Here is a 57,671-nt window from a genome sequence, read left to right as displayed (position 1 = left end):
CCTGTTATTCCTGTAAGTGCTATTTGAACTATTGATTTTCTAAATAGCCACAAAAAATGATATGTCTTTAGATGATTAAAACTGGTGTTTTTCTTAATTAATTTTAATCTATTTGATACCAGGTTCAAATGTTTGTTCACAAGTGCAGCATTCATTTCTTCTGTAAAAATCTCTTCTTCGAGAACTTGATATCCACTTGGTTGTTTAGTTTTTATATCAGTAAAGTCATCTTCTTCAACCTTTAAAATATTAGGTTGGTTTAAGAAACCATAGTTTTCAATATCCAGAGAAGCCAAAATGGGTTCGGTTTTTTTGAAATACTTCCTGGATTGAAGAAAATGCTTTTTGACATTACTCGTATCAGTTTTAGCGCTGTCCAGGTGATTAATTGCCATTGTGATATCGGTTATGAATTGTTCTTTCATTTGGATATTGAATGGTGCTTTTTCTGTTTTTACTTCTTTCTTTTCTGAACAAGAAGAAAAAAAACCGAATATGATAAAGAGGCTTATCACAAAATAAGCCTCTTTGTTGTATTTAAATAAAACCATATGTTTATCGTTCTAAACCTTTAATTACATAAAGCATACTACCTTCTTTACGACTATTTGCTACATCAGGGTTTGCTGTAGGATCGGTAAAAGGTGTTCCGTCTGCTCTTTCCCATCCATGATTTTGAGTAATCATAAGAAAAGTTTCATCAACACCGATAACGTCTGATATATCAATCATACCTGTTATTTCCCATATCTTATTTAAACTACCGTATCCAGATGCTGCTGCTTTAGGCTGATCACATTCTAATACTACTTTTAATTCTCTGGTGTTTAAATTGTATTGATACAATCTCGAATAATGATTTGCAGCAGGTTTAAAATCTTGAATCCCATTTGGATCTTCTTGTATGTAAGCGTAATTTTTGGTTACCAAAATATTATCAGGACTGTGAAAAGCTTCGGCGGTACCACCAATTTTGTCACCATCTAATACACAAGTTATTTTACCAGGACCATATGGATTTCTATTATTTAGTTCTACTTTGTAAATTCTTCCAGAACGTGTTCCTTTTCCTATTAATCCAGGTTTATCTCTTCCTGTTACAGCAAAGTATACTTCTTGGTTATTCTTTCTGCTACGCCCTCTTCTCCAATCTATATCTTCTAATCTAGAAAATCCCATTACTCCTTTTTCTTTGGCTTCAGCATCTAATAAATCAATATCTTTTTCGGTTAATTCTACAAACTCCATATCATAAGAAACTCCTTCTTTCATATCTACTTCGTAGGTTACTTCTGGAGAGGTTACTTTCAATCCGTATAATTTACCTCTTTCAAGATCACCTTGTCTGCCAACATACATTCCTAATTGCCCCGAAGGAACTTCGTTATTACTATTATCATCACCAATGAAAACGACAGTTTTACCTGGGTATGCGCGTCTGCTTAGCGCTACTGCATTCTCGGTAGACCATTGCCCTAGTGCAGTCAACATTCTTGGAGCAGAAGCTTCTGATACATTCTTATATGGGTTCGTTGCAAAAACACCTTTAGAATTTCCTCCCCATTCACCACCAGAAAGATATAAAGGGCCGAAACCATGTATGGATGGAGTAATTAGTGAACCAGAACACTGGGCAGTATTTGCTGTAGCCACAGCATTAAGGATATGTTCTCCTTTAATTGGTTTAAAAGTTTCGTCTAATGTGATTCTGGCAATAGAATAATCAGCTTCTATATTATTAATTAAAGTAAATGTTCCGTTTTTATTACGAAGTAATCCTGCACCATCAGCCATAGAACCGTAGGTGAAATCAGGAATATAGGTGTCTTCAGATGAAAGTAGATTGTATATTTCTATATCAGAAAATTCAGAAGTCTTTTCTAATAAAACAGGAGAGATAGAATGATTTTTCAGTTCGATTTTTCCTGTTGGTGGTTTAATAGGACCTCCTGTGTAATCGTCTAGGTTGCAAGAAGCCAATAGTAATGCAGCACCTAGAGAGGCAATAATAAGATGATTTTTCATGATTGTGTGGATTTTTGTTTCCACAAATTTAGCCTAAGGCATACCTCAATAACTTTATGAAGATGTTTTATGTTTATTAAAGAAATATCATCTAAATGTTTAGAATGTAAAGTTAAGATTACTCTTTAGAATGGTTCTAAACTTAAAATTTTTCAAAAACTCCAAGTCCAAATAATGCGTAATCATACTTAACTGGGTCTGTGGGATCTAAGTTCCTCAGTTTTGTATCAAGCTCTAACAATGCTTTTCCATCATTTTGTTTGCGCGTAAGCAATCCCAATTTACGAGCAACATTTCCCGAGTGTACGTCTAAGGGGCATGATAATTGAGCAGGGGAGAGGTTACGCCAAATACCTAAATCAACTCCGGCAGAAGCATCCCTTACCATCCACCGTAGAAACATATTGATTCGTTTGGCAGCAGAGTTTTTATGAGGGTCACTAACATGTTTTTCTGTTCTAATCGGATGCGGTAAGGAAAAGAATTCTTTTTTAAAGTTATGAATTGCGGTTTGAAAGTTGTCTTCTTCTTTATACAATTTAAAAAAAGCTTCCATATCATCATATTTAGTATATATATGCCGTAGTGCTGTGATGAAGTAGGAGAGATCGGTACTATTAAAAGTTCTATGTACAAAACCATTAAAATCTTGAAGATTTATCTCGGTATGATTCATTATAAAATCATATGGGCTATTTCCCAAAAGTGACATTAATTTGTGAGAATTGGTTAAGATGCTTTTTCGATTCCCCCAGGAAATAGTGGCAGTAAGAAATCCTGAGATTTCAATATCTTCTTTTCCGGTATATAAATGAGGAATCTGTATCGGATCTGTTTCAATAAATTTTGGTCGTTCGTAGTAAAATACCTTTTCATCCAGAAAATCTTTGAGTTCGATTTGGTTAAATTTCTTCACGAGGATATATTATCATTTTATTGTTTTATCATCAACAAAGATGATAATTTTAATGAATATCTATTAATATTTAAGAAAAAGGTTAAATAAAACACAGATTTGAGTTTTATGTACAATAAATTTATGTGTTAAAAAGTTTATCTATTTTAATACCATTAACAAGATAGTTTTTATTATGTTACAGGACATATAGGCATTTCTATTGATCTATATTAATAACAGTCAGTGGTTTTTTGTTATTTAAAGATTTTTGAGATGAAAATTATAGATTATTTATTTTTAATAAGTGGCTTACAAACGTTAGTTATTACTATTATTCTTCTTTTTTACCGATCTAAAAAAGTACATATTAATAGATATCTGGGCTTGTTTTTTGTTACTTTATGTGTTGAGATGACAATGTATTTTGTTTTTAAATATGTTAAGCATCCAGCTATTTATTATCATCCGTTTCGATTCAATTTGTTAAGTATGAGTTTTTTATTTTTCTACGCAGTAGAAACGGCGGGAATTTATATAAAGCGAAAATTCTATTACTATATTCCTGCAATCTTTGAGTTTTTGTTTTTATCAGTATTTTTTCTTTTAGTGTTGCAAAACCCAGAAATACATACCACTTTAAAAGAAATGCATTTTGGTAAAATAATGAACATTGTTGGTGCTATCTATATCGTAACGATGTCTGTTATGATTATTAAAATTAATAATAAGCATAGGAAACGGTTACCTTATTATTATGAAGTGACCAAAAACAAATCATTAAATTGGTTAACTGTTTTTTGTATTATCTGTATCCTGTTTAATCTTTCGGGGAACTCATTAAACTTGTTTATTAGTGAAAAGTCTTATCAATATTTGATGAATACTATTCTTCTACTTTCTCTCTATTATGTTACCATTGCGAGTCTGGTACAGATTAATATTATAAATATGATTTCCCCCAAAGTAGAAGAAAAAGAAACTAAGGCAGAATTAGAAAACATTGTAAAGATTATTGAAGAATATATGATGGAAACCAAAGCGTATTTAAATCCTTCAATTACTCTAAAAACATTTGCCAAAGAGGTAAAGTTGCCAGAAAGGCTGATCTCTAAAGCGATTAATAAAATAGAGCATAAAAATTTCAATAATTATATCAATTATTATAGAATAGAGGAATTTAAACAACTTTTGTCTATGGATAGACATAAAAAATTTAGCATTTCTGCAATAGCTAACGAAGTTGGTTTTAATTCTAGAGCATCTTTTTACAAAAATTTCAAAGATATTGTTGGAGTCTCTCCTTCATCATATGCGAAAAATGTAGATGGTTGATTATCTTGTTTTTACATGTTTCTTATTATGATTTAAGACATCCTATATCATGTTAGGGGACACCTGTTTGTTGGTTGGTGCGTTTTTTTTGTAGAATTTAGCATCAACTAATTTTACACAAACAATCGACTTATGAAAACATTATCCAGCACTATTCCAATTCTTGTTTTTAGCAAAAAAATATCAAGATAACTAGCAGGTTATATTATTGATTTCTACAAAGCTATAAACCGGAATTTTTTTAAATATAATTTTAGGATTCTTAGTGACCATTTTGAAAGCCTGAAAGTTGAGATTTAAAATTTCTTATTGAGTGAGTGACAATCAAAATGCTTTTCAAATTTTGATTCATATGAGGTCTTTTTAGCCTCGATCCGGTTTATACTTTGTTGTTTGGCTATAGCTTAAATAGCCCTATTTAGAACAATATAGATTACGTATTCTTAATTGTATTAAGGTTTCAAAGTTCTTAATATCTATTTTTTTTAATCGAGATGATAGAAAACCTTTAGGTTTTTATTACTCACACAAATTAACAAACTTAAAATATGAAAACTATTAAATTATTAGCGCTTAGCGCTATAGTGGCAGGATGCATTACTTCTTGCCAAAAAGAAGAAGTTGCTTCAGAAGTAAATGAAATAAATAATACTCCTACAAAAGAACAACTTCTTAAGTTAGAAAGTATGGGAGTTAATACAGAAGATGTATCTGTAAAAGCGGTAACCGACCTAGATGGGAGTAGTGCAGACTACTTCGTTAATGGAACGGATCTAGGGATACCAGTTGCTGGACTTGCAGATCAGCCAAGCTTAGGGGTTATGGATAACGGAATGAAGCAGTATAGAACAAGAAACCTTGTTTCTAGTAATAACCGTACAATTAATGTATTAGGTTATACAGGTGGTGGTGGTAATGGACTGTCAAATACTGGAAGACAGGCATTACAGAGAGCTGTAAATAGATACAATAGTTTAAATACTTCTCTTAACATGAGACTTACTTTTGGTACCAATTATCAGGCTGCTGATTTAGTAGTGTATGTAAGAAGTGATTTGGGAGCTGGCGGATTAGCGGGATTTCCTTCTGGTGGAAGACCATACAAGTGGGCAAGAATCGGGCCTAGTGTTAAAAACAGAGGAGTTGCGTATACTCAACATGTTATTGCTCATGAAATGGGACACTGTATAGGATTACGTCATACAGATTGGCAGCGTAGAGTATGTAATGGTCAAAATGAAGGTCAAGGTGCAGATGGAGCTATTCATATTCCTGGAACTCCAAGAGGTGTTGATATCACATCTTTAATGATTTCTTGCCCAGCACAAGGAAACCCTCAAAATGGGACTCTAAATAGAAATGACGTTACTGCATTAGAGTACATGTATTAATATAAAGTTATTAAGAACTTTGATTTTTTTTAGAAGGGGCTGCCTGAAAAGGCAGTCTTTTCGTGTCTTAATTTTTTCCCCTTTTCATAAGCTTATTGTAATTAGTCAAAACTCTGCTACCTCTTGTTTTTACTATGTTTAATGCTTTTTTACGAATGTCTTTAATCGTGATTTAGGATGTCTTAAATCACGATTAAAGACATCTAATTATTGATTTGAGTTCTTTTTTTGTGGAATTTAGCATCAACTAATTTACACAAACATTCAACTTATGAAAACACTATTCAACAGTATTCCAGTTTTGTTTTTACTAATATAAACAATAGTCTATAGGATAGCTATAGATTAAATTCTTGGTTGCTACAAAGTTATAAACCGGAATATTTTTTTTAAATATAATTTTAGGATTCTTAGGGACCATTTTGAAAACCTAAAAGTTGAGATTTAAAAATTCTTATTGAGGAACAATCAAAAAGTAACTTTCCAAATTTTGATTCATATGAGGTCGTTTTAGCCTCTATCCGGTTTATACTTTGTTGTTTAGCGATATGCTTAAACAGCTTCATTTAGAACAATACAGATTACATACTCTAACTAGTATTAAGATTTCAAGGTTCTTAATACCTAATTTTTTTAATCGAGATGATAGAAAACCTTTTGGTTTTTGTTGACTCACACAAATTAACAAACTTAATAATATGAAAACTATCAAATTATTAGCGCTTAGCGCTATCGTGGCAGGATGCATTACTTCTTGTCAAAAAGAAGAAGTTGCTGCAGAAGTAAATGAAATAAATAATACTCCTACAAAAGAACAACTTCTTAAGTTAGAAAGCATGGGGGTTAATACAAATAATGTGACTGTTAAAACGGTTACAGATTTGGATGGAAGTAGTGAAGATTACTTCGTTAATGGTACAGATTTAGGGATACCAGTTGCTGGACTTGCGGATCAGCCAAGTTTAGAGTCTTTGGATAATGGAATGAAGCAATATAGAACAAGAAATCTTGTTTCTGCCCGTACAATCACAGTATTAGGATACACAGGTGGTGGTGGTAATGGATTAAACCAAGCTGCACAACAAGGTTTAAGGCAAGCGGTAAACAGCTATAACAGTTTAGGGTTAACGATTAGAATGAGTCTTAGTTTTGGTACTAATTATCGAGCAGCAGATATAGTAGTTTATGTACGTGGAGACCTAGGTGCTGGTGGATTAGCTGGATTTCCTTCAGGAGGAAGACCTTACAAGTGGGCAAGAATCGGACCTAATGTAGGTAGTAGAGGTGTAACTTATTCTAAACATGTAATTGCTCACGAAATGGGACACTGTATTGGTTTACGTCATACAGACTGGTTTGCTAGATCATGTGATAATGGTCAAAATGAAGGACAAGGACAAGATGGTGCAATTCATATTCCAGGAACTCCAACAGGCGTAGATAGATCATCAATCATGATTTCATGTGGAGCATTTGGAGCTACTGGTCGTTTTAGTAGTGGGGATGTAGCCGCTCTCCAGTATATATACTAATATAAAATTATTAAGAACTTTGAAATTTATTAAGAAAAGGCTGTATAATTAATTATGCAGCCTTTTTATTTTTTTTGTCCCGTCCTGAAATAATATTCATAGTATAGATATGGTCTGTTATATGCCACCGGATTTACCCTACAATCTTACCATCTACCATAACCAGCTTTCTATCAGCCATATCGGCTAACTCTTGATTATGCGTTACAATAACAAAGGTTTGCCCAAATTCATCTCTAAGTTTAAAAAATAATTGATGTAAATTTTCTGCAGCTTCACTATCCAAATTTCCAGATGGCTCATCAGCAAAAATCACTTTTGGATTATTGATTAGTGCTCTGGCCACTGCAACTCGTTGTTGTTCTCCTCCCGACAATTCACTAGGTTTATGATCATATCGATGAGAAAGTCCTAAGAAATCTAAGAGTTCTTTGGCTCTTTTTTCTACCTTGGCTTTTGGAGTTTTTTTTATGAAAGCAGGAATACATACATTTTCTAGAGCAGTAAATTCTGGTAACAACTGGTGGAATTGAAAAATAAAACCAAGTTGTTCGTTTCTAAATTTTGAAAGCTGTTTCTGAGATAATGTATTAATATTGGATTCATTAATCGATAACTCACAATCTTTTTTTTCGCTAACACGATCTAATGTGCCCAAAATTTGTAACAATGTCGTTTTTCCTGCACCAGAAGCACCAACAATAGAAACAATTTCTCCTTGTTTGATATGAAGATCTACCCCTTTAAGAACATGAAGGTCTCCATAATTTTTATGAATATTATTAGCTTTGATCATCCGTTTTCTATACTTGAAGGAGTGAAAGTAATCAATATCATTAGAATCCCCAAGATTATCCTTTAGAAGAACGCTTTAAATTATTCACATCAAGAAAATAGACTACTCTTAGCGATAGTGTATGCTTAATAGGCTTGTTAAACAAATTATCAAGGCTTTGTGTGTAATTTAAGGTAGATAACTCATCATCATTAAAAATTTGATTGCGATAGAGTAGAGTAGCTTCACTGCCAGGAGCGAATCTCCAATTAAAACTTAAGTCCAGATTCCAAATGTTAAAATTAGTATTGGGATTATCTTCTGAAATATCATAATCAATTTGAGTTCTGGATCCGTTTTCGTTCAAAATGTAAAATACATTATCAGAATAATCGGCAGTACTCCAGAAGTTTCGGAAACGTAAATTTACAGCTTTGTATGGGTCAAAATTATAGCTTGCACTTAGAGAGTTTTCTAGCGAAATAATATCTCGTTGCCCTAGAAATACATCTGTGCCATCATCATCAACATATCCAAAATTATTTGGGCGATTATAGTATTCTGATCTCCATATCACTAATAATTTATCAGAAAATCGATATCTGGGAGAAATTTCTATTCTATATATCTTTTGTCCATCGCCAAACCATTGTCTTGTTCCTGCACTAATATCATAGGCGAACTTTTTTCGATAATCAGAAGAAACAAACATTCTGCCACCAATACTTCGACTAAAAGTAACAAACCTTCCGTCTACACGAGGTTCAAAATAGTTTTGATTTTTAGAGTTATAAGATCCTCTTCCACCAAAACCAAAACGTTTTCTGGTCACAAAAAACCAATCTGCACCTATAGAATTTTGTGTTTGGATACTAGGGTCATATAGTCGTCGATGTCTTGCAAAAACATTAATACGGTAGGTATTAAATAATCCTTTAGGTTCAAAAATTTGATAAGAAGCACTTACTCTAAAATTATTAAAATTATTTCTGAAATTTACTCCTAAATCATTAATGTTATATGTCGTATTTGCCAAATCATGGCCAAAACCATACCTAAATTTACCCTTAATACGATCAAAATCAAGCTCTGACGCAAAACCACCAATATTATCTCCTGGAGAATTTACGTGACTAACCAAAGATCTTCCAGTCACGCGATAAGAGTTTGCCTTATTGGCAAGATTCCAAACCAACCCAGTTACATTTGCATTTCTAAACTTGCTACCACTACGCGTTACATTGGTATTAATTAAGGAAACAGAAGAATTTTTATTAAACTGTTGGTCTAATACAAAAATATTATAATTCGATATAGGTTCAACTACTTCTTTGCGCACAGCGCCAGTGATAGTGTCGGTAATTTGAATTTCTGTTTTTTCTGTAATTGCATTAAAAAAACCGATACCCAGGTTTCCTTTTGTTCTTCCCGAAATTTTTAAGGCATTAAGGAGATTTACTTTAGAAGGAGCATCTTCTGCAACTTCATTTGTATTAAGGTCATCGTCTGATATAGATGTAGAGGGTTTACCGCCAACTCTTCTGGAAAAGAAAATATTTCCTTTATTAAATAATTCTGTACCTTCAGTAAAGAATTGCCTGTTTTCTCCAAAAGTTTGTTCGAACGGTCCTAAATTAAGACGAACTTCATCAAAAGCTGCTTGCCCAAAATCGGGGATTAGAGTTGCATCTAATGTAAAGCTATCACTTAACCCGTATTTTACATCCATCCCTGCACTAAAATCGGTTTCGGTATCTCCATCAGAGTGTGATACCAGACCTTGTACAAATGGAAAAAAAGTAAGTCTTACAGGAGGGTTAACATTCTCTACGCCTTTAACCAAACCATTATATTGTGTACGTTGTCCAATTTTATTATCAATAAAGTTCCAGGTATGCGTCTGATTTCGACTTAGAGATCTTCTATAAAAGTTGATACTCCAATCCTGTATATTCACTTCTGGGAAGCGTAATGCATTATATGGTATTTTGAACTCTGCATACCATCCTTGGTTATCAAAAGAAACTTTAGCATCAAAAACTACATTATAACTAAAATCTTCATTGAATTGATCTGCTCTGGCATCACCAATAGTACCAGCACTGGTGATATAAAAACGGGTTTCATTAACTCCATCATTGTAGGTATTTATCGCGATACTAAAATGATCGGTCTGAACAAATATATCATCTCGCTGGCTAAATTGACGTAATACTGCATCGGGTTGATCGTCATATAGGTAGACTCCAAAATAAACAGCTTTATTGTCATACGCCATTTTTACTTCAGATTGTATCTCTTTTGGTATTTCACCCTCGTTTCCGGGTTGCCACATCTGAAAATTACCATGAGCCGGGATGGTTTTCCATACATCATCATCAAGAACACCATCAATTTTTGGAGGATTATTTATTCTTTCTGCTATAATTTCCTTTCTTTCTTGAGCAAAAGATTGTAATGTAATGAAAAGTAAAAGTATAACATAAGCTTTTGAATGTAATTGTATATTCATAAAATTGTAATAAAAACCTTACTTTTTTGATTAATTGCAAAACTAGGCTTGTATTAGGAGATGTGGTACTAACGAAAAGTTAAAAAGCAAAAAATAGAGCCTCATATATGTATTTTCGTTGAAAAAAAGACGACTAAATAGTTATGGAAGAAAATAATTTTGAAACAGCAGTGTTTGCTGGCGGCTGTTTTTGGTGTACAGAAGCAGTTTTTCAGCGTTTAGAAGGAGTCGTAAAAGTGGTATCTGGGTATACAGGAGGATCAATTAAAAATCCCGCATACCGCGAAATAACAACAGGAAGAACAGGGCATGCCGAAGCAATTAAAATTGAATATGATCCCAAATGTATCGGCTATCAAGAATTACTTGAAGTGTTTTTTGCTACACATGATCCTACAACCTTAAATAGCCAGGGAGCAGATCGTGGCACACAATATCGAAGCGCTATATTTTATATTAATGAACAGCAGCAGCAGATGGCAGAACAAGTAATTAGAACACTTGAAGATGAATCTGTTTTTGATAATCCCATTGTTACAGAGGTAACGGCATTAGGAGCATTTTATAATGCCGAAACATATCATCAGGATTATTATAACCAAAACAGTAGCCAGGGATATTGTCAATTTGTAATAAATCCAAAACTTAATAAATTAAATACTACCTTTAAAAACAAATTGAAAAAAGAAAAATAGAATTAATTGCTATGCTATATAAAAATTTTGAGGAATATAACATAAAAGTAACCGAAGAAGTAAAAGAGAAATTTGAATCTATTATTGAAGATCTGGGTGAAGACACAAAAAGAGAGGGGATAGTTAAGACTCCTGAGCGAGCAGCAAAGGCAATGCAATTTCTTACACAAGGATATCATCAGGATCCTGCCGAAATTCTTAAGAGCGCTATGTTTAAGGAAGGCTATGACGATATGGTAATAGTTAAGGATATTGAATTGTATTCGTTATGTGAACATCATATGCTACCATTTTTTGGTAAGGCACATATTGCTTACATTCCCGATGGTTATATAGTTGGACTAAGTAAGCTACCTAGAATTGTTGATGTTTTTGCCAGACGATTACAAGTGCAAGAACGACTTACTCATGATATTTTGGAATGTATCAATACAACCTTAAAACCTAAAGGTGTTGCTGTGGTAATTGAAGCTTCTCATATGTGTATGATGATGCGTGGAGTACAGAAACAAAATTCTGTAACAACTACTTCTGGTTTTAGAGGACAATTTGAAAAAATAGAGACCCGATCAGAGTTTTTGAGATTAATTACAGCAGATCTGGGATAACAAATTTTTGGAATACTCTTTGCTTTATTTATTGTATATTAAACTATAAATTATGTATTAAATATGGCAAAAGATAAATATAAAAAACTTGGATTAAGTTTACTTTTCGATGGCTTAGGGATGATTACCTATGTGATTCCTGGAGTAGGGGAGTTTGCAGATGTGATATGGGCTCCTTTAGCGGGTTGGTTAATGACCAGAATGTATAAAGGTAATGTTGGTAAGGCTGCTGGGGTATTTACCTTTGTAGAAGAAGCTTTACCAGGTTTAGATATTATACCAACGTTTACTATTATGTGGGTATATACGTATGTGGTTAAAAAAGAAAAAGTAAAAGATATTATTGATGTAGATATTTCTTAATCTTTAAAGAAACGAGCAAATCCCATTCTACTTAACATCTTTTTTTCAAAATCCCAGAAAAATTTAAACTGCCCAAAGAGCCACCCTACTATAATAAGTAATATTTGATATACTGGAAATATCAATAATATTCTTGCAGGCCAATACAACCAACCGTTTGTTGTATCCCTGTGTAGCCCTATAAAAGTAAGTATAGGATCAGAAACACGGGCAGCAGTAGAACCCGTTACAGCAAACGCAATAAAAATGGCAATAAGTTCCCATCGATAAGAAACGTTCCATTTTGTTTCGAGAACATTAAAAAGTTTTAAGGTAATAAAAAGAAATAATGAAGATAGAAAAATTATTATCGCAGATAGTACACCAATATAAATGCTATCGTTTTGGGCAATTGGTAATAATTTTAGAATATATTTTCCAATCAGATAAGACGAGAATACTAGACTTAGCAGTCCTAATATAGGAAAGATTAATTGCCAATTATCCTTTATTTCCCAACGTTCCTTAAATTTTTGCATGTTACAAAAATACAACTAAAAAGAATGGAAATCAAAATCGTCGCCCCCTTGTTGCAATAAATCGTTGTCGATATCGCTGCTCAAAATATAGAAAGTAATTATATAGAAGATAGTTTACTTCATAACCATAATGAGTTGCGTATTCATAATTGATTCGCTGAAGATATAAATTAGGATCAAATCGTTGTGGTTGCATCACTCTTTGATTATATTCTGTAACATAGATACGATTTCTGGTTTCTAAAAATGTTTCAGAATAAAACCCCCTGGGTCTTTGAGTAACCAACCATGCATTAAATCCAGGCTCTATAATAATAATTTCGTATTCCAGGCTATCATTTGCGATCCTTATGGTATCCGAAGCAATATCGGTAGTAGCTACATCCATTTTTCTGTTTTTGGTTGTAGAACAGCTATAAATGAATATTCCTATGATTAATATATAAATACAATTTTTCATCTGTTTAAAATTTTATAGTTTACTAAAAATGAAGAAACTAAAAATTTCTGCACATTCAGGAATTCGCACAAAAAATATAATCATATCGGTTGGTATGCAATGATGAAATTTGTTTACGCTCATTTCATAATCTTATAAATATATCTAAAAAAAGAATATGATAGTGTTGTAGAAATTATAAATTCCAGAAATCAACCTGGTCTTGTTCAATTTCCTGAATGTCGGTGAGATTAATATCCATGCTATACATAACTAATTCGGTAAATCGATTCGTGGCAAATTCGCGATTGGCTCCATTAGAATATAGGATACCGGCTCCATTTGTTGCAGTACAACGACCCAAAGTATAGTTTCCGGTTCTAAGAATAGTACCTGATCGTCGAATTGTCTGTACAACATTAGCGCGAATAAAAGAGAATTGTTGCCATTGATTATTACCGTTTGAAGCCCACCGTACAGGTTCACTACAACAAATTCCAGAATCAAAATAAACTCTATTGTTTGTCCAGTTTACATGAATAGACCATCGATTTCTATTAACCCCTGGTTGCCTGGTACCGAATGAAAACTGATTATTAGAAGTAGAGTATAAAACTGTAAAAACAGAACCGTTAACTCCTGCGTTAGTAAGAATTTGGATACTCGTATTGATATCTAACCGATCGTTGTTACCATCTCCAAAAAAATAAGGTCTGGCAGGATCGGTTATAAACCGAGGTTGAAAAGCATTGGTGTTCTGAATAGCATTCCTGCCTAATCCACTTTGATCATACCATATGACTACAAATACATTTGCAGTACCTCTCCAGGTATCTATTGCTGCTACATCCACAATATCATTATCGGCCCATCCAAAATCTTGTTGGGCATTATCACTATCTCTTCTTAGGCGTATAAGAGGACCATTATAATCAGATTCTAGTACCCTTAATGAAAAAGCAAAGCTAATATTGGTAAGTTTTTCATCTAGGATATGAGATGGTCTCATCGTAGGGAAGTTATTGTATTGACCAATTTGACAATAACCAAGGCCAGAAAAAAACAGGCCTATGTAAAGTAATAATCTTGCCATGTCATTAATTTCTTTTTAAATCCCCAGTGATATGAAATGTATTGGTTGCTGTGCATACGATACCGGCTCCTGCATCTAATCCTGCTGTCTTAAACCGTAATAATCTATTTTTTATAGTAACCCCCGCGACTCCTGTGACAGTTACTTTTCCTGCTCCCAGTTGATAGATACTAACATTATACCCTATAGGAAGTCCTGCAGGAACTGTTAATGTAACATCTGTAGTACTATTAAAAGTTAGTATATTATGATTGTCAGTATCTACAAGAGTATAATTTCCGGTTTTAGCGAATACAGATGGGGATTCGAGTAATTCTTTCCATTCTGTTCCATTAAATTGAAACACCTTTTTTTTAACTGTATCAAAGACTAAAGACCCTTCTTGTATTGTAGCTGTACTAATACTATTAATATCGGTTGTAGTAGCTCCTGGCAACCCTAGTAGTGCATTAGCATCGATTTGAGCAATAGTGCTTGTGTAATATAGAAACACTACTAAAATTAGTAATTTTTTCATATTGAAGATCGTTGGTTAAAATAAAAGCTTATTAAAGTCATACAACTTTAATAAGCCCTTTCTTTTGATATATCAAAATAATAAAAATTATATTATTTGACTTATTGGATAGGAGTATTATTTTCCAAAAAGACCACCAAGCAGCCCTCCAAGACCTCCTTTTTTCTTTCCTCCACTACTTAATAACATTCCGGCAACATCATCAAGAATACTTCCGTCACCATCTGCATCTAAGAAAGATTCTATCAATGATTGTTGCTTGGTACCACCACCAGACATACCACCTAGTAAACCTGATAATCCATTAGCATCGTTTACATTATTCTGTTTAGCTTGTTTTCCTAATACTCCTAAAAGAATTGGAGCAGCAACTTTTAGTATTTGAGCCACAGAACCAGCATCGATTCCTGATTTTTGACTTAAAGCATTTTCTACTGCAGGTTGTTTATTTCCAAGAATATGACCTAGAATACCAGCCCCATCATTAGTAACACTTTGATCAACACCACCGTCAAATAAACCTCCTAAATTATCTAAAATCCCACCTGTATGCTTACCAGTTAATGCTCCTAATAATCCCGAAGCTCCTTCAGGTGTAGATGCATTTCGTTGCATTGCACCCATAAGTACCGGCATAGCCATACTTAATAGGTCTCCAGTTTTATCTTGGGATTGGCCCGTTTGTGAGCTCACACCGTTGATAATTTGCTTGCCCATTGGGCTATTTAATAGATCTAAAATTCCTGACATTGTAAATATTTTTTAATGAATCTAAATTTACATTTTTAATACCAGAATTAGAATTATTAACTCATTTTATTTTGATGAAAATGGGATAAAAAACCATTTTACAGGATGAAAAGTAAAAAAAAGAGCCGTCTCAATCATTGAAACAGCTCTTTTATTATGCAATTTATATTTTTACATCCTAGTTTAGAATCTTAATAATTTGCTCAGCTAATTCTTGGCCAATACGATCTTGTGCCTCTCCTGTAGCTGCACCAATATGTGGTGTTAGCGATATTTTATTATTCATCAATACTTTGATTGCCGGGCTAGGTTCATTCTCAAATACATCAAGTCCTGCAAAACCTAATTTCTCTTTTTCTAAGGCTTCTACCAATGCTACTTCATCGATTACGCCACCTCTTGCAGCATTAATGATTCCTGCACCATCTTTCATTTGTTCGATTTCAGAACTACCGATCACATATTCTTTTTGTGCAGGAACGTGTAGTGTGAAAAAATCAGAATTTTTAAGCACCTCTTCTTTGGATACCGTTTTAATTTTGAACTTTAATGATTGCCCATCAAAGAACTCTAATGGTATTTCTACTTCCTCAATAAAAGGATCATAAGCAATAACATTCATTCCAACTCCAATTGCAATTTTTGCAGTTGCCTGTCCGATTCGCCCAATACCTATTACTCCAAGGGTTTTTCCTCTTAATTCGATACCACTACCGTATGCTTTTTTTAGGTTTTTGAATTTACTATCTCCTTCGAGAGGCATATTACGGTTAGAATCATGTAAAAAACGTACACTACCATATAAATGTGCAAAAACTAACTCTGCTACAGACCCAGAAGAAGCTGCCGGAGTATTAATTACATGTAATCCTTTTTCTCTAGCGTATGCTACATCAATATTATCCATTCCTACACCACCACGGCCAATAATCTTAAGAGAAGGACAATTATCAATAATATCTGTTCTTACTTTTGTTGCGCTACGCACAAGTAGTACAGAAATTTCATTTTCGTTAATATAATTAACCAATTGATCTTGAGCTACTGTAGTTGTTAAAACCTCGAAGCCTTTTTTTTCTAAAGCTTCAATTCCGCTTTGAGATACTCCGTCGTTTGCTAATACTTTCATTTTCAAGTTTTAAATTTTGAATATTAAGTCCTATTAATTTGACTTGTCTTAAATGATTATTGTTAGAATATTTTACGCTTTACGTTCTAGATCACCCATTACATCTACAAGAGTAGCAACACTTTCAAGGCTTAATGCGTTATACATACTAGCTCTATATCCTCCAATACTTCTGTGACCGTTAATTCCGTTAATTCCTGCTTCTTTCCACATAGCATCAAAAGTTTCTTTAAGATCATCATTTAAAAGTTTAAATGTAGCATTCATCATTGATCTATCTTCTTTTGCAGCAAAACCTTCGAATAATGGATTTACATCTATTTCAGAGTAAATAAGCTTAGCTTTCTTTTCATTAAGTTCTTCTATAGCCGAAATACCACCTAATTTTTTAATCCATTTTAAGGTTAGCATTGATGTGTATACCGAAAACACAGGCGGAGTATTAAACATACTACTTTTGCTAATATGTGTTTGATAATCAAGCATAGAAGGAATTTGTCTGTTTACTTTTCCTAAAATATCTTCTTTAATTACTACAACAGTAGCTCCTGCAGGGCCCATATTTTTTTGAGCACCAGCATAAATTAAATCAAATTGAGAAAAATCCATCTGTCTAGAAAAGATATCGCTACTCATATCACATACAAGAGTCGTATCGGTAGAAGGAAAATCTTTAAGTTGTGTACCAAAAATAGTATTATTACTGGTTAGGTGTAAATAATCTAATCCTTTAGGAATATTATACCCTTTGGGAATAAAATTAAAATTTGAATCTTTTGAAGAAGCAACTTCTACGATCTCACCAAAAAGCTTAGCTTCTTTTACAGCTTTATCACTCCAGGTTCCTGTATTTAGATACCCGGCTTTTGTTTGTAATAAATTATAGGCAGTCATAAGAAATTGAGTACTTGCTCCACCTTGAAGAAAAAGTGTTTTATACCCTTTTCCTTCTAAACCTAGTAATTCTAAAACCAAACTGCGGGCTTCTTCCATAACATCTACAAAATCCTTACTACGATGCGATATCTCCAGAATAGAAAGACCAGAGTTGTTAAAATCTAACACTGCTTGTGATGCTTCTTTAAATACTTCTTGTGGTAAAATACAGGGTCCAGCGCTAAAATTATGCTTTTTCATGTGCTAATGTTTGTTGTTTTTAATGGCCACATGGAATCTTCAACAATTAAAATTAGTATAACTATTTACGTTAACGGTTATCTAATTGTATCAGTTTCATTAGTAGTTTTATTGTTGTTAAATAGTATGGTTTCGTTGTTTTTTCTTTACTCTAAAAACAGCGTTAGAAAAAACGCTACAAAGGTGCTAATAATATGATACAAAATCATTATCAAAATGATAAATTATTTAATTAATTTTTGTCAAAAACTCAATAATATCTATACCATCTGCATAATCTGAAAGTTGAGGGCTTTGCGTTTCTCCAAATTCAATACATTCTGGAGAAAAATCAAGGCCTACAACACACTGGATCTTTTCGCTGTCACTCTTAATTTTTTTGTTTAACTGGTCTTTAGAATCATAGGTTTCATAAAATAGAGTCGCAATAGGAGAAGCATAGCCTTCGTCTTCTTTGAGCATTAAAAAGCCGTTTTCAAACAATTTGTAATTACTCATTAGGTAAACTGCTTTATTGTAATCATAATTATTAGCATACTTTGCACTATTAACGACATCATGATATGGATAAATGGCTTTAAAAAAAGAATCAAAATTATACTCTTTTGGGACCATTAATTTTGAAACACTTCTACATCCCAATCCATAATATCTAAAAATATCTTTGCCTAGTACCTCGAGTTGTTCTTTGGTTTCATTTCCCGTTAAAATGGCAACAGAATTTCTGTTTTTGCGTATGATGTTGGGTACTTTACCAAAGTAATATTCAAAATACCGAGAAGTATTATCGCTTCCGGTAGCAATTACTGCATCAAAATTTTTAAATTTTTCTGAAGTAAATTTAATAGATGCCTCAAATCGATGTTCTATTGCTATTAGATACGAAGCCAAAAAAGGTAACAACTGGTTATCATTAGAAGATTGTTTTACCAAAACATGATGCCCAGAAATTAATACAGAAAGAAAATCATGAAAACCTACTAATGGTATATTCCCTGCCATAACAATACCGACTGTTTTTGGTTCTATTTTTTCTAATGCATAAGGAGATAGCCAATCTTTTAAACTATTCTCTGTAAGAGCATTACTCCATTGTTCTAGAGAAAAAAGTACATTTTCTTCTGTAAACCACCCATTATGATGTACGGCAGTAGTAATTTTATGAAGCATTTTATCAAAAAAATCATCATTATGATGAATGGCATTAACCTTCTCATAACCAGTGGATTTGAATTGGCTAAGAAACTTTCCTAATTCAGAAAAAGCTTTGATACGATCATTTAATAACATTTCTTATTTGTTTATCACTAGTTTACGAGCTATTTTTGTGCTGCAAATTTAGAATAAAAAAGAGCTATGGCAATTATAATAACAGATGAATGTATAAACTGTGGTGCTTGTGAGCCAGAATGCCCAAATACTGCAATTTATGAAGGGGCTGATGATTGGAGATATTCTGATGGTACAGATTTAGAAGGAGATGTAGTTCTTCCTGGCGGTAAAGGTGTAAATGCCGATGAGGCACAAGAGCCTGTTAGTGATGAAGTATATTATATAGTTCCTGATAAATGTACAGAATGTAAAGGGTTTCATGAAGAACCACAATGTGCTGCAGTATGTCCTGTAGATTGTTGTATTCCCGATGAGGATATAGTAGAAACTGAAGAATTTTTATTGCAAAAACAAGGTTTTATGCATAAATAAAGGATATTATCTCAATATAGACCATAAAAAAACCTGTCATATGGCAGGTTTTTTTATGGTCGTTTTTTAAATTTTAGTATTTTCGCTCTATTACAACCTCAAATCTAAATACGAAATCATGAAAAAAATAGTCTTTTTTATTCTTTTTACAACGCTTTCTGTTGTTTCTTATGGGCAATATCGCTGGGAAGTTTCTGCTGGAGCTACTTTTTCTAAACTAAACCTTGATAATACCGAAACTACAGGCGGAACAGGTTTTTTTGTTAATGCCGGATATGGTTATGTAATGGGAGTTAGAGCGAGAACAAGTATTGTTTTTTCTTTAGACCTTCTGCAGCGTACCAGTGAAATAGAAGGAACAGGCGATGCAGAGACACTTCAGGTTGGATTTAACCCAAAATTTAGATACTTAACTGGTGATGGTAAAGATCGGTTTCGTGGTTTTATTAATGTCGGGCCTTCTTTTCGAGTAAATACAAAATTTGAAATAAATGGTGTAGAATTAGAAGATGATGGCTATGAGAAATTGATTATTGGCGGTGTGTACGGAGCTGGTTTTTCTCAAATGGTAGGAGAGATGTTTGATATTATGGCAGAAGTAGGAGTAATGAACGATTTTGTAGATAATATTACCAATACTAATAGTAAATTCTTTGATATTTATGCAAGAGTAGGAGTTCGATTCAGAATTTATGATGCGCGACGATAAATTTTAACAAATAATACGTATTTAAAATCCTGCTTTGGCAGGATTTTTTTATACCTCAATTTAATTTTTTGTAAATTAGATACTTACAAAAAAGAATAATTGGATGTCATATTGGGGATATATAGCAATTAGTGTTCTTGCAATGTATATCGTTGTAAGTGTTGGCTTGTATTACTTACAGGAGTACTTCATTTTTAAACCAGAGAAGTTAGATAAGGATTTTGAGTTTCATTATAACAATCAGGTTGTAGAAGAATATAATCTGGAAACAAGAGATGGCGCTATACTTAATGGTCTTCATTTTAAAGTAGAGAACCCAAAAGGGGTCGTTCTATATCTTAAAGGAAATTCTAAAAGTATTAAAGGCTGGGGAAAATTTGCTGTAGACTTCACAAGACATGGGTATGATGTATTTATGTTGGATTATAGAGGGTTTGGTAAAAGTACAGGTAGACGTTCTTTTAAGGCAATAAAAAGAGATCTTCAGTTTGTCTATAATAAGATTAAAGAAAGAGTAAAGGAAGAGTATATTATTTTATACGGTCGTTCAATGGGTTCTGGATTTGCTACAAAATTAGCCTCTATCAATAATCCTAAAATGTTGATATTAGATGCTCCTTATTATAGTCTAAATAAGGTTGCCGCAAAGTTTATACCTTTTATGCCAATTTCTTTAATTATGAGGTACCCTATACCGACCTATAAATGGCTTAAGTATGTAAATTGCCCTATTCATATTATACACGGCACCCATGATAAATTAATTCCTTTTAAATCAAGTGTTAAATTGTCAAAAATTCGACCAAAACTTACTCGGCTATACACTGTGATAGGAGGAGGGCATAAAAATTTGAATAATTTTGAATCTTATCATAAGATGCTTGGAGAAATTATCAATTCTAAAATGAGGAAGATAAATCTTTCTAATACAAGTATTGGTGTTATGCATTCTTCAAAAAAAGCAAATGCACAAGCTTAAAAAAATACTATTGTGGAGTATAGCATTGTATAGTATTATTGCGGTATTACTTTATTTCTTTCAGGAAAAAATTATTTTTCAACCAGAAAAACTTTCTACAGATTTTATTTTTCAATTTGCGCATCCTTTTGAAGAGTTTTTTCTAGAAACTAAAGATAATAGTCGTCTTAATGCTATTCGTTTTGTTAATGAAGATCCCAAAGGGGTGATTTTGTATTTTCATGGAAATAAGGGAAGCCTGAAACGTTGGGGGGAAATAGCGATGTTCTTTGCTCAAAAAAAATATGATGTCATTATAATGGATTATCGGGGGTATGGAAAAAGTACAGGGAAAATCAGTGAACAAAAATTATATGAAGATGCACAATTGTTCTATAATTATGTTTTAGAACGATATCCCGAAGATCAAATAACTATTTATGGAAGATCTATTGGAACTGGAATAGCAACAAAAATAGCTTCAGACAATAGGCCTAACCATTTGATATTAGAAACTCCCTATTACAATATGAAAGATGTTGCAGAAAGTTGGTTACCTATTTTTCCAACAAACCTATTGCTACAATATAAAATTCCGTCTCATGAGTTTATACAAAATGTAGTTTGTGATGTTACTATTTATCACGGCACCGATGATAGAGTAGTCCCTTATACATCGGGAGAGCTATTATTTAATAGTATTACAGTTTCAAACAAAAGAATGATCACAATACCAAAAGGATCGCATAATAATCTAATAAAATTTGAGGAGTATCTTACTACGATTGATAGCATATTAAAAAATGATTGATACTATTAAAAAGAGAAGCGCCATTCTTACATAAAAGATATGACGCTTCTATAAGATCTATAATTTTTTAAAAACTGAATCAGAAAAACGACTCACCAAAAATCTATAATTTAATATTCCATAAGAGCATCTCTGTACTCTTTTAAATCTGAAATATTTGTTCTGTTTTTTAGACTTTTTGTTAACGATACCAAATATTTAAGACTCTCTACGGGGTCTTTGGTTTCTTCATTATTTGGTATTTCGTTGTCCTCATCTATAGGTTCATCATCCGGAATAGGTATGAGAAAAGAATTATTTTCTTCTATATGTTCATAAGTAAACCTAAGAACCTTTACTACAAGTGGTATTTGCTCTTCTAAAGCATAAGTCCTTAATTCTTTAAGGTCTACAATTAGTGCATCTGTGTTGATACCTGTTTTTTCCAGGTCTACCAGAATTTTATCGATTAACTTGATTGCTTTTTTATTTTCCAAATGGGTAATATTATAAAGATGATTAACTACTAATGATTGCAAATTTAAATTTTTCTTGAATTATTAGAAATCAATTACGGGTATTTATTTATACAGATATTTGTTTTTTTTATTTAGTATAATTTAACATACAGAGTTGATTTGTGTTAAATGTCTGTTTTTCAGTTAATTAAGCTACTCATCTTCAATTCATACTACTATTCCGGCTAAAGTTTGAGGTAAAACCGTAACCGTATATGCACCAAACCTCTTTATCTTTGACATGTATTCCAATTACAATTTTTCCCTTACTTTTTTTGTTTTCCCCAACACTTACCTCCTTATCCTAAGGAGGTAAGTTCTTCATGGGGTATTATGAACTTAAATAAATTAGCAATTTACTACTTGATATCTGATCCAATTTTTACTTTAGATTCATATAAAAATATGGTACATATGTATATATACAATCGCTATATAGTTCTAATCTTGAAATATATTATTTTTGAATATTAGAAAAAAGTAAACCAAATTAATAGTCATTTAACCACAATAGATGCTTAAAAAGAATTCTTGTTATTAATTTACTTTTTCACTGTTAATAGAGCAATTTCATATTCAGAATTAACCATTACCGAATCATTAGAAACTGTAACTTCTTTACCCGAGTAGTCATCGATTAAAATAGCTCCCTCTGGAAAAACCGAATTAATTTTAATTATTTTTTCGCCCATAGGAAGATCTAATCCTATTACTACTTTGTCTGATATTCCATTTTTATGATACTTTCTTGAGAATACATAAGGTTTTTGGGATATCATTTTGTGTTTACCGGCTCCTACAGCGGGATGATTTTTTCTAAAAATCCCTAGTTTTTGCCAATGCTGTAATAATGTTTTGGTATCCTTATTATTGATTGAATCCCAATTCATATTAGATCTAAGTGTGGCATCTCCTTTGGTTTCGTCGATAATTAAAGGTCTTGCTATCTCATCTCCATAATATATCTGGGATATACCAGGAGTTAGTAACAGTTTGGTGGCAGATTCATACGTTTTATTTCTTTTTCTGTCAAAAGGGTTACCATCATCATGAGAACTTATATAATTGGTTATTCCTTTACCAATTAAATTGGTATATAAAGCTTTACTGTATTTGCTAAACAATTTTTCATAATCAAGTTGATTAGCATCATATTTGAACTGAAAATTGATCATATTGTTAAATCCATGAGCAAAATAGTCTACTTTACGGTTCCCAAAATCATAATATCGTTTCCCATCAATTCCATAGCCGTATAATTCACCTAACATAAAGAATTCATTATCATCTAGTATTTTATCAGGGTTTTTTGATTTCCATTCTAAGAATGCCAGCTTAGCTTGTTCGGCCAATACACTCCATGCATCTTCTTTAATATGTTTTACAGTATCTACACGATATCCATCTACTCCTAACTCTCTAACATAATCAGTTAGCCATTTGATAATATAATTCTTGGGAGATCTTTTTAATCGTGTTTTGGTAAAGAAAACATCTATCTCTGCAAGTTCTATTTCTAATCGACCTTCGGCTTTCCATTTATTTATTAGCGCTTCGGGTAATTCTACATTTTCATTATTCTCTGTTTTAATATCGGGGAGGTTTTTTATCAGTGTACAATTTATAGTACTTTCATAATCTTTATAAGTACATTGCGGCGAGGTTCGTACCCAGCTATCTGGCCAGACAGGATCCTGCTTTGTAACAGGACCTGTGTGGTTCATTACGACATCCATTAGAATTCTAATATCATTCTTATGAGCTGTATCTACTAATTCTTTTAATTCTTTATAGGTACCAAAATTAGGATCAATTTTTGTCCAATCCTTTGTCCAATATCCATGAAACGCATATGTATTTCCTGTACCTTCATCTACACTTCCGTGTATTTGCTCTACTATCGGACTAAACCATATAACATTTACTCCGAGTGCTTTAAAATACCCATCTTTTATTTTCTGAATAATCCCTTTGATATCACCTCCTTCAAAACCTCTTAATTTACCTGTTTCATTAGTTCGCTTTATAGCCTCGTCGTTTGTAGGGTCTCCATTTTTAAATCTATCGGTTAATAAAAAATAGATATTGGATCCTTCCCAAATAAAAGGAGGTTTTTTTGTTTTTTTTACTTTTTGAGTATCAGATTGAGTAGGTTTTGATTGATTAATACCATTTTTCTTTGGCTCATCTTTACATCCAATCATTAGGCATAAGAGCAAAAAAATAAAGGTTTTTATAAGTTTAATCATTGTATTTAGGGATTTAAAAATGCTAAGCTATAAAAAGTCTTATAAAAATTAGAGTAAGATGAATTACTAAATTTGTAAAAATAAGTGATATTATGATTTGTTACACATTTTTGTAAACTCTTAAGACAAAGAATTGATGTAATTAATTTTCATTTTTCTATAAAAATAATGTTCCTTTGAAGTCAAAATTACAAAAATGACCAAATTCAAAGCATGGATCTCTGCAGCTAGATTAAGAACGTTACCACTATCGATTTCGGGAATAGTTGTTGGATCTGCTTTAGGTTATAAGAACTTTTTGGAAACAAATACCTTCTGGCTGGCTATTATTACTACATTAGGTCTACAAATTTTATCCAATTTCGCTAATGATTATGGTGATGGGGTAAAGGGAACTGATAATGAAGATAGAGTAGGGCCACAAAGAGCTTTGCAAAGTGGAGCCATTTCTAAAAAGGAAATGTATAAAGGAATAGTACTTACAGCATTAATCACCTTAGGAGTTGCTATTGCTTTAATTTATGTTTCTTTCGGAAAAGAGTACTTTTTCTATTCTGTATTCTTTTTCATATTAGGACTTGCTGCTATAGCTGCTGCTATTAAATACACAATGGGTAGCTCTGCGTATGGTTATAGAGGCTTAGGAGATTTTTTTGTATTTATCTTTTTTGGCTTAGTTAGCGTCGTTGGATGTTACTTTTTGTTTGCAAAACAACTAAATGTTCTTGTCTTCCTACCTGCTATCACTATCGGATTATTGAGTGCCACAGTGTTAAATCTTAATAATATGAGAGATTATCATAGTGATAAAAAAGCAGGTAAAAATACACTTGTTGTAAAACTAGGAATTAATCGAGCAAGAACTTATCATTTTACCTTACTAATTATAGCTATGCTATCCATGTTAGTATATTTATATGCTACCTATAAAATACCTATGAACTTTTTGTTTTTGATTGCTTATATACCTTTACTTATTCATATACGAAAAGTTGCTAAAACCAGTAATTCAGAACTATTAGACCCCGAGCTTAAAAAAATAGCTTTAACAACATTTTTACTATCAATTTTATTTAGTCTGGGGCAGATTTTATAATTTAGTCGAACTCTGTTATAGTAGATAATTTATAGTAGCTTTTGTGAGCATTCTATTGTATCTCAGAACCTATTTGTAGTATAATTAGTTTTAAATTTTTCACACATGAAAATCACCTTTTACGGTCATAATACTTTACTAATTGAAATCAATGAAACAAATATCCTTATAGATCCATTTATTTCGGGTAACCCGTTAGCTAAGGATAAAATTGATATGAATACGATTAAAGCAGATTATATATTGCTTACTCATGCACATCAAGATCATGTTCTTGATGCAGAAGCTATAGCCAAAAATAATAATGCTACGATTGTCTCAAATTATGAAATTGCCACATATTACCAGAATCTAGGTGTCGAAATACATCCTATGAATCATGGAGGAACCTGGAGTTTTGAATTTGGAAAAGTAAAATATGTGAATGCAATTCATACCAGTAGTTTCGCCGATGGAACATATGGAGGGCAACCAGGAGGATTCGTTATTGAAGGAGAGCATAAAACCATTTATATTGCTGGTGATACAGCATTAACAATGGATATGAAATTAATCCCGTTGAGAAATACTTTGGATCTTGCTATTCTACCTATTGGTGATAATTTTACAATGGGTGTAGATGATGCTATTATTGCAAGTGATTTTGTAGAATGCGATAAAATATTAGGAGTACATTATGATACTTTTGGATATATTGAAATTGATCATGATGAAGCCAAACAAAAGTTTTTTGAAAAAAACAAAGACCTTATGCTGTTAGATATAGGGAAAAGCATCACATTATAATGAATGCCAGATATTATAAGCATATCCTTCAGTTTAAAAGACCAAGCGGTACTTCGAGAGGAGTTCTAAAAACCAAAGAAACCTGGTTTATTGTGATTTCTGACGGAACAAAGAAAGGAATAGGAGAGTGCGGAATTCTAAGAACATTAAGTATCGATGACCGACCAGATTATGAGGATACATTAAAATGGACCTGTGAGAATATTCATTTAGGTGTAGAAAAGCTTTGGGAAGAACTTATAGAGTTTCCGAGTATTCAATTTGGAGTAGAGATGGCGTTTAGATCTTTAGAAAGCGATTCTCCTTTTTTACTGTTTCCTTCACCATTTACCCGTGATGAAGAACAAATTTCTATCAACGGACTCATATGGATGGGAGATAAAGAATTTATGAGACAACAAATCACCTCTAAATTAGATGATGGATTTGATTGCATAAAAATGAAAATAGGGGCTATTGATTTTGAAACAGAATTAAATTTGTTGTCCTATATACGATCTCATTTTTCTTCAGATAGTATTGAATTAAGAGTAGATGCTAATGGCGCGTTTAAACCAGAAGAAGCTTTAGATAAACTAAAACAGCTTTCTGTATTTAATCTACATAGTATAGAGCAACCTATACGACAAGGACAGCTTAACGAAATGGCAAACTTATGTAAAGAAACTCCATTGCCAATAGCACTAGATGAAGAGTTAATTGGTGTTTTTGATGTAACAGAAAAGAGAAAACTATTACAAACTATACAACCACAATATATTATTCTTAAACCAAGTTTGATAGGAGGTTTTAAAGGAACCAAAGAATGGATTGATATAGCAAAATCTTTTGGGATAGGGTGGTGGATTACCAGCGCACTAGAGAGCAACATAGGATTAAACGCTATTGCGCAATATACATATACCTTAAATAACAAAATGCCTCAAGGCTTAGGAACGGGAGGATTGTATACAAATAATATTGATTCACCTTTGGTTGTTAGTCAAGGAACTTTAGGATATTATAATAACATAAACTGGAACGTAAATTATTTAAATTAAGATTATATGTATATAGCACAAGCACTTAAAATAAAACATGAATGGTGGAGATATTTAATCGGGTTAGTAATCATTTTTATTTTTTGGCAATTTATAGGTATTATCCCTTTATTCATAGGAGCATTTATAAATACTGGTGATTTACAAACGTTGATGGTTGCTGCAGAATCTAACTTTACCTCGTTAGATATGAATTCTAATTTATTTCTAACCTTAGTAATTATAAGTTTTATATCTGGATTATTGGGGTTATTTATAGTTGCTAAGTTTCTTCACAAACAAAAGATTAGAGAATTGACTACAACAAGAAAAAAGATTGATTGGAAACGTATTTGGTTTACATTTTTTCTTGTTTCATCTATAAATATTGTATTTTTTGTGATTAGCTATTATGTAGAACCAGAAATTTATAAGCTTAATTTTGAAATGATTCCGTTTTTAATCTTGGCTTTAATTTCTTTACTCTTGTTACCGTTACAAACCAGTTTTGAAGAGTATTTGTTTAGAGGGTATTTAATGCAAGGTATAGGTGTTTTAGCTAAGAATAAATGGTTACCACTTATCATTACTTCTGTAACGTTTGGATTACTTCACGGTTTAAATCCAGAAGTTGAGAAACTAGGCTATATTATGATGGTGTTTTATATAGGAACTGGCCTTCTATTAGGTATTATGACTCTAATGGACGATGGTATGGAATTAGCCCTGGGCTTTCATGCAGCAAATAATATAATGGCTGCAATGTTGGTTACAACAGACTGGAGCGCTTTTCAAACCAATGCAATATTTTTAGATATATCAGAACCTTCAGCTGGTATTGATATTGTACTTCCAGTTATTATATTATATCCTGTTTATCTGTTCATATTAGCTAAGAAATATAAATGGACAGGATGGAAAGATAAACTTTTTGGAAACATACCATCTGATACAATTTCAGAATAACTAACAAAGAAATAACACACTCTTTACATATTGATAACTTATGAGTATGTTAGAAAATTGAAATTTGAATATGCAAACAAAAAGTACATTTTCTATACCCGAAATACATCAAAGCTTCTCAATAAATAAAAGTTCTTTTGATAAAGAAAGACTAAAATCTTTAGCCTATAGTTTTATTAAGGAAGGTGAGGTATATGAACAGGAAGCAGGAAGTTTTTTGTTAGATTGGTTAAATGAAAAAGATCATATTGTTGTACAAACCTCGGGTTCTACAGGAAAACCAAAAAAAATTAAGGTATATAAACAACACATGATCAATAGTGCAATAGCAACAGGAAAGTTTTTTAAATCTGAAGAAGGAACTACTGCACTGCTATGCCTTCCTGCAAATTATATTGCTGGGAAAATGATGCTTGTAAGAGCTATGGTATTAGGGTGGAAGATAGATTTGATACCTCCAAGAACAAATCCTTTGGATACAGTGTATAAGCAATATGATTTTTGCGCAATGGTGCCTCTACAATTAGATAACTCTCTTAACAGACTTCATTTAATTAAAAAGCTAATAGTTGGAGGTGGTCCCGTTTCAGAAAATTTAAAAGAATTGGTACAGGGTTTTAAGACTAAAATATTTGAAACCTATGGTATGACTGAAACAGTTTCTCATATAGCCGCAAGGAGAATAAACCCAAAGAAAAAAGATAAAAAAGATGCTCATTATTTTAAGGCTCTACCTAATATTACGTTAAGCATTGATAATAGAAATTGCTTGATTATTAAAGCTCCACAGTTAAATGAAGAGACGATCATTACCAATGACGTAGTAGAACTAAAAACATATAAAAAGTTTTTGTGGAAAGGGCGTCATGATAATGTAATTAATAGTGGAGGAGTGAAGTTATATCCAGAAGAGATAGAAACAAAATTACAGCTGTTGATCGGACATCGTTTTTTTATTACCAGTATCCCCGATGATATGCTTGGTGATAAAGTAATCTTATTAATAGAGCGTGGGTATGATAAAATTGCATATTTAACATTGCAAGAAGCGATACAAAATTTAGATACCTTAAACAAGTACGAAATCCCGAAAGAAATTTATTTTATTCCTCAATTTATAGGGACAGAAAACGGAAAAGTACAAAGAAAACAAACCGTAGAATTGGCTATGAATTCTAAATTGTAATGCTTTTCTGGTAAAAGTATAGATTGTATTAGCTAATCAATTTTAATGATAAACTTCTCACTTTCACATTTTCTGGAAACAGAATAGCCAGTATTTTCCTTTTTACTCAATAAAAAGACGTCTTCACTCATTCTTGATTGTTATCGCTTATAAGAACGCATAGTTTTAGTTCATAATTAAAAACTATTAACTATGAGACTATTACAATACATTTTATTTGTCTTCCTTATAACCGGGATTTCAAATGCACAAGACATAAAAGTTACAGGAAAAGTAACAGACGATCAAAGCCTGCCTTTACCTGGCGTAAATATTGTTATAAAAGGCAGTACCAACGGAACGCAAACAGATTTTGATGGTAATTACACTATTCTTGCGACTATAGGAGACACATTAATGTTTTCTTATGTAGGATTCGAAACAGCTGAGGAAAAAATAACCGCTGCCTCGGCTTTTATGCATATTAAGCTGATTCCTTCTTCGGCAGAATTAGAAGAAGTAGTTGTTACAGCATATGGATCAAATAGAGTAAGAAAATCAATGAGTTATGCTGTATCTAGTAATAGACCAAGAAGGAAAGGAAGAAAACACAGGCAAAGACGTATTAACAAGTCGTCGGGAGTACAGGTTTTTAGTACAGGTAATGCGTTAAAAGTTAGAGGAGTCAGTTCGGTTTCGGGTACAAAACAACCGCTGTATGTAGTAGATGGAGTACCTGTTGATAATAAAGACATAGCCGTAGTAAACACAATAGATCCAACAAAAATAGCAAAGGTAGAAGTGCTTAAAAATAAAAAAGCAACTTCGGTTTATGGGACTAAGGCTAAACATGGATGTATTGTAATTACAACGCATTCTGGTAATTATAAAGTACAAAATGATGAGTCATACCGAGAAATTATTGAAAATGATTTTAAAAAAGTTCAAATGGCTCCTCTCTCGACTTTTTCTATTGATGTAGACAAAGCATCCTATAGTAATATTCGAAGAATGATTAATAACGGAGTTAAAGTTCCTGCAGATGCCGTTAAAATTGAAGAAATGATCAATTATTTTAATTATCAATACGAACAACCCAAAGACGAGCATCCTTTTGCAATTCATACCGAGTATGCTTCAACTCCCTGGAATACAAAAACACAATTGGTTAAGATAGGATTAAAAGGAAAAGAAATTCCTCAACATGAAATTCCCGCATCTAATCTTGTATTCTTAATTGATGTATCAGGATCGATGAGTAACAGCAATAAATTGCCTCTACTTAAAAAAGCTTTTAAACTTTTGGTTAATCAATTACGTGAAAAAGACAAGGTTTCTATCGTTGTATATGCGGGGGCAGCAGGAATGGTATTAAAACCCACATCTGGAGCTAATAAGCACGAAATTAATCAAGCATTACAAAACCTTGAAGCAGGAGGATCAACAGCAGGAGGAGAAGGAATACGATTGGCATACAAAATTGCAAAAGAAAATTTTATAAAGAATGGCAATAATAGAGTCATCCTGGCTACCGATGGCGATTTTAATGTAGGAATTAGTAGCGATAAAGACATGAAAAAATTGATTGAAGAAAAACGTAAATCCAATGTATTTTTAACATGTCTGGGATTCGGAATGGGAAATTATAAGGACAGTAAGTTAGAAATATTAGCAGATACTGGTAATGGTAACCATGCATATATCGATACTATGCAAGAAGCCCAAAGAGTATTGGGGAAAGAATTCGGAGGCACTTTATATACAATAGCTAAAGATGTAAAAATTCAAGTTGAATTTAACCCCGGTAAAGTGCAGGCATATCGATTGATAGGATATGAAAACAGACTTTTGGCAGATGAAGATTTTATAGATGATACTAAAGATGCCGGAGAATTGGGAAGTGGGCATACAGTGACTGCACTATATGAGGTAATTCCCGTAGGAGTAAAAAACAAGTATCTAAAAGAAATTGCAGATCTAAAATATACCAATTCAACGATTAACAAAGAGTATGGAGATGAACTATTAACTGTTAAGTTTAGATATAAAAGACCACAAGAGAAAAAGAGTATTGAAATGGTTCATATTTTACATACAGATGCTAAAACTTCTGCTTCACAAGATTTTAATTTTGTAGCGTCAATCGCTTGGTTTGGAATGAAATTAAGAGGTTCGAAATATATTGAAAACCAAAATCTTAAAGATATAATTGCTTTAGCCGAAACGAATAAGGAAAAAGATGACCAGGGATATAAAGCAGAATTTATAAGACTTATGAATAGCTATCAGGGATTATAGAGTAATCAAAAGGTATTGTTAAAGTTCGAAAGAGGCATCTGTATTGTTTTGCAGGTGTCTTTTTTTGTGATATTTTTATTTCAATTATACATTTAATTCCCTCATACTAATCACACAATGAAAAACCTATTTATTATAACCTTATTTTTTCTTAGTACTGCCATTCAATCTCAAATTCTAAACCAAAGAGAAAGAGCAGCAGCAATTGATATGGTTTTAAAAGATCGATTTGATAATCTTTTACCTCAACTAATGGATCGTACAGAGTTTGATATGTGGATCTTGATTTCGAGGGAATACAACGAAGACCCTGTACTTAAAACAATGCTACCTTCGACCTGGTTAAATGCCAGACGAAGAACTATTTTGGTTTTTTATAGAGACAAAGCTAAGAATACAATAGAAAAACTGGCAGTAGCTCGATATAATGTGGGCAAAAATATTGATTCTGCCTGGGATAAGGATAAACAACCAGATCAATGGAAAGCACTTATTGATATAATTTCAAAAAGAGATCCCAAAAAAATTGGAATTAATTATTCTAAAGATTTTGGAATTCTGGATGGTATAGTGAAAACAGACTATGATGAGTTGATGAATGTACTGCCAGAAGAATATAAATCAAGAATTTCCTCTTCCGAAAAATTATCAATTGCTTGGGTAGAAACACGTACCCAACAGGAAATGGAAATATATAAAGAGTTGGTGAAAATCACTCATGATATTATTGATGAAGCATATAGTACTTCGGTTATACAGCCAGGAACGACTACTACAGATGATGTAGTTTGGTGGTTAAGACAAAAGGTAACCGATATGGGATTAAAAACCTGGTTTCATCCTACAGTAGATATTCAGCGTTCGGGTGAAACACTACAAAGCCATATTGTTTCCTTTTCTGATCGACCAAAAGATAAAGTAATTCGGCCGGGAGATTTGATTCATTGTGATTTTGGGATTACATATCTACGATTAAATACAGATTGCCAGCAACATGCCTATATTCTTAAAAACGAAGAAACATCTCCTCCTGAGTTTTTAACAAAAGCTTTTGCAGATGGAAATAAAGTACAGGACATTTTTACTTCTAATTTTAAGACCGGTAAGACCGGAAATGAGATTTTATTAAAATCTCTTGAACAAGCAAAAGCTGAAGGACTTAAACCGTCAATATACACACATCCATTAGGCGTATTTGGCCACTCTGCAGGCCCAACAATAGGAATGTGGGATGCACAAGGTGGAGTCCCGGGAACAGGAGATTATCCCTTGTATGAAAATACCGTGTATGCTATCGAACTAAATACTACAGTAACACTCCCAGAATGGAAAAAAGATATTCGTATTATGCTCGAAGAAGCCGGTTTTTGGAGTGCTTCAGGTTTTAAATATGTGAATAATAGACAGACCAAATTGATTACAATTCCTAAAAGAAAGTAAATTGAATTACATCACTTATCGGTCAAAATCTTCATCATTTGTTGTGCAGTTATCGTACCGATAACTTTTATTTTATCTCTTGGAGTATCATCACCTATTTCATAAGTTACTCCTGTAGCATTATGCCCATATAGAAACCATCCTTTAGAAACCGGTTTCTTGCTGTTTCCTGGTTTTTCGTTTACAACATAGTCAGGAATATTGTTTTCTAATGCGGTAAACCAATTCTCTATAAAATGGGGGAGAGTAGTGCCTTTTCGTATTTCATTGGTATAAAATATATCATACCAGGTAGAATGAAAATCAAGACCTAATATTAGTTTCGAATTATTTCTTTTTAATGTTTTAGAAATAAACTGTACCGTTTGCTTAATTTCGGGTTGTCGGTATGCAGACCAATCTCGATTAGTATCTACACCACCAGCATTATGTCTCCAATGACCAAGATCTACACCATCTGGATTCATAATAGGAAAAGCTAATACCCGATACCTATTCAAAAATTCTTTTGAAAGCTCAGAGTTGTCATCTAATAAAGTTTGTACAAAGTGTCGAAAGGCAAAATAACCAGTAACTTCTGGAGGATGCTGACGCGTTAACAAAACGATTATATCCTTATTTTCGGGATTTCCATTAAAAATATCTAACACGGGTAATTCCCTACCTAATTTAGAAGTTCCGAATACACTCAGATTTACATAATTCTCTTTCCCCTTAATCAAATTTGTATACCAATCCTTAACATGTTTAGAAGAATGTATTTCCTGAGCAGCAATTAATAAAGGTGTTTTATCGAGTTGAATTTTTATCGTAGTATTTTCGTTAGTTTGATATAAATTAATAGAATCAATACTTTTCCATTGCTCGTTATTTGTTTTTAACTGTGGAAGATACCTGTGTTCATGTCCATCGGGATATTGAAACTGGAAATAAAAAGATTTAGGCGTATCGGCCCAAGCTTTAAAAGCGTAGTATGCACTTTTATTTATAGGGGCATTTTCAGGGTTTATAATAACTGCTGCAGTACTATCATTTATTTTTCTAAATCCATTTAGACGGGCTCCGTCAAATTCATTATTGGCATATACACCAATATCTTTTAACGTATATGTTTGCTTAATTTGATAGTTGATTTTTTTTGAAGTAGTATCTACAGGGACCTCGAAAGCAACTTTTTTAGCAGTCTGACAACTCAATAAAAAAATAAAGCTTAGTATCAATAGTATATATAACGTGTTGACATATAATTTCATAACTGATGTATGTTCATTCTTCGTAAATGAAGATATGCAAATAGATGAATAAAGATACTGAATACTAATTTTATTTTACTAATCTATAAAATGGATATTAGTACAATTTGGAAATCGACTGGATTTCTTTTTTCCTTTAAAAGCACACAAATCATCAATATAGTAACCTCTTATGGTTACTCCACTTCCTCTACAAGGGCAATCACTACCTTTCGAATATGCTCAAAATTGAGGACATCTTCTATCAAACGAACCTTCATTAATAGATTGTTGTTGTTCTTTTTTAAGGATTATGGCCTTGTCTAGATTTAAAATGGTTAATTAAGTTTTAAAGTTAAATTTTCTAAAAAACCTAAAAACATACATTATGTATATTTTTAATACACAAATCATTAATACATACGGGATATTTTCATTTTACACTTGTATGATTCCCAAATTAAATTTCTTTTCAATTGGAGAATGATCTGCAGCCTCTATACCCATAGAAATCCATTTTCTCGTATCTAAAGGGTCTATGATAGCATCTGTCCAGATTCGTGCAGCGGCATAATACGGAGAAGTTTGTTTATCATATCGAGCTTTAATTTTATTAAACAGCGCTTTCTCATCTTCTTCAGATAATTGCTCTCCTTTCTTTTTTAAAGAAGCCGTTTCAATCTGTAACAATACTTTTGCTGCTTGAGCACCACCCATTACCGCTAATTCTGCACTTGGCCAGGCAGCAATTAATCTAGGGTCGTATGCTTTGCCACACATTGCATAATTACCTGCACCATAAGAATTACCAACTACTATGGTAAATTTTGGTACGACACTATTACTCACGGCATTTACCATTTTTGCACCATCTTTAATAATACCTCCATGCTCACTTTTACTACCCACCATAAATCCGGTTACATCTTGTAGAAATACCAATGGTATTTTCTTTTGATTACAATTGGCGATAAACCGTGTTGCTTTATCTGCAGAGTCAGAATAGATGACTCCTCCAAATTGCATTTCTCCTTTCTTAGTCTTTACAATTTTACGCTGATTTGCTACAATACCTACAGCCCAGCCATCGATACGCGCATACCCAGTTAAAATAGTTTGCCCATATCCGGCTTTGTATTCTTCAAAATCAGAACCATCTACTAGTCGATTGATGATTTCCATCATGTCATACTGTTCATTTCTAGCTTTTGGTAAGATACCATAGATATCATCTTGATTTTCTTTTGGAGAAACAGGTTTACTACGATTAAAACCAGCTTTTTCAAAATCCCCAATTTTTGACATTATATTTTTAATTGTATCCAGAGCATCTGCATCATCTTTAGATTTATAATCGGTTACTCCAGAAATTTCACAATGAGTAGTTGCACCACCCAGAGTTTCATTATCAATACTTTCTCCAATAGCTGCTTTTACCAAATAACTTCCTGCAAGGAATATACTACCTGTTTTATCTACAATCAATGCTTCATCACTCATGATAGGTAGATATGCACCTCCGGCAACACAACTCCCCATAACTGCAGAGATTTGAACAATTCCCATACTACTCATTACTGCGTTATTGCGAAATATCCTCCCAAAATGTTCTTTATCAGGAAAGATTTCATCTTGCATTGGTAGGTATACTCCTGCACTATCTACAAGATAGATGATTGGTAATTTGTTTTCAATAGATAATTCCTGGGCTCTTAAGTTTTTCTTTCCTGTAATAGGGAACCAGGCACCAGCCTTTACTGTTGCATCATTAGCCACAACAATACATTGTTTTCCACTTACATATCCAATCTTAACAACGACACCGCCACTAGGACATCCCCCATGATCATGATACATATCCTCTCCTGCAAAAGCGCCAATTTCTATAGATTTAGAATCTGTATCTAATAAATAATCGATTCTTTCTCTTGCTGTCATTTTACCTTTGGCATGAAGTTTTTCGATGCGTTTTTCGCCTCCTCCTAATTTTACTTTGGCAAGGCGTTGTCGTAATTCTGATACTAAGAGTTTATTGTGATCTTCGTTTTTGTTGAAGTTTATATCCATTTTGTGTATTGTGTATATTGTGTGTATTGTTTGCACGAAAATACAAAAAACGTAGATTTTATGAATGATAGGAGGCCAATTTAAACCGTACTATTATTTTGTTTTTAGAATATTATTTTTCAAGTTATTTAACTTGTTGTTTTTTAGTGATTTAATAACGGAAAGCTCTAAAACTATAGTTAGAAATTCCTACTCTTTTGCACTTAAATTTAATACCCGCAAAATAATTTGATCATAACTTTTGTTTACATCTAAGGAAGTATGATCATGAGTATGCTAATATTTTGAATCAGAAAAAGAAGTGCATATGTCATTAATAATCTCTAGGACTATGTTTTAGCGTTGAGACTAGACTCTTGAAGATCTGTTTTTAAATAAAAGTGAATTCTTAATTTACTGTAGGACAATAGGTGAACTATTTTTTTGTATTAACAACTCTACAAAAACCTGTGTTTTGACGATAAAATACCGATATTTGCACTTGCTTATGTATAAAAACATGAGTAACTGTACTAAACTAAAAAAATAATTTATGGGAATGAATAAAAATACAGTGTTGGCTTGGGCAACTTTTATAATGATAATAGTTGGTTTAGCACTTATTGCATTAGGAGCTTTTAGATATAGAGATGTATCGGGATATGGTTTTGCGGCTGTTGGAGTTGGCTTTTTTGCAATTGCCTGGGTTTTTAATGCATTAAAAGGGAGAGTTTAACTCTTATTAACTATACAATCTAAAAAATAACAATTAAGGGCTTATGTCAGACGATAAAAAAGTAATCTTTTCGATGTCCGGAGTGAGTAAAACGTACAAAAGTGCAAATACTCCGGTTCTCAAAAATATATATCTCAGTTTTTTTTATGGAGCTAAAATAGGTATCCTTGGACTTAATGGTTCGGGAAAATCTACTTTGCTTAAAATTATAGCAGGAATAGATAAAAATTATCAAGGAGATGTTGTATTTGCTCCGGGATATACGGTTGGCTTGTTAGAACAAGAACCAAAGCTGGATCCTGAAAAAACAGTATTAGAAGTTGTAAAGGAAGGTGTGGCAGAAACGGTTGCCGTTTTAGACGAGTATAATAAGATCAATGATATGTTTGGTTTACCAGAGGTCTATGAGAATCCTGATAAAATGCAGGAGCTTATGGATAAACAAGCAAGCCTACAGGATCAGATCGATGCCAGTAATGCATGGGAGTTGGATACCAAGTTAGAAATAGCTATGGATGCACTTCGTACTCCAGAATCTGATAAGAAAATCGGAGTACTATCTGGTGGTGAACGTAGAAGAGTGGCTCTCTGTCGTCTTTTATTGCAAGAACCAGATGTTTTATTATTAGATGAGCCTACTAACCATTTAGATGCAGAATCTGTTCATTGGTTAGAGCATCACTTACAACAATATAAAGGTACTGTGATTGCTGTAACTCACGATAGATACTTTTTGGATAATGCAGCAGGGTGGATATTAGAACTTGATAGAGGAGAAGGTATCCCGTGGAAAGGAAATTACTCTTCATGGTTGGATCAAAAATCAAAACGACTTGCACAAGAGCAAAAACAAGCTTCCAAACGTCAAAAAACATTAGAACGAGAGTTAGAATGGGTTCGTATGGCTCCAAAAGGTCGGCAGGCAAAACAAAAAGCACGTTTAAGTAACTATGATAAGTTGTTAAGTCAGGATCAAAAACAAGTAGATGAAAAGCTTGAAATTTATATTCCCAATGGTCCTAGATTAGGAACTAATGTAATCGAAGCTACAGGAGTAAGTAAAGCTTTTGATGATAAGTTGTTGTATGAAGATTTAAATTTTAATCTTCCTCAGGCAGGGATTGTTGGTATTATTGGTCCAAACGGAGCTGGTAAGACTACTATATTTAAAATGATAATGGGAGAAGAGCAACCAGATAAAGGTAGCTTTGCTGTTGGGGATACTGCCAAGATCGCTTATGTAGATCAAAGTCATAGTAATATCGATCCTGATAAGACGATTTGGCAAAACTTTAGTGATGAACAAGAGCTAGTCACAATGGGAGGAAGGCAAGTGAATTCCAGAGCATATTTGAGTCGTTTTAATTTTAGCGGAAGCGAACAAAACAAAATGGTATCTGCTCTTTCCGGAGGTGAACGTAACCGATTACATTTGGCAATGACCTTAAAAGAAGAAGGTAATGTGTTACTTTTAGATGAGCCTACTAACGATCTTGATGTTAATACGTTACGAGCGCTAGAGGAAGGGTTAGAGAACTTTGCCGGATGTGCCGTGGTAATTTCTCACGACCGTTGGTTCTTGGATAGAGTTTGTACTCATATTTTGGCTTTTGAAGGAGATTCGCAAGTATATTTCTTCGAAGGAAGTTTCTCTGATTACGAAGAAAATAAAAAGAAACGTTTAGGAGGTGATTTAATGCCAAAACGTATTAAGTATAAAAAACTGGTAAGATAGTTATGCCTTTAAAAAAGATCAAAGTAATTGCTTTTGATGCAGACGATACGCTCTGGGTAAATGAGACTTTTTTTAGAAAAGCAGAGGATGAGTTTTGTACTTTGTTAGAAGAGTATTTATCCAAAGAAGAAGCAAATAAATTACTTTTTGATGTTGAAATGCAAAACCTGCCATTATATGGTTATGGGATCAAACCTTTTACACTTTCGTTAATAGAAGCGGCTATAAAAATTTCTAATGGAAATATGACGATTGATTTGGTGCAAAAGTTGATAGAAAAAGGAAAGGAAATGCTTCGGGAGCCCATAGAATTGATTGATGGAATTGATCAGACATTAGATCAATTATCTAAGAAGTATCGCCTTGTAATGGCAACTAAAGGAGATTTGTTAGATCAAGAGCGGAAACTCATTAAATCTGGACTGGAAAATTATTTTCATCACATTGAAATTGTTTCTGATAAAACAGAAAAACAATATAAAAAACTAGTAAAACATCTGGATATTACTGAAGATGAATTTTTAATGGTAGGTAACTCTTTAAAATCTGATGTCTTGCCAGTTTTAAATATTGGAGCACATGCATTTCATATTCCGTTTCATACTACCTGGGTACATGAAATGGTTGATGATAAAATTGATCACCCAAATTTTAGAAGTTTTGCAAAGGCTAGCGAGTTATTGCAAATATTATAAAAATGAAAACAAAACTAGATCTTACTACCTGGAACAGAAAAGAACATTTTGACTTTTTTGGTAGTTTTGATGAACCATTTTTTGGGATAACAACAACTGTAGATTTTACATTAGGATATCAAAAAATAGAAGATCTGGGGTATCCTTATTTTTTGTTTTATCTCTACAAATCCCTTCATGCTGCAAATGCAATTGAAGCATTTAGATATCGTATAGAGGATAATCAAGTGTTTGTATATGATAAAATTCATGCATCACCAACTATAGGTAGAGAAGATCATACATTTGGGTTTTCATTTATGGAGTATGCAGATGATTTTGATATGTTTTGTAATAAAGCGCAACAAGAAATTGAAGCTGTTAAAAAAAGTACAGGATTACGACATACAGATAATGCCAAGCGTATAGATACTATTCACTATTCATCTATTCCCTGGTATAATTTTACTGGACTTACACATGCTAGGCATTTTCAGTTTAAGGATAGTGTTCCTAAAATTTCTTTTGGAAGATATACCAAAGAAAACGGTAGATTAAGTTTGCCAATTGCTATTAATGTACATCACGGACTAATGGATGGGTATCATATTGGCCTTTATCTCGAAGAGTTTCAACGACTATTGAATGAATAATATGCTTTCATATATTTCAATGTCATAAAAATGATTCTTTAGGATATGTTTGCTTTTTTGATGTTTTAGCTACTATACATTAGCTTTTTCTTTTCTATTGTATCAGAAATACAATCCCATAACTTAATCCTATGTACCAAAGCTCTTCTGGCAACCTGCAAAGTTTCTTCCCACTTTTTTGAATCGTTTCCGCATAATTCAGAAATCATTTCTAATGAAAGCGGTCCATGTTCATCTCCGTCAAGTTCAATATGTCTTTCAAGGTAATACGTTAGTTTGTTGTATCGTTTATTTTCTGAGTCAGATTTTTTCAATATTTCAATAAACATATCGGGAATAACATCTTCTCTTCCAAAAGTGAATGCAGATGCAATACGGTGCGGTTCCCCAGTTTCTATAATTTCGAAAGAAAATTTAACGAAATCCAGTACATGTTGATTGATGTTTAACCGACTTAATGCATGATCGACATCATTTCCTGATGCAATTAGGTCGACTAACAAATCGATTTTAGATGTATCGGCCTTTATCTGTTTCATGGCATCTAAATACATTTCAAAATGACTTTTAGGTTTCCCTAACTCATTAATATCACTTTCTTCTGCATGTACAATTTCATTGATAAATCTAGATAATACAGGGTTTTTTCTAGGAATCCATGGGGTGGTTACATTGGTTAATTTAACTTGTATTGCTTTTAATAAAGACATAAAATCCCAAACAGCAAAAACATGGTTTTCCATAAATATTTTTATGTCATCAATATGGCTTAAATTTTTATAGAGCTTATGATTTTGTAATTGTACTCTTAAATCAAAAAGTTCATTTTCTATGTGTTGTAATCTATTCATAGTGTATTACATTCTATTTTTCTATTACATGTTAGCTATTCTAACCAAAAAAGACAACCATTGTTTTTTAACTGGCGCAAAAATAATATAAAAACAGAATACCACCGCATAAGGCGGTGGTACTTTGCAATGATAAGTTAATTACATTATAAGAAAGTATTGTTGAATTATATTAAATAGTGAATGGGGTATTTTATATAGGAAACAACAATATACTTTTTACACAAATTCACTGACGAAAATACCATAAAATTGTATGTTTTCTCATGAAAGAATCATTACAATTTGTTATGCCCCATTATGTTATGTTATAATCGTATGATTTTAATTTTATATTAGATGGTACACATTTCTACTTCAATATCTGCTATAAAACTATCAATTTGTTCGTAAGATACATTCGGCATACAAATGATATGGGATTGTCCATTTTCTGTTGCTAATTGCCATTTATCTATAATTTCTGTGCTGGGAGCAGGGAAGACGATAGTTATGGCATTAGGGTTTCTCCAAGCTTCAATTCCAAGATCTTTGAGTTTTTTTTCTGTATAAGAAGCTACACCTAAACTATGCTCTGTTCGTTTTTTGAACCCTTCGACTCCTAATTTTTTTATAGCATACCACAAAAATAAAGGGGTGTGCCCATTTCTTGATCCGGTAATAGTAGCATCAGAACTACCTATGTACGCTATTCTTCTTGCAATTCGGTCTCTGTTATCTTTTTTTACAATAACTACCCCCGACGGCATGGGAGATCCTATAAATTTATGCCCACTGATTGAGATACTATCGATACCATCTTCAAAATCAAATTGTGGTCTTGGGGTAACAAAGGGCGCAAATCCCCCGGCTAAGGCAGCATCTGCATGTATGTAATGCTTCTCTATAGCCATGTCTTCCAGAATTCCTTTAATTTTTTTGGTGTCATCTTTAGCCTCTGTCATTGTAGTTCCAATATTTGCAACTACTATTGCCGGTCTATGTCTATTGTAACCAATAGCTTCTTTTAAGTCATTATAATCCATCTCACCATTAGGAAGCGACTTTATAATCACATAGCTGATATTAAGCAAGGTTACATTTTTCTGAATACTGTAATGTGTTGCTTCAGAAAAATAGACCATCCCTTTTGGGTGTAATTCTCGTGCTACATAAAGGCTATATAGGTTTCCTTCAGAACCACCATTGGTTACATATCCCCAAATATCATTTTCATGAGCTCTAAATAATCCGGCAAAGAAATTTACAACTTCACGTTCCATGGCTCTAGAATCTACACGATACGTAGATTCGCTAAACGGATCCCCTAAGTTGTTTAAAGGGAACTGGAGAAATGGCATTAATTCAGAATAATCAAAATCTTTTGAAACCGGGTATCCTAAAAAATTTTGTGTTGTACTTTTGATGCTATGATATAATTCTTCAAGCTGTTGTTGTTCTGTAGTATGTAATTTCATAATATGCTTAATAATTTGTTCAAAATTACATAGCATAGATAAATATTCTAAATATATAGTTTAATTTAGAATATTAGTCTTTATTATGTGTTATAATTAGACTTTAATTCTAATGATATGTAATTAAAATACACTTTTTAGAATATCATTCTTATATATATCACTTTTATTAATGATAAAAGGGGAAGTAAAGATGTGTTATAGGAAGAAAACAGAGTATTTAATCCAAATAATTAAAAATAGTAGTGATTGTGTAGATTTATGGTGTATGATTATATAGTGTGTAGTTCTCTCACTTCTCCGGCTTTCATTTCATTTAAATAAATATTACCAACTCTTATTCGTACTAATCGTAATGTGGGAAAACCAACGGCTGATGTCATTTTTCGTACTTGGCGAAATTTACCTTCTTGTAATGTGATAGATACCCAGCTGGTAGGACCATGCCTATCATCACGTATTTTTTTTGGCCTTTCAGGAAATGTTGGGATAGTATCTATTTTGGAAGCTTTACAAGGTGTAGTGATATATTTTTTTCCTTCAAAACCAATTTCGACTCCTTTTCTTAATAATTCAATTGCATCTATAGTAATATCACCGTTTACTTGAGCATAGTATTCTTTTTCTACATGACCGCTACAGATATGGTTACTGGTTTTTCCGCTTGTAGTGAGTAATAATAGTCCTTCTGATTTTTCATCCAGTCGCCCAATAGCCATTGTTCCTTCAGGAAAATCATACAACTCTCCTAATAACTTTTTTGAATTTTGTTTTTGTCCGTTATTAATAAATTGACTTAGATAGCCATAAGGTTTGTAAATAGCGAAATGTAGATGATTTTGTTTGTCGGTATTGTTTTTCATTCAAAAAATATAGAAATTACTGTTTTAGAGGCAAAAAATGAGTTTTCGAATTTACGAATTTAGTTTTATCAGGGCCAAAATTTCATACAGAACCATGAATCAGGTAAATACTTTTCTAAAATTAAAAATGAAAACTTATCTTTGTAAAAAATTCAGTATATCAATATTTATATATTTGATGTATGCGTTATTGCAACAACTGGGTAAATTATTAGGTAAATCAATCTTAGAAATTGCTATTTTCCAATCATTCGTTTAGTATTTCAATGACAACCTCCATATTTAAGGTTAAGAATCGGTTTAACAAAAAACAAAGTATAAATAGCGAATGGCAAAATCACAGCAGACTTTTAGTAAAATTGAAAAAGAGAAAAAGAAATTAAAAAAGAGAGAAGAAAAGCAGAAAAAAAAGCAGGAGCGTAGAGCTAACTCTAATAAGGGTAATGGCTTGGATAGTATGATTGCTTATGTTGATGAAAATGGGTATACTACTGATACTCCACCAGATCCGACCAAAAAGAAAAAAATCAAAGCAGAGAATATTGAGATTGGGGTTCCTAAAAGAGAGAAAGAGGAATTTGATCCGGTAAGAAAAGGGAAAGTTGCGTTTTTTAATGATTCTAAGGGATATGGTTTTATTAATGATACTGAAACGCAAGAGCGATATTTTGTGCATGTGAATGGTTTGATGCAAGAGGTAAAAGAAAATGATAAAGTAACTTTTGAACTTGAGCGCGGTCAGAAAGGAATGAATGCGGTTAGAGTAAAAAAGATATAATTACTATATAATTCTACATATAACACTTAAAAAAGGTCTGCATGTATTGCAGACCTTTTTTATATTAGATTATATAATAGAATAGTACTGTTGACTTACTATTTGGTGTTATTGGGATACCAATCTAATTGAATTACCTCTATATCTGGATTTTTTGATACCAATTCTTTAAACTTGGCAACATCACTTAGCCCTTCGGTTCCACGATAATGATATGGGTATACTTGCTTAGGTTTAAACTCCAGAACAGCACTCGCTGCACTTTCTACGGTCATGGTATAGGGGAGATTCATGGTTACAAATGCCATATCTATGTATTGTAATGCTCTCATTTCTGGAATATCTTCTGTATCTCCCGAAAAATAAAGTCGTTTCTTCCCTAAAGTGATTACATAACCATTGCCTCTTCCTTTATCATGAAATTTTAAGGCTTCTTCTCTTAGGTTGTACATCGGGATGGCTTCAATAGATATTCCTTGTACTTCTTTTGTTTCTCCATTATTAAGAATAATCAAGTGATCTGTGTATTGTGCAGGAAGTTTTTCGGCCACTGCCTGAGGAGCTATAATTTCGGCTTTTGATAAATCCAGACTATCCAAAGTTTCAATATCCATATGGTCCCCATGTATATCTGTGATAAGCACAAGGTCTGCAAGTTTCTTATCTTTAAAAGCTTTGGCTCCTCCTGCCGGATCTATATAAATAGTTTTTTCTTTCCACTCTACAATAGCAGTAGCATGAATTATTGGGTCGATAGTGATATCACTAATCGGTTTTTTTGGTGCCTCTTGTGGGGCTTCGGTAATAGTTTCGTTGCTTTCTTCGGTGTCTTCATTTTTTTGTGATTTACAGTTTAAAAAAATAAGACATACCAGGGTAATGAATACGGGGGAAAGTTTCATGAGATGGTGATTTTTGTGTTTATTAGTTCTAAAAGATAAGAATATTGAGCGAGATATGCGGGATAAGCTGTATAATCCCGGGCAGATAGAGTAATTGTTATATCTTGTTTTTCTGTGTAATGTATTGTAAAAGAGTATAAAACAAAAGAAGAGGTAGGTGTAATAAAAATTGCTTATTTCCTATGCTTTTTTTAACTTTTTTGAATTAACTATCTATCCATAATTTAATAGCCATAGCGATAACCATGATGATTAAAAACACTTTAACCAAACCATCTCCTTTTTTTACAGACCATCTGCTTGCAATCCACCCTCCTGTAGCATTTCCTGTAGCAAGAACAAGGCCATAGAGGTAATCAATCTGATTATTATATACAAAAATGGCTAGTGCCCCAATGGTATAAATAAAAACAACCAATACTTTAACAGCATTAGATGTAACGAGGTTTAGGTAATTTATAGAGGTTAATGCTAATAAGATAAATATTCCCACACCTGCTTGGATAAACCCACCATAAACCCCGATAAAGAAAAAGGCAAGAATCGAAATCCAAAGATGTTTGCCTTGTGTTCTTTCTACCACATCCTGAAGATTTACTTTGGGTTTAAAAACCATAAAAAGGACTATGATAACCATTACAATTGCAAGAATCTTATTAAATGTTTCTCCTTTAATATCAATTGCAATCTGTGCCCCGATCAATGATCCAACAAGAGCCGATATTCCTAGGTAAACCCCAAAAGAATCTGGTTTAACTCCTTTACTCCTAAAACCGGCAATAGAGGAGATAGATTGAATAAAAATTCCTATACGATTTGTACCGTTAGCAACTGCAGGAGGGAGTCCCATAAAAATTAACATAGGTAAGGTAAGTAAAGAACCACCACCAGCTATAGTATTAATTACTCCTGCTATAAATCCAATAATTGCTAAAATGAAAAGAAGTAGTGTTTCGTTCATAGAATTTTTTGAAAAGTGCTAAGAGAAAAAAGTATACGATGTTGGTTTCAAAAATAGGTAAATCTCTATAATGCGCCTGACTAAAATTAGTTATTTCTATCAAAATAAGACGAATTCAATTTTAAACAGATGAATTATAAATTCTTTTGGTATAACTTCTGAAACTGTTGTAGATTTACCTAATAAATCAAAAAACCTTCGGTAACGTTAAAAAGTTATATAAAATAGTCCCGTTTCTTCAGATTTTTAAAGATAAAAAGTATAACAACTCTTTCTTTAAAGCAGATTGTATTGCGGGTATTACAGTAGGAGTTATTCTTATACCGCAAGCGATTGCTTATGCATTACTTATGGGGGTACCCCCAATTTATGGGTTGTATGCTTGCCTGATTCCTTTGTTGCTTTATGCTTTTTTTGGAACATCCAGACAACTAAGTATAGGGCCGGTAGCTGTTACTGCAATATTGGTAATGAGTGGAGTGAGTCAACTTGCAGACCCATTTACAGAGAGGTTTGTAGAATTGGTTCTGTTTGTGGGGTTCTTGATAGGGATATTGCAGATCATTATGAGTGTGTTGCGCATGGGGTTTTTGGTAAATCTTATTTCTCAACCTGTAATTTCTGGATTTATCTCTGCAGCAGCGATAATTATCATTGTTTCTCAATTAGATCAAGGGTTGGGGATTGCTATTCCGGATTTTAAATACACGCACCAGACAATTTGGTATGCAATTAGTCACTTTGCTGAAGTAAATTGGATTACACTAGGGATTTGTTTGTGCTCTATTGTAACGATTAATGTGCTTAAAAAATGGAAACGTTCTTTCCCGGGGGCACTTACTGTACTGGTAATTACAACTTCTATAGCCTATATTTTTGATTTAAATGCAAAAGGATTGGCAATTATTAAAGATGTGCCTAGCGGGCTCCCTTCTTTTAGTATTCCGAATATGGATTATGATACGATGGTTGCACTTATCCCATCGGTGTTAACGGTTACTTTTATTGGCTATGTAGGGAGTATTGGGATCGCCAAATCTATAGAAATGAAAAAGAGAGACCATATCATACGCCCTAATCAAGAATTATTCGCATTAGGAATAGCTAAGGTTATTGGTGCTTTTTTTCAGGCAGTACCTTCTTCGGGAAGTTATAGCAGAACAGCAATTAATGATGAGGCAGGAGGTAAGACCACTGTGTCGTCTATTATAGCAGCATTAATGGTGATGTTTTCTTTGCTTTTTCTCACTTCATTTTTTTATTATATCCCTAAAGCGGTTCTGGCGGCAATTATATTGGTTTCTGTATTTGGCCTGATTAATTTTAGTGAAGCAAAATACTTGTTTCGACTTAGAAGACGAGATTTTATTGTAATGATCATTACTTTTTTAGGAACATTGATTTTTGGAGTAGAAAATGGAATCTTTATCGGGGTGATATTGTCGTTTGTGTTTCTACAGTATTACAGTGCTCGTCCTCATATTGCCGAATTAGTAAATATACCAGGAACCAAATATTATAGAAATATTAATAGGTTTCCAGATGCAATACAATCAGAGGTGTATTTAATTATCAGGTTTGACAATCAATTGTATTTTGGTAATTCAAGTTATTTTAAGGATGCTATTCTGGCTTATGTTTCTGATCGAGAACGGTTACCCGAATTTCTAATCCTCGACAATACAAATATGCATGATATCGATAGTACTGGCTTGCATGTATTAGACGATATACAACAATATCTTGATGGTATCGGAGTTCAGTTGTTAATGGTGGGTACAATAGGTCCCGTTCGAGACTTTTTAAAACGATCAGGTTTTACAGACAGATTGGGTGCGACCTATTATTATTTGACAATTTCTGATGCGGTAGATCATGCAGAAAACCAAACTGCCAAACATAAAGAAATACACGAAGCAGCAGTACAGTTTAATACGAAAAGAAAATCTTTTTTAGATTAATGTTACTCTAATCCTCTTCGTATAAATGTAGTTTTAACCCCATACCATAATTGGTGTTGTTATTTTTAATCAGATTATTGTTTTTGCTATACCCTCTGTCAAAACGCTGCCAGGTTCTATTTTTAAAAAATACTCTTCTGGTAAACGTTTTGTAGCTACTTATTTTGTCTGTAAACGGAAGTAAGGGTCTAAAAGTGGTAGATACTTTAACGATACCTTTTCGAGTTTCAATCTCACTATACTTTTTTGTTTGTTGTAGTTTTCCGTTCTTATCTGTATAGCCTAATACCTGTATGGAAACAAAAACACCTTCTTTCGGTATAAAAACTTTATATTCTGAAACGTTCAGTTCAAAATTAGATTTATCCTTGTTGGTTACTTTAAATATAATATCTTCATAAGGTAATCTTTTTCCTGGATACCCATTGTTATTACTATAAAACTGCATTTTGAATAAAGTAGAAAATGATTCCTTTTTATTAGCATTTCGGTTTGAAGATTCAGTTTTAATAGGTAGATATACTGAAGCTATTTTGGTAGATTTCTCTGGATTTTTAGGGAAGAAAACTGCAATTTCAGATTCTACGGTAGGGAGCCAACTTTTAAAATAATCATTATGCACTTCTGAAGCCAATTTCTTGGTTTTGTACTTTCTTTTCTTTTCTGCTAGAATATACACCTCTTTAAGTTCTGCAATATCCTGGACTAACCGTATTTTTTGAGGTAAGGCAGAAGTAGGCAGTGCTAATTCTTTGTACCCTATAGATGATACGTATAAGGAGTCTACGTCGGAATACCATTTTTTTGAGAATCGAAAATTGCCATCGGCATCTGCAAATGTTCCACTTCCATTTCTAAAAGAAATTGTGGCATATGGTATAGGTGTATTTTGTACTGAATCAAGTACAGTGTACGTCTGCGAATAGACAATTTGTGCTAAAAAAAGCAGTAGTAGGAAGGACAGCTTTTTCATTGAGTAATGGGGGATTAAAAAAAATAAAGTTATGAAATATATTTATACTAGAACGATTATCATGCCAAAGAGCTTCAATAATAATTAGAATTATTTTGAATTATAGTTAATTTTTTCGTCTAAGTACCTATAAATATTATTTTTACAAACTTTATTTAAACAATTACTCCAGTCACTTTGTTTAGCCCGCATCTTTCAATAAAACCATTGGTAAACACATTCATTGCTTCTTGTTCTAGTAGATCGTTACGAGTATCAAGCCAATGCTGTACTGTTGCGGTACCATACATATTCTGGATTCGCTGAAAATTAAGGTTGAAGTTTATTTTTCCCCAATGTAGGGTATATGGTATATTGATAGCTTCTAATCGATTCCATACTTTTTCGTAGAACTTACGAGTTATATCTGCATCTACACCATCTAATTCTAGCACACAGGTTTCTGGAAATTTTGTAAACCCTAATAATGCTTCAGTTCCTTTTACGTATCGTAATGATATTCCGCCAGGAAAAGGATCGCCATCTTCAATAATCATCATAATTTCTTCAACAACTCGTACACTATCTTTAATATCTATTCCTAAAGCTGCACTGGCAACTTTACCTCTAAATTTGGTATTGCTAAATGTTTCTCCAATAGTTCCTTCCATAGGAGGGATTTCTTTGTAGGCCAGGGGGAATAGTATATTAACTAATTTCGGGACTAATAAAATCGATAACCCTCCCAGACTATCCATAACTGTTTGTATTAATCCCAGTAGATCATCACCATAGGTCAACCCCTTATCATCTGGAGTTCTACGGGTGTAATTATCCCTGTATTTACGTTTGTAGGAAACTTTTAAAAACACACCTTTATTATTGTTGTCGGGTTCAAAATCATAAGGGTTTATTAGTATTTCAAAATGATATAACTCTCGATCGGGAGAGTGTTGAGGAAAAGGGAGTATAGTATTAATTGCTGAAAAATCTAATGTTTTCATGGTGTTTTTAAGCTCACTGTTGTATGCAATTTTGTCTATACGATGTTCTTCAAGTAGGAATTTGGGCTCTGTTTCGATCATAATACCGTGTATGATCCCAAAACTTCCGAAACTAACCAAGGCAGCATTAAACATAGTGTCGTCTCTTATTAAATCTGCGCCTAACCAATCAATAAACCGATCTGATACTACAGGATTAGAGTTTCGCTCTAGCCATACGTGACGATTGCGACCAACAATAAGATGTATTCCTGTTACAAAATCCTGTATTGCTCCTACGTTAAAAGCAGCGCCATGTGTACCTGTGGATAGTGCGCCTGCTACTGTTTGACCATTACTAGCTCCCGAGGCTTTGATAGAGCGATTAGGACGTTTCTCTTTTTCTAATTTTGAATTGAGTTGCAATATAGAAACACCGCATTGCACAAAAAATAAATCGTCGGTTAGTCCTCCTTTGTCGAGGTATTCGTTGCTTATATTAGACTTGCTAACCGAAAAACTTAGACGTAATGATTTAGTGTCTAGGATACCACCTTCAGAAACCGCTACTTTAGAAAAAGACCAGCCGCTGCCCATGGCACGTAATCGAATATTGTTGTCAATTGCATGCCCTATCAACCATTGTAAGTTTTTGGTTGTAGCAATGTATTTATCTGCTCCTTTGCTCAATGAATTATCATTACGTACTTTAAAAGAAGCGTTTTGTGTTAGCTTTTGTGTAAAATTTTGATGTCTGTTTTCCCATTTCCTAATGGGTAATGTTTCAATGCCTTTTGGTAACGCCATGATTATGTTTTTTAATATTTTATTACAACTGCTCTTTGCTTTTTTGGCAGTACTGTTAGCAAGCCAATATCAAAATCAGATATGATCTGCCTCTATTGGTATAAATCAAGTAGAGATGATGTATTTTCTCTATAATTCTTCTATTGGAGGGTCTGGTGGAGCACATTCCCATGTTATGGTTTGTGGTACAACAATACCTAATGTGATTGTGGATAATAAGATATATCCAAAATTGGTGGTGTTAGTTGCTGAGCTTATATGTTTGGATTCACACCGGGCATCGATATCTTTGGGAGAAACCAGTCCCCAGGCAAAGCTCCAGGTAGTTTTAGTGTTTTTAACTACGGCATCACTGTCATGAAGACTTACAACTCGTGTAGACATACAGCTTGTGCAACAAATAGTTATTGCCAGCACTGCGCTTATACTTTGTAATCGGATAGAATGTTTCATTGTCTTAGATTTTAAGACAATCAGACGATATGATTAGAGAGGGGATCGCTAAGTAGGTTAAAAATAGTACTATTTTGAATGATATAAAAGGGGGATTTACCTGTTTTTATGAAGACAAATCTCTAAAATTCGGTTTCGATAAATGATGATAACATTTAAAATCTAATTATGATATTTAAGGTATATTATGATATACTTTATTGTGTTTTTTTATAATTTTATGTATATTATGGTGTACTTTATTTTGTGTAATAAAAAATTAAACAATAAAGTATAATAAAGTATACATAATTTACGTTTTAAGATTTTAATGTATATTTTTGTATACATTAATTAAATTTCTGTGTGATGAATGTAAATAACCTTTCAGACGAACAAATACTGGCAGAACTTACTCAAAGAGTAAAACAACGGCGTCTTAATCTTAATATTACCCAGGATGAACTTTCTAAAAGGGCAGGAGTGCATGTGCAAACGATTAAGAATTTTGAATCCGGAAAGACAACTACGCTATTAACTTTTATACAGATACTCCGAGCATTTGGAGATTTAAGCGCATTAAGCTCTTTATTTCCCGATCCGGGCATAAGTCCCATAGAACTATTAAAACTAAAAGGAAAGGAACGTGAGCGTGCATCACGTAGTTCTAAAAATCAAAAAGAAGATCCATTATGGTAGATGTTATTAAAATTACCCTTTGGGGAGAAGAATTGGGAGCATTGAGTTGGGATAGTCAAAAAAACTTTGCTTCTTTTGAGTTTTTTCCTTCATTCCTAAATAAAAACCAGGATGTCTCACCAATACATATGCCGATACGGTCTTCTGCAAAAAAAATATATAGCTTTCCTAATCTAAACGAAGACACCTACCGTGGATTGCCAGGAATGTTATCTGATGTATTGCCCGATGATTTTGGGAATCGTTTAATTGACCAATGGCTTGCTCTTAATAACATTCCAAAATCCAAATTTACCCCGCTGGATCGCTTGTGTTATATTGGCACTCGCGGTATGGGAGCACTAGAGTTTCAACCTGCAAAACATATAGGGCAAGCTCAAACTACTACATTAGAGGTAGATAAACTAGCACAACTGGCAGAAAAGATACTTAATACACGAGAAAAACTAGAACTTAATCTTTCTGAAACAGAACATCTTAATGAATTGATTAAAGTAGGAACTTCGGCAGGAGGGCAACGAGCTAAGGCTATAATTGCTTATAACTCAACAACAAATGAGATACGGTCGGGCCAGGCAATAGCTCCTCACGGATTTGAACATTATATTTTTAAGTTTGATGGAGTAAATGATACTACTCTTGGTGATCCACAAGGATATGGTAGGATCGAATATGCATATTACTTAATGGCATTGGATTGTGGTATCAATATGGAAAAATCTTTGCTTTTTGAAGAACATGACAGAGCTCATTTTATGACCAAACGTTTTGATCGCCATGGTAATAATGAAAAAATACACATGCAAACCTTGTGTTCGATAGCACATTTTGATTATAAATCTCCAGGAGCACACTCTTATGAAAATGCATTTGAAGTAATGCGACAACTACGGTTACCACATAGTGATGCTGTACAATTGTATAAAAGAATGGTATTTAATGTTATTGCCCGTAACCAGGATGATCATACCAAGAATATTTCTTTTTTGATGGATAAACGTGGAGTTTGGAGGCTTTCACCTGCATATGATGTGACCTATTCATACAATCCATCAGGGATTTGGACCAGTATGCATCAGATGTCAATTAATGGTAAACGAGATGATTTTACGTTACAGGATCTGATTACTGTAGGAGAGAAGATTAGCTATAAAAATCATAAGGAGGCGATACAGCAAATCATTGATGTTGTTTCTAACTGGGATTACTATGTACAGAAAACAGGAATTCCAAAATCACAAGGTAATACATTAGCAAAACCATTTAGATTATACCTTTGATCCTTCTAACTAGATAAAATGAAGAAAGCTATATATTTTATGCTTCTTAGTGCTGTGTCTTTTACAGCAATGAACTTATTTGTTAAGTATTTAGCACACTTTGGAGGGGCACAGCTTGTATTTTTTAGAGCATTTGGCTCGTTATTTTTTACGATGAGTTACTTGTTATGGCATAAGATCCCAATATTGGGTAACCAAAAAAGATTGTTGATCTATAGAGGATTGGCAGGAGTAACCTCGATGGGGTTATTCTTTATGTCGGTTAATTACCTTCCTATCGGTTCTGCAGTATCATTACGGTATTTATCACCAATCTTTGCTACTATTTTTGCTATATTTTTCCTTAGAGAACAAGTAAAACCAATACAGTGGCTGTTCTTTTTAATGGCGTTTAGCGGTGTTTTAATGATCAAAGGTTTTGACCCTAATATTAATTCTTTTGGTTTGTTGTTAGTATTGGGATCAGCAGTGTTTAGCGGAATAGTATATGTACTAATAAATAAAATTGGTCATAGAGATCATCCTGTTGTGATCGTTAACTATTTTATGTGGATTTCTGTTACCGTAGGAGGTATTCTTTCTATTTTCAACTGGACTACACCAAAAGGTATAGAGTGGGTACTACTACTTAGTTTAGGAGTTTTTGGGTATTTCGGGCAATTGTTTATGACCAAAGCATTTCAGTCTCAAGCAACAAATAAAGTGGTATCCTTAAAATACGTCGAAGTTATTTTTACAATGATTGCAGGTACTTTTTGGTTTACCGATATATATCCAGTCCTAAGTATTATAGGTACCTTATTAGTGGTCACTGGGTTAATCCTTAACATTTGGTATCGACAACGTTAATCTAATTTATACATTAGAACTTCTCTTTATAAGGCTAGAAAGCCTGAAAACTTAGTAGATTTTCTAATGTATAAAACGAATTACTGTATTTGCAAGTATCTAAAAAACTTTAATTAAGAAAAGTCTTCTCTAAGATAAAACATGAGTTTTCTTTTATCTGTAAAACTTTTGATAGTAATAATATCACCTGTAATTTTATTATAAATCACTTCAACAAACAATAAATCTACATAGTAAATAGAATAGTAAAAATCGCGATTCTGGTCATTTATAGTAAAGAGGTGAATACCTCGATCCCAGAGGTCTTTGTATTTGATATCTAATTGTCGAGCATTAAACTCTTCTTCAAGGGTAATTTTGCGCATAAGCTATTAATTTTATAATGAGGCATGATAAAATTACGGAAAAACCGTAACATGTGCAAGTGAAAATTGTACAATCTGCTGAAAAACAATAAAATGCACGTATAGGACTACCCTTGTTTTAGAATGTATTTGGCTATAGAACATAGAGATTTTAAATAGCTTTATGTTAGATATTAGCCAATAGAACTATTGTTGGCCTTTAACAAACAGAATATGTGTACGCCATATGTAAAATGTATTGTACAAGATCTTCATTTGGCCTTGCTCTTTGTCTTGTGTAAGAATTTTTTTTATTGAATTGCTATAAATGTATTCTTGTAGATTTTCGTTTCTTTTCGTCCGAGTTGACTACTAAAAAAATCATTTAATAGAAAGCGGCCCTCTTTTGGTTAACTACTCCGGTAGAGGGCCTAAATTGAAACATAATCGGTATTTAACACAAACTCAACTTATACTAATCATGAAGTTTCAACTTTGCTTTTTACTGGTTCAAAGATATCCTAGTTTTATAAATTTTTTCATGTTTATTCATAAAAAAATTAACATTTAATCAATTCATAACAAAGTAATGTTAATTAATTCTTAACCAGTTGTTTGAATATGTGCATATATGATTGATTTTACTGGGTTATACTTATTTCAGGAATTCCTTTCTAGGTTTGTTCTACCCTTTTTATGGGGTAGCCATAATGAAGAAAATGAAAAAAGTCAAATAGATGCAAAATCTGTTCTTATTTTAGAAAGAAACAAAACTAATTATAGCGTATCAAAATAAAGTTCAATTCTGTTAGGATCTTGTCACCGACAATTGAAAAAACAGCAACACGTTTGGTATAAAAAATATTTTTCTCATGAGAATTTTTATTTATTGCTAGTACGTTCAAAAATTAAAGAAGCGAAACATTGTACTCCATATTTTATCGTTTTTTCATCCACAGCAAAGTTTGGTGAATGTGGCATAGAATTTATACCTTTCTCAGTATTAGATCCTCCTAAAAAAAAGAATACTCCAGGGACTTTTTGCTGATAAAATATAAAATCTTCGCCAGAATAAGGGACTTGCCCGTACAGTGGTTTAAACATTTCTTCGTTGTAAAAACTAGAAATTGTTTGTTTAGCAATGTTTGTGAGTTCAGGATCATTTATTGGAGTTGCATAAGCTCTTGAATATCTAATAGAAATAAAAGAATCTCTAAATTTAGAATTAAGGATTTGTTTTTTTATTTCAAGGGGTATACTATGTGTGTTTTCAATATTAGTTTCAAAGAAACTAGCGCTAAAAAAAGTGGTACCCTGATCTTTATAAAGTTTTGTCCCATCTAAAAAAAAGTAGTCTTTATAAATTGTTTCCTTACTTGTGATCCCAATTTTTGGATCAGAAATATTATTTATGATATCCCAAGGTGAGCCTTTAAGGGGATTACGAGCATAACCTTTTAAAATATTGGTCATAAAATTTTCTAATTCATTTTCATTGGCACTAGGCTTAAATTTAACTTCAAGTGTTCTTTGATAGGCAAATAACTCATTAGCCTTAAAATTGATCATTCCTGATGTTTCAGGACCGATATGTAGTCCATAAATTTCATCGGGTTTAATAATATCAAAAAGCCCATCTTTAATCATGTCTTTTGCACCTGTAAAAGTCTCTTCAGCTGGTTGAAAAATAAAATAAACGGTCCCTTCTAGATCTTCTTTTTGTTGAGATAATATAGTAGCGATTCCTAAACCAATTGTTGTATGCACATCATGCCCACAGATATGTCTTATACCTACATTTTTAGACTTAATAAAAGTAACGGGATCTGGTTCATCGGTTTTTATGGCATCCATATCGGCTCGCCAAGCTATTTTTCGACCTTTTTTGCCACCTTTTAGAATTCCGACTATACCATTTCCTCCTATATTTATTTTTACTTCCAAACCTAGACCCTTTAAATATTCAGCAACGATTTTTGAAGTTCTTTTTTCTTGCTTAGATATTTCAGGATTCATATGTAAATCTCGCCTAATTTTAACTAGGTTATCATAGATCTCGTCGGTTTGTTTTACTATTTTTTGGTAGGTATTCATGTTTTCATCTGACTGGGCAGAAAGTATTCCTGTAGCTATTAAAAATACTATTGTTATAAGTTTTAGTTTCATGATATAATTCTTCTTTCTTCTTTATTTTTGAATAAGGATATAAAGCCATAAGGTACCCTACTGTAAAGGTATAGATGCTTGCTAAGATTGAAAATTTTAAAGGTTTAATCCACACATTCACCCCTCAACCTGGTAACTTTCCAATTAGGAAAAAGAACCCTAAGAGTTCACATTAGCATAACAATCATACTTGATATAGAAAAACCTCAGCAGGTGTTATAGTTATTTGTTTTAAAAAAGATTGGTTTAATGTTATTGATACTTCAAATATGTAGCTATTTGGGGGAAGATGAAATGACTTTAGGTTCAATCATCGCTATATATCCTTGAATTGTTAAATTTGATATTTTAATGATGTTCTGATTAGAATTACTGAAGGGCACTCTATGTAGTGATCTAACTAAATAGTGAAAAGAAGAAAGGGGAATTTCTAAATAAATGGATTTTAATTTACAAGTGTTGCTTAAAAATAAAGTCTTGTAAAACAGTTGTTTTACAAGACTTTATGAGCTTATTTTAACTTTTTTCGGTGTATAAGTTATATTTTAGAGCAAGGTTTTTCTGAGGAATTACTTTTCAATCTTATTAATCTCTATAATACGGTGTGTACTACTGGTATCTCCATACGAATTTCCGTTGGTAGCAATAAAGACACGTCCTTGAGGAGAAACTGCAATATCTCTAAGGCGGCCAAATTTACCATTAAAGAATACTTCTTCGTTGGTAATAGCAGTTCCGTCACTGTTTAGAGTAAGCGCAATTATTCTTTGATCTTTTAGTACTGTCATCAATAGTTTATTAGTCCATTCAGGAATTCGATTACCAGTATAGTAGACCAGATCTGAAGGAGCAATGGTGGGTGTCCATTCAAAAATAGATTCAATAACCTCTGTACTCG

General features: G+C 32.9%; 54 protein-coding genes (2 of these 54 running past the window's edge). 26 read left to right on the top strand and 28 right to left on the bottom strand.

The window, feature by feature from the left end; genetic code table 11:
- The 3 genes from NNH57_RS25280 to NNH57_RS25270 all read right to left on the bottom strand — a co-directional run.
- Positions 1-551 carry the start of a cytochrome-c peroxidase gene (locus NNH57_RS25280; protein ID WP_108807470.1) on the bottom strand. 1,252 nt of this gene lie to the left of the window's left edge, so 551 of the gene's 1,803 nt are visible here — the first part of the coding sequence; its start codon is at positions 549-551; its stop codon lies beyond the left edge, outside the window.
- Positions 552-555: 4 nt separating this feature from the next.
- Entirely contained in the window at positions 556-2,025 is a 1,470-nt protein-coding gene (locus tag NNH57_RS25275) for a PhoX family protein (protein ID WP_108807471.1), read from the bottom strand.
- A gap of 142 nt (positions 2,026-2,167) precedes the next feature.
- A complete protein-coding gene (locus tag NNH57_RS25270) occupies positions 2,168-2,941 on the bottom strand; it encodes a TIGR02757 family protein (protein WP_108807472.1) in 774 nt (257 codons plus the stop codon).
- 471 nt (positions 2,942-3,412) lie between these two features.
- Between NNH57_RS25270 and NNH57_RS25265 the strand changes: the two genes are divergently transcribed.
- The 3 genes from NNH57_RS25265 to NNH57_RS25255 all read left to right on the top strand — a co-directional run bounded on the left by NNH57_RS25265 (position 3,413) and on the right by NNH57_RS25255 (position 7,178).
- Positions 3,413-4,255: a helix-turn-helix domain-containing protein gene (locus NNH57_RS25265; RefSeq protein ID WP_159099169.1), complete on the top strand. Its 843-nt coding sequence runs from the start codon at positions 3,413-3,415 to the stop codon at positions 4,253-4,255.
- A 548-nt stretch (positions 4,256-4,803) separates the two neighbouring features.
- Positions 4,804-5,646 carry a M57 family metalloprotease gene (locus NNH57_RS25260; RefSeq protein WP_108807474.1) on the top strand — a complete coding sequence of 281 codons (843 nt, stop codon included), beginning with the start codon at positions 4,804-4,806 and terminating at the stop codon, positions 5,644-5,646.
- A 698-nt stretch (positions 5,647-6,344) separates the two neighbouring features.
- Positions 6,345-7,178, top strand: a complete 834-nt coding sequence (locus NNH57_RS25255; RefSeq protein WP_074406027.1) for a M57 family metalloprotease — start codon at positions 6,345-6,347, stop codon at positions 7,176-7,178.
- A 133-nt stretch (positions 7,179-7,311) separates the two neighbouring features.
- On the opposite strand, the gene NNH57_RS25250 is transcribed toward NNH57_RS25255, so the two are convergent.
- Together NNH57_RS25250 and NNH57_RS25245 are read right to left on the bottom strand one after the other, a co-directional pair.
- A complete protein-coding gene (locus NNH57_RS25250) occupies positions 7,312-7,974 on the bottom strand; it encodes an ABC transporter ATP-binding protein (protein ID WP_025665567.1) in 663 nt (220 codons plus the stop codon).
- A 55-nt stretch (positions 7,975-8,029) separates the two neighbouring features.
- Positions 8,030-10,465 (bottom strand): DUF5916 domain-containing protein, encoded by a 2,436-nt coding sequence (locus tag NNH57_RS25245; protein ID WP_108807475.1) that lies wholly within the window; start codon positions 10,463-10,465, stop codon positions 8,030-8,032.
- A gap of 143 nt (positions 10,466-10,608) precedes the next feature.
- On the opposite strand from NNH57_RS25245, the gene msrA reads away from it, so the two are divergent.
- The 3 genes from msrA (at position 10,609) to NNH57_RS25230 (ending at position 12,131) form a co-directional block, all read left to right on the top strand.
- Entirely contained in the window at positions 10,609-11,160 is a 552-nt protein-coding gene (msrA, locus tag NNH57_RS25240; RefSeq protein ID WP_074406029.1) for a peptide-methionine (S)-S-oxide reductase MsrA, read from the top strand.
- Between the two features lie 11 nt (positions 11,161-11,171).
- Positions 11,172-11,768, top strand: a complete 597-nt coding sequence (folE, locus tag NNH57_RS25235; RefSeq protein WP_074406030.1) for a GTP cyclohydrolase I FolE — start codon at positions 11,172-11,174, stop codon at positions 11,766-11,768.
- A 63-nt stretch (positions 11,769-11,831) separates the two neighbouring features.
- A complete protein-coding gene (locus NNH57_RS25230) occupies positions 11,832-12,131 on the top strand; it encodes a hypothetical protein (protein ID WP_074406031.1) in 300 nt (99 codons plus the stop codon).
- Here the strand turns inward: NNH57_RS25230 and NNH57_RS25225 are convergent.
- From NNH57_RS25225 to NNH57_RS25190, 8 genes are all read right to left on the bottom strand, one after another.
- A complete protein-coding gene (locus tag NNH57_RS25225; protein WP_074406032.1) occupies positions 12,128-12,649 on the bottom strand; it encodes a DUF6787 family protein in 522 nt (173 codons plus the stop codon). The two genes, NNH57_RS25230 and NNH57_RS25225, sit on opposite strands and share 4 nt — an antisense overlap.
- Positions 12,650-12,680: 31 nt before the next feature.
- Positions 12,681-13,109: a DUF6146 family protein gene (locus NNH57_RS25220; protein ID WP_074406033.1), complete on the bottom strand. Its 429-nt coding sequence runs from the start codon at positions 13,107-13,109 to the stop codon at positions 12,681-12,683.
- Between the two features lie 175 nt (positions 13,110-13,284).
- Positions 13,285-14,181: an arabinofuranosidase catalytic domain-containing protein gene (locus tag NNH57_RS25215; RefSeq protein ID WP_108807476.1), complete on the bottom strand. Its 897-nt coding sequence runs from the start codon at positions 14,179-14,181 to the stop codon at positions 13,285-13,287.
- Between the two features lie 4 nt (positions 14,182-14,185).
- A complete protein-coding gene (locus tag NNH57_RS25210; RefSeq protein WP_074406035.1) occupies positions 14,186-14,698 on the bottom strand; it encodes a hypothetical protein in 513 nt (170 codons plus the stop codon).
- 117 nt (positions 14,699-14,815) lie between these two features.
- On the bottom strand, positions 14,816-15,448 hold the full coding sequence (locus NNH57_RS25205; protein WP_074406036.1) for a DUF937 domain-containing protein: 633 nt from the start codon (positions 15,446-15,448) through the stop codon (positions 14,816-14,818).
- 178 nt (positions 15,449-15,626) lie between these two features.
- Positions 15,627-16,577 (bottom strand): D-2-hydroxyacid dehydrogenase, encoded by a 951-nt coding sequence (locus NNH57_RS25200; protein ID WP_074406037.1) that lies wholly within the window; start codon positions 16,575-16,577, stop codon positions 15,627-15,629.
- 72 nt (positions 16,578-16,649) lie between these two features.
- Positions 16,650-17,714 (bottom strand): 3-phosphoserine/phosphohydroxythreonine transaminase, encoded by a 1,065-nt coding sequence (gene serC, locus NNH57_RS25195; protein ID WP_074406038.1) that lies wholly within the window; start codon positions 17,712-17,714, stop codon positions 16,650-16,652.
- Between the two features lie 228 nt (positions 17,715-17,942).
- A complete protein-coding gene (locus NNH57_RS25190; protein WP_108807477.1) occupies positions 17,943-19,004 on the bottom strand; it encodes an acyl-CoA reductase in 1,062 nt (353 codons plus the stop codon).
- A 66-nt stretch (positions 19,005-19,070) separates the two neighbouring features.
- On the opposite strand from NNH57_RS25190, the gene NNH57_RS25185 reads away from it, so the two are divergent.
- From NNH57_RS25185 to NNH57_RS25170, 4 genes are all read left to right on the top strand, one after another.
- A complete protein-coding gene (locus NNH57_RS25185) occupies positions 19,071-19,418 on the top strand; it encodes a 4Fe-4S dicluster domain-containing protein (RefSeq protein ID WP_074406040.1) in 348 nt (115 codons plus the stop codon).
- Positions 19,419-19,536: 118 nt separating this feature from the next.
- Positions 19,537-20,127 carry a porin family protein gene (locus NNH57_RS25180; protein WP_074406041.1) on the top strand — a complete coding sequence of 197 codons (591 nt, stop codon included), beginning with the start codon at positions 19,537-19,539 and terminating at the stop codon, positions 20,125-20,127.
- A 103-nt stretch (positions 20,128-20,230) separates the two neighbouring features.
- On the top strand, positions 20,231-21,106 hold the full coding sequence (locus NNH57_RS25175) for an alpha/beta hydrolase (protein WP_074406042.1): 876 nt from the start codon (positions 20,231-20,233) through the stop codon (positions 21,104-21,106).
- Positions 21,093-21,896, top strand: a complete 804-nt coding sequence (locus NNH57_RS25170) for an alpha/beta hydrolase (protein WP_108807478.1) — start codon at positions 21,093-21,095, stop codon at positions 21,894-21,896. The genes NNH57_RS25175 and NNH57_RS25170 overlap by 14 nt, the downstream gene beginning before the upstream one ends.
- A gap of 110 nt (positions 21,897-22,006) precedes the next feature.
- Here NNH57_RS25170 and NNH57_RS25165 read toward each other — a convergent pair whose 3' ends face one another.
- Together NNH57_RS25165 and NNH57_RS25160 are read right to left on the bottom strand one after the other, a co-directional pair.
- Positions 22,007-22,372, bottom strand: a complete 366-nt coding sequence (locus NNH57_RS25165; RefSeq protein ID WP_025665584.1) for a hypothetical protein — start codon at positions 22,370-22,372, stop codon at positions 22,007-22,009.
- 563 nt (positions 22,373-22,935) lie between these two features.
- Entirely contained in the window at positions 22,936-24,642 is a 1,707-nt protein-coding gene (locus tag NNH57_RS25160) for an alpha-amylase family glycosyl hydrolase (RefSeq protein WP_108807479.1), read from the bottom strand.
- Positions 24,643-24,838: 196 nt separating this feature from the next.
- Here NNH57_RS25160 and menA point away from each other — a divergent pair, with 196 nt between their 5' ends.
- The 7 genes from menA (at position 24,839) to NNH57_RS25125 (ending at position 33,412) form a co-directional block, all read left to right on the top strand.
- The gene (menA, locus tag NNH57_RS25155) at positions 24,839-25,738 is read left to right on the top strand and encodes a 1,4-dihydroxy-2-naphthoate octaprenyltransferase (protein WP_108807480.1); all 900 of its coding nucleotides are present in this window, start codon (positions 24,839-24,841) and stop codon (positions 25,736-25,738) included.
- A gap of 105 nt (positions 25,739-25,843) precedes the next feature.
- A complete protein-coding gene (locus NNH57_RS25150) occupies positions 25,844-26,524 on the top strand; it encodes a metal-dependent hydrolase (protein WP_074406046.1) in 681 nt (226 codons plus the stop codon).
- A complete protein-coding gene (locus tag NNH57_RS25145) occupies positions 26,524-27,564 on the top strand; it encodes an o-succinylbenzoate synthase (protein WP_074406047.1) in 1,041 nt (346 codons plus the stop codon). The genes NNH57_RS25150 and NNH57_RS25145 overlap by 1 nt, the downstream gene beginning before the upstream one ends.
- 6 nt (positions 27,565-27,570) lie before the next feature.
- Positions 27,571-28,509, top strand: coding sequence for a CPBP family intramembrane glutamic endopeptidase (locus NNH57_RS25140; RefSeq protein WP_108807481.1), 939 nt, complete (start codon positions 27,571-27,573; stop codon positions 28,507-28,509).
- 70 nt (positions 28,510-28,579) lie between these two features.
- Positions 28,580-29,695 (top strand): AMP-binding protein, encoded by a 1,116-nt coding sequence (locus NNH57_RS25135; RefSeq protein WP_074406049.1) that lies wholly within the window; start codon positions 28,580-28,582, stop codon positions 29,693-29,695.
- Positions 29,696-29,887: 192 nt separating this feature from the next.
- The gene (locus tag NNH57_RS25130; protein WP_108807482.1) at positions 29,888-31,972 is read left to right on the top strand and encodes a VWA domain-containing protein; all 2,085 of its coding nucleotides are present in this window, start codon (positions 29,888-29,890) and stop codon (positions 31,970-31,972) included.
- 117 nt (positions 31,973-32,089) lie between these two features.
- Positions 32,090-33,412 carry a M24 family metallopeptidase gene (locus NNH57_RS25125; protein ID WP_074406051.1) on the top strand — a complete coding sequence of 441 codons (1,323 nt, stop codon included), beginning with the start codon at positions 32,090-32,092 and terminating at the stop codon, positions 33,410-33,412.
- A gap of 11 nt (positions 33,413-33,423) precedes the next feature.
- Here NNH57_RS25125 and NNH57_RS25120 read toward each other — a convergent pair whose 3' ends face one another.
- Positions 33,424-34,665 (bottom strand): M14 family metallopeptidase, encoded by a 1,242-nt coding sequence (locus NNH57_RS25120; protein ID WP_074406052.1) that lies wholly within the window; start codon positions 34,663-34,665, stop codon positions 33,424-33,426.
- A 417-nt stretch (positions 34,666-35,082) separates the two neighbouring features.
- Positions 35,083-36,711, bottom strand: a complete 1,629-nt coding sequence (locus tag NNH57_RS25115) for an acyl-CoA carboxylase subunit beta (RefSeq protein WP_074406053.1) — start codon at positions 36,709-36,711, stop codon at positions 35,083-35,085.
- 532 nt (positions 36,712-37,243) lie between these two features.
- On the opposite strand from NNH57_RS25115, the gene NNH57_RS25110 reads away from it, so the two are divergent.
- Genes NNH57_RS25110 through NNH57_RS25095 form a run of 4 tightly spaced genes read left to right on the top strand, consistent with a single transcriptional unit; the run spans position 37,244 to position 40,488 of the window.
- On the top strand, positions 37,244-37,426 hold the full coding sequence (locus NNH57_RS25110; RefSeq protein WP_034238511.1) for a CAL67264 family membrane protein: 183 nt from the start codon (positions 37,244-37,246) through the stop codon (positions 37,424-37,426).
- Positions 37,427-37,469: 43 nt separating this feature from the next.
- On the top strand, positions 37,470-39,161 hold the full coding sequence (ettA, locus tag NNH57_RS25105; protein ID WP_074406054.1) for an energy-dependent translational throttle protein EttA: 1,692 nt from the start codon (positions 37,470-37,472) through the stop codon (positions 39,159-39,161).
- Positions 39,162-39,163: 2 nt separating this feature from the next.
- Positions 39,164-39,856: an HAD family hydrolase gene (locus tag NNH57_RS25100; RefSeq protein ID WP_074406055.1), complete on the top strand. Its 693-nt coding sequence runs from the start codon at positions 39,164-39,166 to the stop codon at positions 39,854-39,856.
- Positions 39,857-39,858: 2 nt separating this feature from the next.
- On the top strand, positions 39,859-40,488 hold the full coding sequence (locus NNH57_RS25095) for a chloramphenicol acetyltransferase (protein WP_074406056.1): 630 nt from the start codon (positions 39,859-39,861) through the stop codon (positions 40,486-40,488).
- Positions 40,489-40,553: 65 nt separating this feature from the next.
- Here NNH57_RS25095 and NNH57_RS25090 read toward each other — a convergent pair whose 3' ends face one another.
- The 3 genes from NNH57_RS25090 to NNH57_RS25080 form a co-directional block, all read right to left on the bottom strand.
- Entirely contained in the window at positions 40,554-41,339 is a 786-nt protein-coding gene (locus tag NNH57_RS25090; protein WP_074406057.1) for a DUF3050 domain-containing protein, read from the bottom strand.
- A 335-nt stretch (positions 41,340-41,674) separates the two neighbouring features.
- Entirely contained in the window at positions 41,675-42,796 is a 1,122-nt protein-coding gene (locus NNH57_RS25085) for a histidine decarboxylase (protein ID WP_108807483.1), read from the bottom strand.
- Positions 42,797-43,068: 272 nt separating this feature from the next.
- The gene (locus NNH57_RS25080) at positions 43,069-43,659 is read right to left on the bottom strand and encodes a pseudouridine synthase (RefSeq protein ID WP_074406059.1); all 591 of its coding nucleotides are present in this window, start codon (positions 43,657-43,659) and stop codon (positions 43,069-43,071) included.
- Between the two features lie 328 nt (positions 43,660-43,987).
- Here NNH57_RS25080 and NNH57_RS25075 point away from each other — a divergent pair, with 328 nt between their 5' ends.
- Positions 43,988-44,437, top strand: coding sequence for a cold-shock protein (locus NNH57_RS25075; RefSeq protein ID WP_025665602.1), 450 nt, complete (start codon positions 43,988-43,990; stop codon positions 44,435-44,437).
- Between the two features lie 98 nt (positions 44,438-44,535).
- On the opposite strand, the gene NNH57_RS25070 is transcribed toward NNH57_RS25075, so the two are convergent.
- Together NNH57_RS25070 and NNH57_RS25065 are read right to left on the bottom strand one after the other, a co-directional pair.
- On the bottom strand, positions 44,536-45,339 hold the full coding sequence (locus NNH57_RS25070) for an MBL fold metallo-hydrolase (RefSeq protein WP_108807484.1): 804 nt from the start codon (positions 45,337-45,339) through the stop codon (positions 44,536-44,538).
- A gap of 205 nt (positions 45,340-45,544) precedes the next feature.
- Positions 45,545-46,300, bottom strand: coding sequence for a sulfite exporter TauE/SafE family protein (locus tag NNH57_RS25065; protein ID WP_108807485.1), 756 nt, complete (start codon positions 46,298-46,300; stop codon positions 45,545-45,547).
- Between the two features lie 224 nt (positions 46,301-46,524).
- Between NNH57_RS25065 and NNH57_RS25060 the strand changes: the two genes are divergently transcribed.
- Positions 46,525-48,261 (top strand): SulP family inorganic anion transporter, encoded by a 1,737-nt coding sequence (locus tag NNH57_RS25060; protein ID WP_416358551.1) that lies wholly within the window; start codon positions 46,525-46,527, stop codon positions 48,259-48,261.
- A 7-nt stretch (positions 48,262-48,268) separates the two neighbouring features.
- Here NNH57_RS25060 and NNH57_RS25055 read toward each other — a convergent pair whose 3' ends face one another.
- The 3 genes from NNH57_RS25055 to NNH57_RS25045 form a co-directional block, all read right to left on the bottom strand.
- Entirely contained in the window at positions 48,269-49,234 is a 966-nt protein-coding gene (locus NNH57_RS25055) for a peptidase associated/transthyretin-like domain-containing protein (protein ID WP_108807487.1), read from the bottom strand.
- Between the two features lie 155 nt (positions 49,235-49,389).
- Positions 49,390-51,003 (bottom strand): FAD-binding protein, encoded by a 1,614-nt coding sequence (locus tag NNH57_RS25050; protein ID WP_108807488.1) that lies wholly within the window; start codon positions 51,001-51,003, stop codon positions 49,390-49,392.
- Positions 51,004-51,132: 129 nt separating this feature from the next.
- A complete protein-coding gene (locus tag NNH57_RS25045) occupies positions 51,133-51,456 on the bottom strand; it encodes a hypothetical protein (protein WP_132066031.1) in 324 nt (107 codons plus the stop codon).
- A gap of 348 nt (positions 51,457-51,804) precedes the next feature.
- Here NNH57_RS25045 and NNH57_RS25040 point away from each other — a divergent pair, with 348 nt between their 5' ends.
- Genes NNH57_RS25040 through NNH57_RS25030 form a run of 3 tightly spaced genes read left to right on the top strand, consistent with a single transcriptional unit; the run spans position 51,805 to position 54,263 of the window.
- Positions 51,805-52,134, top strand: a complete 330-nt coding sequence (locus NNH57_RS25040; protein ID WP_074406065.1) for a helix-turn-helix transcriptional regulator — start codon at positions 51,805-51,807, stop codon at positions 52,132-52,134.
- Positions 52,128-53,414: a type II toxin-antitoxin system HipA family toxin gene (locus tag NNH57_RS25035; protein ID WP_108807489.1), complete on the top strand. Its 1,287-nt coding sequence runs from the start codon at positions 52,128-52,130 to the stop codon at positions 53,412-53,414. Before NNH57_RS25040 ends, NNH57_RS25035 begins: the two co-directional genes overlap by 7 nt.
- Positions 53,415-53,432: 18 nt before the next feature.
- Positions 53,433-54,263, top strand: coding sequence for a DMT family transporter (locus NNH57_RS25030; RefSeq protein WP_234423330.1), 831 nt, complete (start codon positions 53,433-53,435; stop codon positions 54,261-54,263).
- Between the two features lie 113 nt (positions 54,264-54,376).
- Here NNH57_RS25030 and NNH57_RS25025 read toward each other — a convergent pair whose 3' ends face one another.
- From NNH57_RS25025 to NNH57_RS25015, 3 genes are all read right to left on the bottom strand, one after another.
- Positions 54,377-54,628 carry a hypothetical protein gene (locus NNH57_RS25025; protein WP_025665611.1) on the bottom strand — a complete coding sequence of 84 codons (252 nt, stop codon included), beginning with the start codon at positions 54,626-54,628 and terminating at the stop codon, positions 54,377-54,379.
- An 861-nt stretch (positions 54,629-55,489) separates the two neighbouring features.
- On the bottom strand, positions 55,490-56,773 hold the full coding sequence (locus NNH57_RS25020; RefSeq protein ID WP_108807490.1) for a M20 metallopeptidase family protein: 1,284 nt from the start codon (positions 56,771-56,773) through the stop codon (positions 55,490-55,492).
- A gap of 569 nt (positions 56,774-57,342) precedes the next feature.
- Positions 57,343-57,671, bottom strand: the 3' portion of a protein-coding gene (locus NNH57_RS25015) for a PQQ-dependent sugar dehydrogenase (protein ID WP_074406068.1). 802 nt of this gene lie beyond the right edge of the window; only the last 329 of its 1,131 coding nucleotides appear in the window; its start codon lies off the right edge, out of view; the stop codon is at positions 57,343-57,345.

The organism is Aquimarina spinulae (assembly GCF_943373825.1).
GTDB lineage: Bacteria > Bacteroidota > Bacteroidia > Flavobacteriales > Flavobacteriaceae > Aquimarina > Aquimarina spinulae.
This window is presented reverse-complemented; position numbering and strand designations above follow the sequence as displayed.

Excerpts from the sequence above, each read along its gene's own strand:
- NNH57_RS25275 (WP_108807471.1), bottom strand. The coding sequence starts at position 2,025 with ATGAAAAATCATCTTATTATTGCCTCTCTAGGTGCTGCATTACTATTG.
- NNH57_RS25265 (WP_159099169.1), top strand. The coding sequence starts at position 3,413 with ATGAGTTTTTTATTTTTCTACGCAGTAGAAACGGCGGGAATTTATATA.
- NNH57_RS25260 (WP_108807474.1), top strand. The coding sequence starts at position 4,804 with ATGAAAACTATTAAATTATTAGCGCTTAGCGCTATAGTGGCAGGATGC.
- NNH57_RS25255 (WP_074406027.1), top strand. The coding sequence starts at position 6,345 with ATGAAAACTATCAAATTATTAGCGCTTAGCGCTATCGTGGCAGGATGC.
- NNH57_RS25250 (WP_025665567.1), bottom strand. The coding sequence starts at position 7,974 with ATGATCAAAGCTAATAATATTCATAAAAATTATGGAGACCTTCATGTT.
- NNH57_RS25245 (WP_108807475.1), bottom strand. The coding sequence starts at position 10,465 with ATGAATATACAATTACATTCAAAAGCTTATGTTATACTTTTACTTTTC.
- msrA (WP_074406029.1), top strand. The coding sequence starts at position 10,609 with ATGGAAGAAAATAATTTTGAAACAGCAGTGTTTGCTGGCGGCTGTTTT.
- folE (WP_074406030.1), top strand. The coding sequence starts at position 11,172 with ATGCTATATAAAAATTTTGAGGAATATAACATAAAAGTAACCGAAGAA.
- NNH57_RS25230 (WP_074406031.1), top strand. The coding sequence starts at position 11,832 with ATGGCAAAAGATAAATATAAAAAACTTGGATTAAGTTTACTTTTCGAT.
- NNH57_RS25225 (WP_074406032.1), bottom strand. The coding sequence starts at position 12,649 with ATGCAAAAATTTAAGGAACGTTGGGAAATAAAGGATAATTGGCAATTA.
- NNH57_RS25220 (WP_074406033.1), bottom strand. The coding sequence starts at position 13,109 with ATGAAAAATTGTATTTATATATTAATCATAGGAATATTCATTTATAGC.
- NNH57_RS25215 (WP_108807476.1), bottom strand. The coding sequence starts at position 14,181 with ATGGCAAGATTATTACTTTACATAGGCCTGTTTTTTTCTGGCCTTGGT.
- NNH57_RS25210 (WP_074406035.1), bottom strand. The coding sequence starts at position 14,698 with ATGAAAAAATTACTAATTTTAGTAGTGTTTCTATATTACACAAGCACT.
- NNH57_RS25205 (WP_074406036.1), bottom strand. The coding sequence starts at position 15,448 with ATGTCAGGAATTTTAGATCTATTAAATAGCCCAATGGGCAAGCAAATT.
- NNH57_RS25200 (WP_074406037.1), bottom strand. The coding sequence starts at position 16,577 with ATGAAAGTATTAGCAAACGACGGAGTATCTCAAAGCGGAATTGAAGCT.
- serC (WP_074406038.1), bottom strand. The coding sequence starts at position 17,714 with ATGAAAAAGCATAATTTTAGCGCTGGACCCTGTATTTTACCACAAGAA.
- NNH57_RS25190 (WP_108807477.1), bottom strand. The coding sequence starts at position 19,004 with ATGTTATTAAATGATCGTATCAAAGCTTTTTCTGAATTAGGAAAGTTT.
- NNH57_RS25185 (WP_074406040.1), top strand. The coding sequence starts at position 19,071 with ATGGCAATTATAATAACAGATGAATGTATAAACTGTGGTGCTTGTGAG.
- NNH57_RS25180 (WP_074406041.1), top strand. The coding sequence starts at position 19,537 with ATGAAAAAAATAGTCTTTTTTATTCTTTTTACAACGCTTTCTGTTGTT.
- NNH57_RS25175 (WP_074406042.1), top strand. The coding sequence starts at position 20,231 with ATGTCATATTGGGGATATATAGCAATTAGTGTTCTTGCAATGTATATC.
- NNH57_RS25170 (WP_108807478.1), top strand. The coding sequence starts at position 21,093 with ATGCACAAGCTTAAAAAAATACTATTGTGGAGTATAGCATTGTATAGT.
- NNH57_RS25160 (WP_108807479.1), bottom strand. The coding sequence starts at position 24,642 with ATGATTAAACTTATAAAAACCTTTATTTTTTTGCTCTTATGCCTAATG.
- menA (WP_108807480.1), top strand. The coding sequence starts at position 24,839 with ATGACCAAATTCAAAGCATGGATCTCTGCAGCTAGATTAAGAACGTTA.
- NNH57_RS25150 (WP_074406046.1), top strand. The coding sequence starts at position 25,844 with ATGAAAATCACCTTTTACGGTCATAATACTTTACTAATTGAAATCAAT.
- NNH57_RS25145 (WP_074406047.1), top strand. The coding sequence starts at position 26,524 with ATGAATGCCAGATATTATAAGCATATCCTTCAGTTTAAAAGACCAAGC.
- NNH57_RS25140 (WP_108807481.1), top strand. The coding sequence starts at position 27,571 with ATGTATATAGCACAAGCACTTAAAATAAAACATGAATGGTGGAGATAT.
- NNH57_RS25135 (WP_074406049.1), top strand. The coding sequence starts at position 28,580 with ATGCAAACAAAAAGTACATTTTCTATACCCGAAATACATCAAAGCTTC.
- NNH57_RS25130 (WP_108807482.1), top strand. The coding sequence starts at position 29,888 with ATGAGACTATTACAATACATTTTATTTGTCTTCCTTATAACCGGGATT.
- NNH57_RS25125 (WP_074406051.1), top strand. The coding sequence starts at position 32,090 with ATGAAAAACCTATTTATTATAACCTTATTTTTTCTTAGTACTGCCATT.
- NNH57_RS25120 (WP_074406052.1), bottom strand. The coding sequence starts at position 34,665 with ATGAAATTATATGTCAACACGTTATATATACTATTGATACTAAGCTTT.
- NNH57_RS25115 (WP_074406053.1), bottom strand. The coding sequence starts at position 36,711 with ATGGATATAAACTTCAACAAAAACGAAGATCACAATAAACTCTTAGTA.
- NNH57_RS25110 (WP_034238511.1), top strand. The coding sequence starts at position 37,244 with ATGGGAATGAATAAAAATACAGTGTTGGCTTGGGCAACTTTTATAATG.
- ettA (WP_074406054.1), top strand. The coding sequence starts at position 37,470 with ATGTCAGACGATAAAAAAGTAATCTTTTCGATGTCCGGAGTGAGTAAA.
- NNH57_RS25100 (WP_074406055.1), top strand. The coding sequence starts at position 39,164 with ATGCCTTTAAAAAAGATCAAAGTAATTGCTTTTGATGCAGACGATACG.
- NNH57_RS25095 (WP_074406056.1), top strand. The coding sequence starts at position 39,859 with ATGAAAACAAAACTAGATCTTACTACCTGGAACAGAAAAGAACATTTT.
- NNH57_RS25090 (WP_074406057.1), bottom strand. The coding sequence starts at position 41,339 with ATGAATAGATTACAACACATAGAAAATGAACTTTTTGATTTAAGAGTA.
- NNH57_RS25085 (WP_108807483.1), bottom strand. The coding sequence starts at position 42,796 with ATGAAATTACATACTACAGAACAACAACAGCTTGAAGAATTATATCAT.
- NNH57_RS25080 (WP_074406059.1), bottom strand. The coding sequence starts at position 43,659 with ATGAAAAACAATACCGACAAACAAAATCATCTACATTTCGCTATTTAC.
- NNH57_RS25075 (WP_025665602.1), top strand. The coding sequence starts at position 43,988 with ATGGCAAAATCACAGCAGACTTTTAGTAAAATTGAAAAAGAGAAAAAG.
- NNH57_RS25070 (WP_108807484.1), bottom strand. The coding sequence starts at position 45,339 with ATGAAACTTTCCCCCGTATTCATTACCCTGGTATGTCTTATTTTTTTA.
- NNH57_RS25065 (WP_108807485.1), bottom strand. The coding sequence starts at position 46,300 with ATGAACGAAACACTACTTCTTTTCATTTTAGCAATTATTGGATTTATA.
- NNH57_RS25055 (WP_108807487.1), bottom strand. The coding sequence starts at position 49,234 with ATGAAAAAGCTGTCCTTCCTACTACTGCTTTTTTTAGCACAAATTGTC.
- NNH57_RS25050 (WP_108807488.1), bottom strand. The coding sequence starts at position 51,003 with ATGGCGTTACCAAAAGGCATTGAAACATTACCCATTAGGAAATGGGAA.
- NNH57_RS25045 (WP_132066031.1), bottom strand. The coding sequence starts at position 51,456 with ATGAAACATTCTATCCGATTACAAAGTATAAGCGCAGTGCTGGCAATA.
- NNH57_RS25040 (WP_074406065.1), top strand. The coding sequence starts at position 51,805 with ATGAATGTAAATAACCTTTCAGACGAACAAATACTGGCAGAACTTACT.
- NNH57_RS25035 (WP_108807489.1), top strand. The coding sequence starts at position 52,128 with ATGGTAGATGTTATTAAAATTACCCTTTGGGGAGAAGAATTGGGAGCA.
- NNH57_RS25030 (WP_234423330.1), top strand. The coding sequence starts at position 53,433 with ATGAAGAAAGCTATATATTTTATGCTTCTTAGTGCTGTGTCTTTTACA.
- NNH57_RS25025 (WP_025665611.1), bottom strand. The coding sequence starts at position 54,628 with ATGCGCAAAATTACCCTTGAAGAAGAGTTTAATGCTCGACAATTAGAT.
- NNH57_RS25020 (WP_108807490.1), bottom strand. The coding sequence starts at position 56,773 with ATGAAACTAAAACTTATAACAATAGTATTTTTAATAGCTACAGGAATA.